This window comes from Caulobacter sp. DWR1-3-2b1 (genome assembly GCF_049895765.1).
Taxonomy (GTDB): Bacteria; Pseudomonadota; Alphaproteobacteria; order Caulobacterales; family Caulobacteraceae; genus Caulobacter.
The window spans coordinates 1-45,816 of record NZ_JAFCSZ010000029.1 but is presented as its reverse complement, the minus strand read 5'-3'; the positions used below and the strand labels follow the sequence as shown (position 1 = coordinate 45,816).

32 protein-coding genes and 3 pseudogenes are annotated in these 45,816 nt (G+C 65.9%); 12 read left to right on the top strand and 23 right to left on the bottom strand.

Annotation, left to right across the window (positions count from 1 at the left end):
- Window positions 1–118 precede the first annotated feature (118 nt).
- The 4 genes and pseudogenes from mazG to ACP69S_RS18770 form a co-directional block, all read right to left on the bottom strand.
- Window positions 119–937 carry a nucleoside triphosphate pyrophosphohydrolase gene (mazG, locus tag ACP69S_RS18785; protein ID WP_425999842.1) on the bottom strand — a complete coding sequence of 273 codons (819 nt, stop codon included), beginning with the start codon at window positions 935–937 and terminating at the stop codon, window positions 119–121.
- A pseudogene (locus tag ACP69S_RS18780) lies at window positions 909–2,342 on the bottom strand (MFS transporter); the annotation flags it as partial. The pseudogene ACP69S_RS18780 and the gene mazG, both read right to left, overlap by 29 nt.
- Window positions 2,343–2,372: 30 nt before the next feature.
- Window positions 2,373–2,861, bottom strand: a complete 489-nt coding sequence (locus tag ACP69S_RS18775) for a hypothetical protein (protein WP_425999841.1) — start codon at window positions 2,859–2,861, stop codon at window positions 2,373–2,375.
- 142 nt (window positions 2,862–3,003) lie between these two features.
- Entirely contained in the window at window positions 3,004–3,924 is a 921-nt protein-coding gene (locus ACP69S_RS18770) for a glycerophosphodiester phosphodiesterase family protein (RefSeq protein WP_425999839.1), read from the bottom strand.
- Between the two features lie 314 nt (window positions 3,925–4,238).
- Here ACP69S_RS18770 and ACP69S_RS18765 point away from each other — a divergent pair, with 314 nt between their 5' ends.
- The gene (locus ACP69S_RS18765) at window positions 4,239–5,732 is read left to right on the top strand and encodes a cobyric acid synthase (RefSeq protein ID WP_425999837.1); all 1,494 of its coding nucleotides are present in this window, start codon (window positions 4,239–4,241) and stop codon (window positions 5,730–5,732) included.
- On the opposite strand, the gene ACP69S_RS18760 is transcribed toward ACP69S_RS18765, so the two are convergent.
- The 3 genes from ACP69S_RS18760 to ACP69S_RS18750 all read right to left on the bottom strand — a co-directional run bounded on the left by ACP69S_RS18760 (window position 5,685) and on the right by ACP69S_RS18750 (window position 8,648).
- Window positions 5,685–6,803, bottom strand: a complete 1,119-nt coding sequence (locus tag ACP69S_RS18760) for an alginate lyase family protein (RefSeq protein ID WP_425999835.1) — start codon at window positions 6,801–6,803, stop codon at window positions 5,685–5,687. The genes ACP69S_RS18765 and ACP69S_RS18760 overlap by 48 nt on opposite strands.
- Before the next feature lie 70 nt (window positions 6,804–6,873).
- Window positions 6,874–7,632, bottom strand: coding sequence for a FadR/GntR family transcriptional regulator (locus ACP69S_RS18755; protein ID WP_425999834.1), 759 nt, complete (start codon window positions 7,630–7,632; stop codon window positions 6,874–6,876).
- A gap of 218 nt (window positions 7,633–7,850) precedes the next feature.
- Complete coding sequence (locus tag ACP69S_RS18750; protein WP_425999833.1) at window positions 7,851–8,648, bottom strand: transglutaminase-like domain-containing protein; 798 nt, start codon at window positions 8,646–8,648, stop codon at window positions 7,851–7,853.
- 270 nt (window positions 8,649–8,918) lie between these two features.
- Between ACP69S_RS18750 and ACP69S_RS18745 the strand changes: the two are divergent.
- Window positions 8,919–10,644 (top strand): annotated as a pseudogene (locus ACP69S_RS18745) (TonB-dependent receptor); the annotation flags it as partial.
- A 22-nt stretch (window positions 10,645–10,666) separates the two neighbouring features.
- On the top strand, window positions 10,667–11,488 hold the full coding sequence (locus tag ACP69S_RS18740; protein WP_425999832.1) for a hypothetical protein: 822 nt from the start codon (window positions 10,667–10,669) through the stop codon (window positions 11,486–11,488).
- A gap of 90 nt (window positions 11,489–11,578) precedes the next feature.
- Here ACP69S_RS18740 and ACP69S_RS18735 read toward each other — a convergent pair whose 3' ends face one another.
- The 10 genes from ACP69S_RS18735 to ACP69S_RS18690 form a co-directional block, all read right to left on the bottom strand.
- Complete coding sequence (locus ACP69S_RS18735; RefSeq protein ID WP_425999831.1) at window positions 11,579–12,262, bottom strand: hypothetical protein; 684 nt, start codon at window positions 12,260–12,262, stop codon at window positions 11,579–11,581.
- Window positions 12,263–12,306: 44 nt separating this feature from the next.
- On the bottom strand, window positions 12,307–14,631 hold the full coding sequence (locus ACP69S_RS18730; protein ID WP_425999829.1) for a protein kinase domain-containing protein: 2,325 nt from the start codon (window positions 14,629–14,631) through the stop codon (window positions 12,307–12,309).
- On the bottom strand, window positions 14,628–15,014 hold the full coding sequence (locus tag ACP69S_RS18725) for a hypothetical protein (RefSeq protein WP_425999827.1): 387 nt from the start codon (window positions 15,012–15,014) through the stop codon (window positions 14,628–14,630). Before ACP69S_RS18725 ends, ACP69S_RS18730 begins: the two co-directional genes overlap by 4 nt.
- On the bottom strand, window positions 15,011–17,599 hold the full coding sequence (locus ACP69S_RS18720) for a hypothetical protein (RefSeq protein WP_425999826.1): 2,589 nt from the start codon (window positions 17,597–17,599) through the stop codon (window positions 15,011–15,013). Before ACP69S_RS18720 ends, ACP69S_RS18725 begins: the two co-directional genes overlap by 4 nt.
- Window positions 17,596–20,364 (bottom strand): hypothetical protein, encoded by a 2,769-nt coding sequence (locus ACP69S_RS18715; RefSeq protein ID WP_425999824.1) that lies wholly within the window; start codon window positions 20,362–20,364, stop codon window positions 17,596–17,598. The genes ACP69S_RS18720 and ACP69S_RS18715 overlap by 4 nt, the downstream gene beginning before the upstream one ends.
- The gene (locus ACP69S_RS18710; RefSeq protein WP_425999822.1) at window positions 20,361–20,888 is read right to left on the bottom strand and encodes a hypothetical protein; all 528 of its coding nucleotides are present in this window, start codon (window positions 20,886–20,888) and stop codon (window positions 20,361–20,363) included. The genes ACP69S_RS18715 and ACP69S_RS18710 overlap by 4 nt, the downstream gene beginning before the upstream one ends.
- Window positions 20,889–20,911: 23 nt before the next feature.
- Window positions 20,912–22,465 carry a hypothetical protein gene (locus ACP69S_RS18705; protein ID WP_425999821.1) on the bottom strand — a complete coding sequence of 518 codons (1,554 nt, stop codon included), beginning with the start codon at window positions 22,463–22,465 and terminating at the stop codon, window positions 20,912–20,914.
- Window positions 22,462–24,021, bottom strand: a complete 1,560-nt coding sequence (locus ACP69S_RS18700) for a hypothetical protein (protein ID WP_425999819.1) — start codon at window positions 24,019–24,021, stop codon at window positions 22,462–22,464. Before ACP69S_RS18700 ends, ACP69S_RS18705 begins: the two co-directional genes overlap by 4 nt.
- Window positions 24,018–24,677 (bottom strand): hypothetical protein, encoded by a 660-nt coding sequence (locus ACP69S_RS18695; RefSeq protein WP_425999818.1) that lies wholly within the window; start codon window positions 24,675–24,677, stop codon window positions 24,018–24,020. Before ACP69S_RS18695 ends, ACP69S_RS18700 begins: the two co-directional genes overlap by 4 nt.
- Window positions 24,678–24,927: 250 nt before the next feature.
- A complete protein-coding gene (locus tag ACP69S_RS18690) occupies window positions 24,928–25,941 on the bottom strand; it encodes a LacI family DNA-binding transcriptional regulator (RefSeq protein ID WP_425999816.1) in 1,014 nt (337 codons plus the stop codon).
- Window positions 25,942–26,051: 110 nt separating this feature from the next.
- On the opposite strand from ACP69S_RS18690, the gene ACP69S_RS18685 reads away from it, so the two are divergent.
- From ACP69S_RS18685 to ACP69S_RS18655, 7 genes are all read left to right on the top strand, one after another.
- Entirely contained in the window at window positions 26,052–27,536 is a 1,485-nt protein-coding gene (locus ACP69S_RS18685; protein ID WP_425999814.1) for an MFS transporter, read from the top strand.
- Between the two features lie 598 nt (window positions 27,537–28,134).
- Complete coding sequence (locus ACP69S_RS18680) at window positions 28,135–31,497, top strand: TonB-dependent receptor (protein ID WP_425999812.1); 3,363 nt, start codon at window positions 28,135–28,137, stop codon at window positions 31,495–31,497.
- Window positions 31,498–31,570: 73 nt separating this feature from the next.
- Window positions 31,571–33,136, top strand: coding sequence for a tryptophan halogenase family protein (locus ACP69S_RS18675; protein WP_425999811.1), 1,566 nt, complete (start codon window positions 31,571–31,573; stop codon window positions 33,134–33,136).
- A gap of 8 nt (window positions 33,137–33,144) precedes the next feature.
- Complete coding sequence (locus tag ACP69S_RS18670; RefSeq protein WP_425999809.1) at window positions 33,145–34,668, top strand: tryptophan 7-halogenase; 1,524 nt, start codon at window positions 33,145–33,147, stop codon at window positions 34,666–34,668.
- Entirely contained in the window at window positions 34,661–35,701 is a 1,041-nt protein-coding gene (locus ACP69S_RS18665; RefSeq protein WP_425999807.1) for a cupin-like domain-containing protein, read from the top strand. Before ACP69S_RS18670 ends, ACP69S_RS18665 begins: the two co-directional genes overlap by 8 nt.
- On the top strand, window positions 35,698–36,423 hold the full coding sequence (locus tag ACP69S_RS18660) for a DUF6445 family protein (protein WP_425999806.1): 726 nt from the start codon (window positions 35,698–35,700) through the stop codon (window positions 36,421–36,423). Before ACP69S_RS18665 ends, ACP69S_RS18660 begins: the two co-directional genes overlap by 4 nt.
- A gap of 141 nt (window positions 36,424–36,564) precedes the next feature.
- Window positions 36,565–38,583: a glycoside hydrolase family 97 protein gene (locus ACP69S_RS18655; RefSeq protein WP_425999804.1), complete on the top strand. Its 2,019-nt coding sequence runs from the start codon at window positions 36,565–36,567 to the stop codon at window positions 38,581–38,583.
- A 148-nt stretch (window positions 38,584–38,731) separates the two neighbouring features.
- Here the strand turns inward: ACP69S_RS18655 and ACP69S_RS18650 are convergent, their stop codons facing one another.
- The 3 genes from ACP69S_RS18650 to ACP69S_RS18640 are packed head-to-tail and all read right to left on the bottom strand — an operon-like array spanning window position 38,732 to window position 39,572.
- Window positions 38,732–38,908: a hypothetical protein gene (locus ACP69S_RS18650; protein WP_425999802.1), complete on the bottom strand. Its 177-nt coding sequence runs from the start codon at window positions 38,906–38,908 to the stop codon at window positions 38,732–38,734.
- On the bottom strand, window positions 38,905–39,159 hold the full coding sequence (locus ACP69S_RS18645; RefSeq protein WP_425999800.1) for a PepSY domain-containing protein: 255 nt from the start codon (window positions 39,157–39,159) through the stop codon (window positions 38,905–38,907). Before ACP69S_RS18645 ends, ACP69S_RS18650 begins: the two co-directional genes overlap by 4 nt.
- Window positions 39,160–39,179: 20 nt before the next feature.
- A complete protein-coding gene (locus ACP69S_RS18640) occupies window positions 39,180–39,572 on the bottom strand; it encodes a PepSY domain-containing protein (protein WP_425999798.1) in 393 nt (130 codons plus the stop codon).
- A gap of 38 nt (window positions 39,573–39,610) precedes the next feature.
- Between ACP69S_RS18640 and ACP69S_RS18635 the strand changes: the two are divergent.
- Window positions 39,611–40,408: pseudogene (locus ACP69S_RS18635) on the top strand (IS630 family transposase); the annotation flags it as partial.
- Between the two features lie 45 nt (window positions 40,409–40,453).
- Here the strand turns inward: ACP69S_RS18635 and ACP69S_RS18630 are convergent.
- The 3 genes from ACP69S_RS18630 to ACP69S_RS18620 all read right to left on the bottom strand — a co-directional run bounded on the left by ACP69S_RS18630 (window position 40,454) and on the right by ACP69S_RS18620 (window position 45,352).
- On the bottom strand, window positions 40,454–41,080 hold the full coding sequence (locus ACP69S_RS18630; protein ID WP_425999796.1) for a L,D-transpeptidase: 627 nt from the start codon (window positions 41,078–41,080) through the stop codon (window positions 40,454–40,456).
- A gap of 146 nt (window positions 41,081–41,226) precedes the next feature.
- Window positions 41,227–43,659 (bottom strand): filamentous hemagglutinin N-terminal domain-containing protein, encoded by a 2,433-nt coding sequence (locus ACP69S_RS18625; RefSeq protein ID WP_425999794.1) that lies wholly within the window; start codon window positions 43,657–43,659, stop codon window positions 41,227–41,229.
- Between the two features lie 49 nt (window positions 43,660–43,708).
- Window positions 43,709–45,352, bottom strand: coding sequence for a ShlB/FhaC/HecB family hemolysin secretion/activation protein (locus ACP69S_RS18620; RefSeq protein ID WP_425999793.1), 1,644 nt, complete (start codon window positions 45,350–45,352; stop codon window positions 43,709–43,711).
- A gap of 319 nt (window positions 45,353–45,671) precedes the next feature.
- On the opposite strand from ACP69S_RS18620, the gene ACP69S_RS18615 reads away from it, so the two are divergent.
- Window positions 45,672–45,816, top strand: a 145-nt coding sequence (locus ACP69S_RS18615) for a transposase (protein WP_425999844.1), incomplete at its 3' end; no start/stop codon positions are given.

The window sequence follows — 45,816 nt, the reverse complement described above, 5'->3', positions numbered from 1 at the left end:
CAGACCAAAACCCCTGACTCCATAGCCGCCGTCGGTCAGGCTCCAGACCGCCCACGATCACGTGGAATCGGCGCCCACCATCGCCTGGAATGGGCGCCCACGATCACTGGAATGCGCACTAGCGCTTCTTCTCGTCGGCCTTGGCTGCGTCCCACAGCGCGTCCATCTCCTCCAGGTCTGACTGGTCCGGGGTGCGCCCGTCCTTGGCCAGAGCCGCCTCGATGAAGGCAAAGCGCCTGCTGAACTTGGCGTTGGTGGCGCGCAGAGCGTCCTCGGGCTCGACGTCCAGCTTGCGGGCGAGGTTGGCGCAGACGAACAGCAGGTCGCCAAGCTCCTCGCGGGCCTTGGCCTGGTCGCCAGCTTCGATCTCGACTTCCAGTTCGGCGATCTCCTCGCGCAGCTTGTTGAGGACCTCCTTGGTCGAGGGCCAGTCGAAACCGACCCGGGCCGCGCGCTTGGTCAGCTTCACGGCGCGGGTGAGGGCCGGGAGGCCAGCCGGCACGTCATCCAGGACGCCGGTCTTGGCCTTGGCTTTGCGCTCCTGAGCCTTCAGCGCCTCCCAGCCCGCGGTCTGGGCGGCTTGATCATGATAGGCGTGGTCGCCAAACACGTGCGGATGTCGGCGGATCATCTTGTCAGAGATCGCCGCAGCAACCCCCGCGAAGTCGAAAGCCCCTTGCTCCTGCGCCATGCGCGCGTGGAACACGACCTGCAGCAGAAGGTCGCCTAATTCCTCCTTCAAGTCGGTCAGGTCGCCGCGCTCAATGGCGTCCGCGACCTCGTAGGCTTCCTCGACCGTATAGGGTGCGATGCTCGCAAAGGTCTGCTGCTGGTCCCAAGGGCAACCGCCCACAGGATCGCGCAGGCGGGCCATGATCTCGATCAGGGCGAACAGCGGATGATCGGGATCATTCGGCTGGGGCTGTGAGGGCGGCATGCGGATCCGGTTCCGGCTCGGGGTGCGGCGTCGCCGCGTCCCGCGCCGCGAGCTGGCGCTGGATCTCGGCGACGCGAGTCGCGTCGAGCGGATAGCGCAGCATGACGGCTGCGACCACAAGACCCATCGCTGCCGGAACCACGGCATAAAGCGCGATCAGAGCCGTTTCGCCCGCTGCCGTGGGGAGCTTCGGATCGAAACCAAGCAGGGCCAACAGCGGGAAGGCGCCGATCGCCAGGGCATGGCCCAGCTTCACCGTGCCGTTGACGATGGCGTAGAGCAGGCCGGTGCGGTCAGCTCCGCTGGCCAAGCGCTCTTCGTCGCCGATGTCGGCCATCATGGCTCGGACCAGCAAGGGCGCCGCAGAGAAGGGAATGCCCGCCAGGACCAGGATCGCCATGCCGGCCAGGGAATTGCCGGCCGGCGTCATGACGGCGCAGACCTGCACAAAGGCGTAGATCACCGAGGCGACCGCCAATGCATGGTGCTTGCCGATGCGCTTGGCCAACATGGGCCATAGCGGCGCGCCGGCCAGGGCGGCCACGAAATAGATCAGCAGCATCAGGCCAGCTTCGGTTTTGTCGAAACCCTTGATGCGCTCGAAAAAGAAGAAGAACAGCGCTCCGGCGATGCCCGGCGCCAGTCCCATCAGCAGGTCGGCGAGCAGCAATTTTTGAACCGAGCCGCGCTTCATCAGCGCGAAATACTGCGTCAGACCCGACTTGTGACGCGTCACCGGAGCGGCGCGTTCGCCGACGGCCCGGGTCGCCAGAAGCACCGTCAACGGGATCAGCAGCACGACGAACCAGCCCATCGAGCGGATGCCGGCCGCGTGGTCGCCCTTGAAGGCCAGGGCGATGATCGGCGGCAGGGTGAGCACCAGGATCATCCCCAGCACGTTGCCTGCCTGCCACCAGCCATAGACGCGCGAGCGTTGCTGATAGTCGGTCGAAAGCACGGCGGCCCACGCAGTATGGGACAGCACCATCATCGAATAGCCGGCATAGACCACGATCAGACAGGCCCACAAATAGAGCGGGCCGATCCCGGGCCGGGCCATGAACAGGCCGAACGCGCCTAGCATCACAAGGGGAGAGCCAGCCACCAGCCAGGGTCTGAACCGGCCCCACTTGGTCCGCATGCGGTCCATGATGCCGCCGATCAGCGGGTCGAAAACGATGTCGATCAGCCGGACGATGAGGAAGGCAGCTCCAACCGCGCCGAGCGAAAGACCAAGTTCGCTGACATAGAACTCGGGCAGATAGACCACCAACGGCAGGCCAAGCGCCGCGAGAGGCAGGCAAGGCGCGGCAAACGCAGCCAGAGACCAGGATGATCGTCTATCGGTCATTCGGCTAAATCCCTCCGGTACAGGTAAGCGGCGGGTTGGCTCCCGCCTTTTGAACTCACGGGGCGGTCGCCCCTGAACGCTGTTCTAGCGGTCGCCGAAATCCTTGGCCAAGCGGACGGCCAACCTGTCGAAAGCCTTGTCGGCGTCGCTCCAGGTGGAGCCGTATTCGGCCCAGCGGATATCGGTTTCGTACCAGCTGTAGTCGACCGGCGTGCGGGCGCCCGACGCGGCGCGGTATTCGCCGCTGACCCGCGCTCCACCGACGCCGAAGCTTTGATAGGAGAGTCCAGGCTTGGCGCTCATTTCCCGCATGGTGGGACGATTGGGCCTGGCGTCCTCGATCACGAGATCGAGTTCGCCGCCGTCAGCCAACGCGCCTGAACGATCGAGGGTTTTTTCCACGGATCGTTTGAGCTCGCGGGTCAGGTAGTCAAACTCCCGCCGGTCCATGACCTGCGTCTTCTTGGCCAGGTCGGGTCCAATCGAGACTCGAACCGCCGAGACTTCGGGCGCAGCCATGGCAGGGCTGGCGACCACCGCGCCCAGGGCCAGGATCACAAGCGAGATTCTCATCGTCGGAGCTCCGGGTTTGATCTCTCATCGGAAACTGTGCGGCTATCCGAAACAAAATACCAGAGCCGGCCCCGCACATTCCAAACGTTTGTTTGTGGTCGCTACGCTGCCGCTGCCCGCAGCTCCCGCTGCATCTGCGGCCTCAGTTGACCTTGCACGCGGCGGGCGCGGTCACGGCCTCGGCTAGTACCGCCTTGACGACCCTGGGCGTGTCGGTCGCGATCACCGCGACACCCGACTTGGCGAGATCGCGATACTCGCCGGGATCGCCGTCGTCCGCGCGGCGGCCGGGCGCGCCAAGGGTTCCGAACATCGGCTCCACGCCCGCCTGGCGAAGATTGGCCCACAGTATCGGATTTTCAGCACGCGTGCCGGTCCAAGCCAGGATGCGGTTGGCCTTCAGGCCTCCATTTGCAAGAGCCGCCAAGTGATCCGGACTGGAGACCGGGACGGAGATCATCATCTCTGGCGCCAGGACTGCCAGGCGCAGGGCGTCCGCGTCGTTGTAAACGATCAGCACGGCGCGACCTTCGGCGCGCGCGGCGCGCGTCTCTGCGATCACTTGCTGTGTAAGAATATCGCCATCAGCGCCGGAACTCTTGAAGTCCAGGGTCACGATCGCCCCGACCTTGCCGGCCGCGTCCAGAGCTTCACGCAAGGTCGGAGGCGGCGCATCCGTGACCTTGCCGTTGCCATCGATCAGACGCGCGGCGCGCACCTGAGCCAGAGTGTTGTCGGCGACGCGACCACGGCCCGTCGTGGTGCGGTCCAGGGTGTCGTCGTGCATCAGAACCAGCGCGCCGTCTTTGGTCCGCGTCACGTCGATCTCGAGCAGGGCAGGACGGATAGCTGTTCCTGTCGCGCGAATGCCGGCCAGGGAGTTTTCCGGCGTGCTGTCGTCCAGCACAGCGCGGTGGGCGGAAACGAGGACGCCCCGGTCGCGAGCGCAGTCGAAAAAGGCCGCCAGAGGCACGGCGTCTCGCGAGGCGGGCGGCGTCGCGCAGCCGGCCAGAACGGACATCGAAACGGTGAGGCTGAGGGCCAGGACGCGCATGCAGATCATTCCAAATCCAACAGTTGATCACCTGAAAGCTGTCTAGCAGATCGACCGGCGGGTTGGGCGACGAACAGATCTGCGTCGCGTCCAGTCCCCGGAAGCTCTGCAAATTGACGGTGTGCGATGCAGCATATAGCCCTGCTGCCGCGTCAGTTTCCTCGCGAGGGTTGAATAGGGAACAGGGTTCGAACCCCGGCTGCCCCGCAATTGTAGGTGGTGGAGCCTACGTGCCACTGGACCCTGGGTCCTTTGGAAGGCACGCGCCAGACTGGCGAACCCGTAGCGCGATGTGGTTTGTAAAAGTTCTCGGGGGAATTGGCATGGCGGCGTTGATGATTCAGGGCTGCGGGTCCGATGTCGGAAAGTCGGTTCTGGTGGCGGGCCTGTGCCGCCTTTTCACCAATCGCGGCCTGAGCGTGCGGCCGTTCAAGCCGCAGAACATGTCCAACAACGCCGCCGTCACAGCTGACGGCGGCGAGATCGGACGGGCTCAGGCGCTGCAGGCCATGGCCTGCCGCACGGCGCCGACAGTTGATATGAACCCGGTCCTTCTCAAGCCCCAGAGCGATGTCGGCGCCCAGCTGATCGTGCTGGGCAAGATGACCGGGACCTGGAAAGCGCGCGGCTATCAGGAGCGGAAAGGCGCGCTACTCGACACGGTGCTGGAGAGCTTCCGTCGTCTGGAGGCCGAGTGCGACCTGGTGATCGTGGAGGGCGCGGGCAGCCCGGCCGAGATCAATCTGCGGGTCGGCGACATCGCCAATATGGGCTTCGCCCGCGCGGCAGATGTGCCGGTGGTTCTGGTCGGCGACATTGATCGAGGGCACGTGATCGCCGCCCTGGTCGGAGCCCATGCCGTGCTCGACGAACAGGATCGCGCCATGATCCGGGGTTTCCTGATCAACAAGTTCCGGGGCGACCCCACGCTATTCGATGACGGCCGCAGCGAAATCATACGACGCACGGGGTGGGCGGATCTCGGCGTGGCGCCCTGGCTTGCCTCGGCGCGATCATTGCCGGCCGAGGACGCCGTGGTGCTGGACCGGTCCACGCCAGGTGAGCGGAGGCGCTTGAAGATCGTCGCGCCCAAGCTGTCGCGGATCGCCAATTTCGATGATTTCGACGCCCTGCGTGTCGAGCCAGACGTCGATTTCGGCTTCGTTCCGCCCGGCCAGCCGCTGCCAGGCGACGCGGATCTGGTGATCCTTCCCGGGACCAAGTCCACCCTGGCCGACCTCGCCTTTCTCCGCGCCCAAGGGTGGGACATCGATCTCGCCGCTCATGTTCGCCGGGGCGGTCGCGTATTGGGCGTCTGCGGTGGCTACCAGATGCTGGGTCGAACGCTGAGCGATCCCGATGGCGTCGAAGGTCCACCAGAGCAGGTCGACGGTCTGTGCCTTCTGGATGTCGACACCATCCTGACCGGCGACAAGGTGCTTGCCCCGGTCTCGGGCCGCCTGGTGGGTGGCGAAGGACGGTTCGAAGGCTACGAGATGCATGTAGGCAGGACGACAGGTGCTGTCCGCCCAATGCTGCTGATGGATAGCGGCGCCCCAGATGGTGCGGTGTCGGCCGATGGCCGGATCATGGGTTGCTACGTCCACGGCCTGTTCAACCAGGGCTCCGCGCGACGGGCGTTCTTGAGCGGGATGGGCGCCGCGTCAGATGGGCTGGACCAGAGCGTTCGCGTGCATGCGGCTCTGGACGAGATCGCAAACGCCTTGGAGAGCGCTTTCGATATCGAGGCCATAGCCGCCATGGCTGGCCTAGTTGGCGCCGGCGTTCTTCGTGGCGCTGTAGAGCGTCAACCATAGAGGAATGGCGCGGCCGGTTCGCGAAACCACGTTGTCGAACACTGGTGCGTACTTGGGATCCAGAAGACGAGCCAATCCGAAGGTCTGAGCCCCGTTGGCGGTGTCCCAGGGATGGGGCTGATACTCCTTCTGACCCGAGGCGGCGCGGTCGGCGTCGAACTGGATCTTCGAATTGATGAACTCCTGATGGACCTTGTCGCCCTTGGCATAGGGGGCCAGCCAATCCAGAGCTGTGGGCAGGCCGGCGCCGGCCGGGTTCTTGCGCGCGAACCAGTCCTGACCATGCGCCTTCGCCGACAGAGCGGCCATCATCAGCGGGTCGAGACCATAAGTGACGTAGTGCAAGGCGTCGCGCTCGTGGAAATCGAACACCGAGCCATCCGCGTGAATGTTGGCGGCGATCTGGCGGTCATAGGCCTTGGCCGCGCGCTGGATCAGCGCCGCATCGCCAGTCTGGAACGCCGCCATGGTCGCCAGCTTGACCCGATGGCTTTGCCAGTTGGTCTCGGCGTTCTTGGGTTTGCCGTCCATGACGTCAAGATAGCCAAGCGCTATCGCGCGCCAGAAGGCGTCCAGCTTGCCCCGCGCGGTGGGTGAAAGGTCCGGGCGTGTCAGGTCGTAGGCCAGCATCACCTGGTCGAAATGGGTTTCGTCGATTGGATTGAACGAAGGCTTGTAGACATTCGCCCAGGCTTCAAAGAACCGTTCGGCGGTGGCCAGGTAGCGACGATCACCGGTCATTCGATAGGCGAGGGCGGCGTTCAACATCACCGGGAGATCTTCGCGCGCCTTGCTGCTGATCTCGCGGATGCCCTTGCCCGGTAGCGTCCCCTCGGTGTGGACGACGGGCAGGGGGCCGGGAACACGGTCAAGGCTCGCCTGAGCCCGGCGCTGGGTTTCGACACCTGCCGCTTCACTTGCCTTGCTTGGCAAATCTTGTGCGAAGGCGTTGTTGAACAACGAGAAACCCTGCGCTTGCGCGTTTGAAACCGACAAGGCGAAGGCGCAAAGCGCGAAAGCGAGCAGGGACTTCAGCATGGCTTGGCCGATCAGATAGGCGGGAATTCCCATCACTTATCTGGCCAATTTCGGTCACCGTCAACGCTCTGGTATGACCAATTCCGAAGGTCACGCTGAACGGCTAAAGTTGCGAACGCCGAGCCAGTTCGCTGCGCTTGGCCGACAGTCGAGCTTGAGTTTCCTGCAGCGCGTCGGTCTCGGCGACAACCAGGAGATTATCCAGCACCTGGCCCAGATGCTCGCGCATCGCCGCGCGCGCCGCGATGGGGTCGCGGGCTTTCAGGGCCTCGAATATGCCCCGATGGTCATCGACCAGAGAGCGTGCCCGGACCTCGCTGGCGCGGTCGAGCATGGCCCGGCAGGCCGGCTTGTAACGCAGGTCCCATAGGTTCTCGACCATCGTGACCAGGGCGTTGTTGCGCGTGGCGCGCGCAATGGCCACGTGGAACCGCCGGTCGGCCAGATCGACCAGGGCGCCCAGTTCGCGCTCTTCGGCCATGTCCTGCAGGATCACGGCCAGTTCCTCGACTTCCTCGTCGAGAATGACGGTCGCCGCCAGGGCGCAAGTGTGCCCCTCTATCAGCGCCCGCGCCTCCATCAGCTCGAAGGGGCCGATATCAAGCTCAGGGGGGGCGGCTTCAGGCCGGGGGGCCTCGGTTACATAGACGCCGGCGCCCTGTCGTGGCTTCACCAGGCCCCGCGCTTCCAGAATGATCATGGCTTCGCGCACGGTAGGGCGGCTGACCTTGAACTGCTCCGCCAGATCCCGCTCGGACGGCAGGCGTCGGCCCTGTGGATAAAACCCATCGCGGATCGAGACCGCGATTTCGTTGGCGATCTGCTGTCGAAGATTGCGAGGATCGGGCGTCGTATTGGTCATGGCTTCCGCGATGTCTGGCAAAGGGGCGGACGTCAAGAGTGCTGAACCTTGGCCAACGTGCGTGCGGCCAGTTGATCGCCTCTCATGATGCCCATCCCGCTCGACCCTTGCTTGGCGAGCGCACCGACAGCGTTGTCCAGCGCGCAAGACAAGCCGTTGGAATCGGGCGTTCGACAAGCTGCGAACAAGACCTTGCCATTCGCGATGCTCGCGGGAGTTCAGGCCGCTGACTGTTGAAGGCCACACTGCTTGATCGCGAAGCTCTGCGTGATGAGGCTGGCCCTGCCGAAAATGGTCATGAAGGCGATGTCTGCGGCGTCGCGGCCGGTCGCCACGCGTACCAGGCCATCGATCGGGGCCTTGCCTGTCGGATCGATCAATCTCCAGTGGCCGCCGAGATAGACCTCCGCGACAGCATGCAGGTCCGCCGGCTCCAGCTTCCAGGCATAGGCGCTGACCGCGCGGGCAGGGATGTCGGCCGCTCTGCAAAGGGTAATCGCCAGATGCGCGAAGTCCCGGCACACCCCGGCGCGATCGACGAAGGTGTCCCGCGCCGTCGTGGCGAAGTCGCTGACGCCGAACCGGTAATCGATGTGCTCGGCGATCCAGGCCAGGATCGCCTCGACCTTGGCGCCGCCCGACAGAGCGGAGAACTCACGCTCTACGAAGCTTTCGAACCGGTCAGACGGACAATAGCGGCTGGCGCGGAGATAGGGCAGGGCCTCGCCAGGCAGATCTCGGATAGCCATGGTCTCGGCGCCTTTGAGGTCGGAGACCCGCGGTGCGATCTCGACCTCGGCCGTGTAGTCGATCTTGACCTGTCCCTCGGCCGTGAACACAGCGCGCCGTTCGCCTGATATTGCGTCATTAAGCCTGGCGACCTCGGCCGTCGGCGAAAAGCTGAGGGCCTCGAGGTGGATCGCCTGGCCATGGCCGTGCGCGGCCTCAAGCATCAGCAATACCTCGCAAGGCGTCGCGAAGTCATAGGTCAGCGCTGCCTGAATCTCGAACCGCATCAGTCTCTCCAGGGCCTCGCAGCACGCCACGTGAGCTGACGTTGCCTACCTGCCCAAACAACGCAAGCGGTCTGGAGGGGGCAGTAGCTCAACCAGAACTCCGCATCCCGATTTGAGCGAGCCGGGTCGGCGAATGGACCTGTCGGCCAATTCCCATTTCAGCGTCTTGAGTGTGACACCCAACTGTAGCACGCCCGTCACTGCACCGGCTTAAGCGCCTCTCAGATTTCAGAGGGGGCACAAATGTTCAAGCCGATCAGCATCCGCAGGCTTTCCATGAGCCTGATGGCGAGCACCTGCCTCTCGGCCCCCGCGTTTGCCCAAGCCCAGGAAGCCGATGCTACGGCCGTCGAGGAAGTCATCGTGACCGGGCAGCGAGAGGCGCAACGCGCCGCTATCGCCGTCAAGCGCGAGACATTCGGGATCTCGGACGTCGTCTCGGCTGACGATATCGGCAAGTTGCCCGATCACAACACCGCCGCCGCCCTGCGCCGCATCCCCGGCATTTCAGTGATGGAAGACCAGGGCGAGCCTCGCTTCCCCGTCGTGCGCGGTCTGCGCTTGACCTATAATCGCACCACGGTTGACGGCGCAATCGTCGCCTCGGTCGACGAGAGCGGCCGCACCGTGCCGCTGGATACCGTGCCCTCGGTGATGGCCGGCCGCCTGGAAGTCATCAAGACGGTGACGCCCGAGAACGACGGCAACGCCATCGGCGGCGTGATCAACGTATGACGACGAAGGCGGCGAGCGCAATCTGAAGGCCAGTTTTGGCGGCGTGCTGCGCTCCACCGAGCGCCAGCTGACCAACAGCCAGATCAACTACCGCACCACGCCCGGCTTCGCCTACACCCTGGCCGAAGTCGCCATGGCGGGCCCCAGCCAGAAGATCGCCGGCCGCTATCTGCTGACGCCCCGGATCGGCGCGGACAAGGCCATGGCCTTTTTTGACGCCAACAAGGCCCGGTTCGCCGCCGCGGTGACAGCGCCCACCGGCAACTACGAGGTCCAGGAAGACGTCTATGCCGGCTACGGCCAGGCTAGCTATCGGGTGGGTGATTTCACCGTGCTGGGCGGCCTGCGCTACGAGCGCACCGAGGTGGAATCCGACGCGGTCCGCAATACCGGCGGCGTCCTGACTCCGGTCAGCAATGCCGGCGCCTATGAGAACTGGCTGCCCAGCCTGCACCTGCAGTGGAAGCCTGCCGAGAACCTGATCATTCGCGCCGCCTGGACCAACACCATCGGTCGCCCCGACTTCGGGTCCCTGGCGGCGACCGAAGGCCTCACATTCGACGGCAGCCAGGCCCGGCTGTCGCGCGGCAATCCTGGGCTGAAGGCCCGCGAAAGCGAAGGCTTCGATCTGTCAGTCGAATTCTATCCACAGGACGGCCTGATCTCTCTGGCGGTGTTCAACAAGACTATCGAGAACGAGATCTTCACCCTGACGTCCATCGAGAACCGCGACGTTGGTCGCGGTGTCGAGCCCGTGTTGGTGTCCACGCCGCGCAACGCCGAATCGGCCAAGATCACCGGTCTGGAGTTTGCGGTGCAGCAGGCCTTCACCTTCCTGCCCTCGCCGCTGGATGGTTTAGGGCTCAATGCCAACGCGACCGTGCTGGATACCAGGTTCACCTTCCTGACCTCAACCGGCCCGCGCGTGACCGGCCTGTTCCAGCAGCCCGAGCTCACCACCAATGAGTCGATCTACTATCAGCGGGGTCCGTTCGAGGCCCGGGTGTCGCACAACTACAGGGGCGGACAGCTGGAGACGATCAACGACGCCAACGTCAATTCCGACCAGTACTGGAAAGGGCGTCACAGCTTCGACGCAAGCCTGTCCTGGCGTTTCGCCGATCGCTTCACGGTCTTCGTCGAGGGGCAGAACCTGTCCAACACCGGCCGCCAAGAGGTGACAGGCCCGGGCCGTGCCTACCTTCAGGAGTGGGCCAACTACGGCCGTACCTATTGGGTTGGCGCGGCGGTGAACTTCTAGGGCGCGAGACGGAGAAAAGCCGATGATCCCGCAACTGCTCGCGGCCGTGGCGCTTCAGGTGTCAGCGGCCCCCGCGCCGCCAGCGGTCACGCCGCCAGCGGCCGCGCTGACCCACAAGGCCGAGACCGTGCGTCGCTACGACGGGGCCGCCAGCCAGGGCGTCGCCGTCGGTCCCAATGACGTCTATTCGGTCAGCAATTTCAGGCTGATCCGTTTCGACAAGAAGACTGGCGAGAAGCGGGCGGAGTGGGTTGGCGAAAAGGCTCGCTTCCCTCACATCAACTCTTGCGCCGTGATCGCCAGGGAGGTGGTCTGCGCCAGCTCCAACTTTCCCGCCACGCCGCACGTCAGCACTGTCGAGGTGTTCCACCCGATGACCCTTGCCCACAAGCGCAGCATTTCGTTGGGCCTGGGCACGGGCTCGGTCACCTGGATCGATCGCCGCGATGGCTTCTGGTGGGGGATGTTCGCCAACTATGACGGCAAGGGCGGCGAGACCCCGCGCGACCACCGCCACACCACCCTGGTCAAGTTCGACGACCAATGGCGCCGGCTTGAGGCCTGGGGGCTGCCGGCCACCGTCCTGGGGCGCATCGCGCCGATGAGCATCTCAGGTGGTGGTTGGGGCGCAGACGGCAATCTCTATCTGAGCGGTCACGACCTTCCCGAACTTTATGTCACGCAACTGCCCAAAGTCGGCGGCGTGCTCGACCATCTCGATACCTTGGGCATGGAGGCCGAGGGCCAAGCCATCGATTGGGACGAGAGCCAGCCGGAGATGCTGTTCGGAATAACGCGGCGAACCCGAGAGATCCTCGCCATGCGGGTCCGGCTACCGCGGTAGCCGCTTTCAGGTCGAGACCTGCCGGGCCCCGGGTCAGCTTCAAGTCCAGGATGTGGAACTTGCCCGGAACACCGCGTTTGAGCTGCGGCGCTAATCGCGCGGCTCGCCATTTTCCCAGAGGTAAGCCTCGCGCAACGGATCGTAGAAGTAGAAGCGACCCTCGCGCCGATCGAAGAACTGCCGGCGGTTGGGCCCATAGGGTGTGGCGACGGCGGGCGGGGGCGCATCGCTGCGCTCGGTGACGATGTCGCTGTTTTCGTCGGCGGGGCCGGCGGCGCGATCGACGGTATGGGCGGGCGCTTCGTAAAAGACCGTCGCTCCGGTTTCGCCCGGCACGGTGGCGGCGAAGCGGGAGGTGTCCGCGCCGATCAAGGTGATGAGTTTGGAAAAACGGTTGGGTCCGTATTTCTCATCCTCGGCCACATCGAATTCGAGTTTGAGCTGCACCTCACAAAGCAAGCCGCTGGGCCGTACGTCCTGAGTGATCCGCGCGATGCCGCTCAGGCGGTCGTGCACTTCCTCACGGCAAGCCGCGTTGTTGGGCCAGAGATAGTAATAGCGCCCGATCAGATCGTAATTGGCGTTGGACTCGTTGCGCCGCTTCAGGTCGTAGACCGCAACCACGTCCCGCCCGCACGGATCTGCAGCTTGCGGCGTCATGCGCTGAACGCCTCGGTAGGAGGCCTTGAAAGCAACGGAGGCGGCGAAACCCTGCGCCTGTTCGCAATCGCCCCTGAAGGCGTTTTGCGCGTGGGCCTGGGTCGTCGCGGCCAAGAGCAAGGCGGCGGCAAAGGCCGCTAAGGATCGTGTTGTCTGGCTCATGGTCTGGCTCCTTGGCAGGTCGCGACGGCGCGGACCTGGCAGTAATTGACGCCGTTGGGGCAGATGGTGTCGCCGCTTCGGACGGACAGGGTTTCACCGCCTTCGCTCTCGCAGGCGGCCCGTCCGGCCAGATCGACCATGGAATAGAAGTCCGCCGCGGGATCGACCTTTACGAAAGCCGACGCCGTCCAGGTCCGGAGGGCCGGCGTCGGCGCTGGCGCGCGCGCGGCCGGTAAGGCCCGGAGAGGTGGCGTGGTCGCCGACTTCGGGGGAGTGCGGACAACCGGCGAAACGCGTTTGGGCGGTTTGGCGTTAACGGCCGGCTGCTTCGCGCTCGTCCCGACGCGCGCCTTCGCCAGCTTGGATTGCGTGGGCGCCACTGGCGTGGGGCGCTTCGACGGTCCAGCCTTGGCCGTCGTTGGCTTCGGGCCCGTCCCGACGCGGGCCTTGATCGGTGACGGTTCGGCCTTGGACGCCACAGCTTTCCGCTCGGGCAAGACCTTCTCTACCGCTCTTTCGACTGGTTTATCGCTGCGAGCATCGACCGGAGTTGGCGGCGCGATTGCGACGGGTGGCGGCTTTGCGGCCGCGTCGATGCGAGCAAGACCGCGCTCGCCCTCGCGCTGCAGGACCGAAGCGTCGCGGAGTTGGGCGACCCGGGCGTACAGGCCACGAGCCTCGGCCAGCCGATCAGGGTCGCCGCCGGCCTGCGATTCCAGAAATTGACCAAGGGCAAGCACGGCGTCGGCGCGACTTCCCGCAGCGGCCTGGCGGAGGCGCGTCTCGGCGGCGGTGGGGTCCGGCGCACGGCCGCCCTCGCCGCGGGCCAGCATCTGGCCAAGGGCCAAGGCCGCATCGTCGCGGGCCCTGGCTGTGTCCGATCGACCGTCATCGGCGGCCGCGGCGGCCCGTTGCAGCCAGGCCAGGGCTTGATAGGCGTAGGCCCCGCGGTCTTTGTTGGCCGTTTCCCCGGCTCGCTGACGATAGAAGGCGCCCAGCCGCTCCATGGCCGCCGGCTCGCCGGCTACGGCCCGCGCCGTCGTCTGGGCGTCAAACCGTTCGGGCAGGCTCAGGCCCTGAGCCGACGTGTCCGCGCAATGCAGGCGCCAGCCGCCGGGGGCTGAGAGCCATTGGCAACCTGCCGGCGCGGCTGGGGCAGTGGTGGGCGCACCTGCTCCGGTAGGGGTTTGCGGGCGGTAATCGAGCTTGGGCGCGACCACGGCGGCAGTGGCAGCCACAGCCACAAGGCCGAGGGCGCCGACCCACCAGCCCAACCGGCGCCGGGCCGGGACTTCGCGGCCGAGTATCAGCGGCGCCTCGGCGTCTTCTGGCGCCGTTTCGATCGGATCGCGCTCCGTCGGCGGCAGCGGCGGCACGACAAGCGTGTCGGTTTCCGACTCCGGCGGCGGGGAGGGCGGAGGCGTCTTGGCGATCCCGTTGAACCAGGGGGCGCCTTCAGGTTCAGGCCCCAGGTCCAGGCCGGCAAGCCAGGCTGCCGCGCTGGCGGGGCGCGCTGTTGCGGCTGGCGCGAGACCGGCGTCGATCCCAACGCGCAAGACGGCGGAAACGACGGCTCCGTTCGGCCAGGTATTGTCACCGGCCACCCGGGCGGCGAGGTTGGCGGCTGGCGGCGCGCGACCGGTCAGCAGGCGCTGAAGCAGGGCGCTGGCGGCGTAGAGATCCGCGGCCGGGCCGATGGGATGACGAAGGGCGCCATCATGGGCCTCCGGCGGCGCGTAGCCTGGTTCAACCAGGCCGCCTTGGCTGCGCAGCACTCGAAAGAGCGGCCGGCGATCAACCATGAACCCTGTCAGGCGAACCTCGCCGCCGTCGATCAGCACGGACCGGGGCGACAAATCCCCATGAACCACACCAACGGCGTGCAGTTCTTCCAAAGCCTCGGCCAGCCGTCGGGCGAAAGCGGCGACGACTGGTTCGGCCACGGCGCCACGATGTTTGGCAAGCCAGGCCTCGAGGGTCAGACCCACTGGCGATTGCAGCCAGAAGCAGCCGTCCGCCGTCCTGGCCACGGCTTCGATCCGCAAAGCCGCGCACGGCGCGGTGGTCTGGAGCCGCCGCCCAAGGGTTTCGAACGCCTCAAGCGCCGCCGCGTAGAGGTCAGCCGCCTCGGGGATCGCCGTGAATCGCCCGCCGACTTCGCGCACGGCCCCAGCGGGGGCAAACCGCACGGCCTCCAGAACCTCGCCCTCGACGGCGAACGTTTCCAGAGCGCCCTCGCGGCGCAGGGGCCGCAGGCGCAGCGGCTTGCGGAAACCGTCGACCGTCAGGCGGAGCGGCGCCTCGCGCTGGAGGAACGTCATGGAGTGTCTCCACAGTCGACGATCGCCCCGGTGGCCGCCTCGATGATCCTGTCGGACTCAGACGCCGAGGGGGTCTCGATGGGAACCAGAGCGACGCGGATCGGCGTGTCCGAACCGTCACGACGCCAAACGCTTTCAGCGCCTCCGCCGTTCAGTCCGAGGGTGGCCCGCATCAGGGCGGGGTCCGCGGCGAGGCCCGAGCAAGCGAAGAAGTGCGGCCAGTCGCGGGCGGCGGGACTGCCGGCGGCGACCTTCACCACGAGCCAGCGCGGCGCCGCAGTCTCGACACTCGGCGCCGGCGAGGGCCGGGACATCCACGCGCCCAGCCCGGCGGCGGCGAGCCACAGCGCGGCGATGGCGAGGGGTGGCGCCCAGGGCTTCACGCTCCGCCTCCCGCGATCCAGGCATGGGCGGCGGGCGAGCGCAGGATGGATGCGGCAATGGCCAGGGCCGGAGACTCGGCCTGACGCTTGTCCTGCAGATTGACCACGATGGTCAGCCCCCGCACCGGGCGGCCGTCGGCTTGGCGCACGGCGACGACAGCGATGGCGTGGCCGTCGAGCAGCGGAGGCTCGGCGGTGCGGAGCGGGAGGCTGACGACGCGGCCGTCAGGTTCGGGCTCGAAATCAGCTGGCCGACAATTGCGATAGGCGCAGGCGAAACGCTGCATCTCCGCCGCCGCCTGCTGCGCCAGGTCCCGCCGGCCGGCGACGCGCACCCTGCAGCGAGTCTCCTTGAGGTCGAGGATCTGCCACGCGGCCTCGGCTTGGTTCCGGGGCGCGACGAAGCCGAACTTCAGCCCTCCGGTCTCAGCGTCCCACCGCAGGCCGCAATCGCTAAGGGCCAGCTGCGCGAGTAGAACTGCGCCGGGCTCGCTCGGAACTTCGCCTGCGACCTTCATGGTGCCGGTCTTGGCGAAAAGGGCGACCTCTGGGCCATATCCCATGCCGGCGAACTCGCGGCCGAGCCAGGCGGCGGTGCCGCTCTTCACCACCCGTGACAGGCCGTCTAGCACCGTCGCACGCATGTGGGGGCTGCGCATCGGCAGGTCGACCGTTGGCGGGCTGGCGGTCGGCGTGAAGCGCGCGCGCACCTGCCGGCCCGTGACGATCCGCGAATAGACCTCAGCCATCTTGATGGCGCTCCAGGTCGAGCGGCTGCCCCCCAGCCCGGCCATGAGATAGTCATTGCGGAACGAGGCGATAGCATCGAAGCCCAGACGCTCACGCTCGGGAGACGCGCCGGCCAGGGGCGAGGCGCAGGAGGGTGCGGCGCCGGTCAGACCGCGCCAGACCGCGACGTCATAGTGACAGCCGCCGCCCTGGCCAGCGTCGATATCAAACAGCCTCGCCAGACGATCGGGCCAGGCTGGACCGCGCCCGGGCGGCGGCCGTAGAACCCACCCGAACGGGCCTGGCGCCGTTGCCTCACCGAAGACGGGCAGGGGCGGGGTGTCGGTGCGGCTGCGCCCCTCCAAAGACCACGTCTCGACCGGCGAGGGCTGAACACGCACAGGCTGCAGCGGCGCGCCCGGGGCGCGATAGGCCAACATCATCAACGCCAGGGCGTAGCGGTTATTGGACTGCTCGAGGAAGGTGGGGAAGTCGACAACGTCAAGGCCGTGGTTGTCGAAGCCGCCCTTGCCGAGGTCCATGCCCAGCACGGTGCGGATACGGCCCGTAGCGCCGCCTTGCATCTTCAGAGTGGCCAATGCTGGGTCCGCGTCGAGGATCGCCAGCGAGAACGGCGCCTTGGCCATGGAGCCGACGGGCAGGCGCTCGAAGTTGTGGTTCTGGGCGACCAGGTTCCGGCCACGGCGCGTGCGGCGCTGGGCGGCAGTGAGGTCGGTCTCGGCCAAGGGCCAGGAGGCGACGGCCAACACTTGGCCGCTCGTGGTGTCCATGACTGTCACCGCGGCCTTGAAGGCGTCGCCGGCCTCCTGATTGGTTTCTCGCGGCGACAGGCCGGCGCGCACCGTAGCGGCCCCGGCCGATAGGGCGCCCTGCGCTGCCTGTTGCAGGCGCGCGTCGAGCGAAAGTCGCAGAGGCGTCGGCGGCCGACCGGCCATGACGCGTTCAAGCGGTTGCGCCAAGGGCTGCAGGGCGGGAAAATAGGTGCGGGCTCCCGAGCGCTCGCTGCGAGCGATGTCTGCCGCCCCGCCGTCGAGGCGCAGGCGCAACACCGACTGCCCGGTCCGCAGGGTGAGGGTCTCACCTTGTGGCAGGGGCGTGAGGGTTACGTCGCCGTTGGCGCGCGGACGCACGTCGCGGGCGCCGACGCGGATTTCAAGAATTGTCGGGGTCTGGACCCGTACGACGGCCTGGTCGCCGATCAGGATGACCGAGCCGACGGCGTGGGGTGGCGCGTCGCCATCCTTCAGGCAAATGGAGAGGGCGCGGCGCGGCCCCGACGCCCCGACCCGACGCGTCGGCATCAGGATGTCGCACGCGGCGGCGTCCGCACCCTGCGGCTCGAGCGGAATTGGCGCGGGCGACGGGTCGCCCATCGGCTGCAGGCGCAGGCCTGGTGCGGGCCCGCCGCGGAACAGGATGGGTCCGTCCCAGGCGCCGCCACCCGAAAACGGCCGGTCGATGTGGTGGGCGTAGGGGTCGATGCCTTCGACCCAGCGGCCGTCGTCGCTGAGACGCCAGAGCGTCGGATCCTGCAGGTCGGTGCGCAGATAGGAGGCGTTGACGAAGGCGCGCAGACGTCGATCGTCGCCAACCGGGCCGTCTCGCAGGGCGATCTGCGGCTCTCCATTGCTGTCGTAACGCACCGCCAACCACTGCCGCTGGGCAATGGCGTCGATCAGATGGTCATAGCCGCTGGCGAGACCCTGACCCGACGGCCGACCGAGGGCGGCGAGCATCGCCGGAGCGCCCGCGACCAGGGCGACGATGGCGACCAGAGGTGCGGCGACAGCCGCGACGCGAGCCCAACCCGCAGAGCGCTTGAGGCGTTTGCTCATCGCTTCGCCTGCGGGGATCTTTCGGCCAGACCCCAGATCGCGAGGGCGAAGAGCACCGAGCCCTCCAGCAGATCGCCGCCCGACGTAGGTGCGAGGAGGTAGGCGTTGCGGCCGGTGAAGGGTACCAGTTGCAGGTTTGCCAGGGTCATATAGGCGGCGGCGCCAAAAAGGCTCCAAAGGGCCAGAAGACCAGTGGCTCGTCGCCCATCGAGCGTGGCCGAGCGTGTCAGGGACCAGACAGCGATGGGAGCGCCGGCGAGCAAGGCCAGGAACAGGCCGGTCGCCAGACGCCCGAACGGAGACATCAGGTGGACTGCGGTCAGGTTGTCGGTCGCCTGCACAGGCTTGAGGGCGCTGAGATTGGCCGGAGACAGGTAGCCGCGCCCCAGCAGGGAGTCGGTGTAGTCGGAAAGCTGAGCCGACCAGATCTTGAGAGCCACTGCCTCGGTCGAGACGTCTGCCTCCAGGGCCTCGGGGGCGGCGATCAGGTAGAGCCGGAGCAGGTTCTGGCTGGCCTTGGCCTGCCGGTCGAGTGTCGCCAGGGCTTGCTCGTCGCTGAGCCCGCGACGCATCTGCGCGGTCTGGCCGAGACGATCGGCGTGGGTGGCGCCGACGGCGCCGAGGGTGGGCAAGAGAAGTAAGGCTGCCATAGCCGCGGCCGCCGGCGCCCCCCAAGGCAGGCACGCGACACCTCGCCGCCAGGCCAGGCCGGCGGCGACCCCGGCGATTGGCAGGAACATCAGGGCGTAGCCGCTGTCGCGCACGGTGAACGGGACGACGAAGGTCGCCATGACCAACAGCGCCCAGAAGACGATGGGACGTGTCCACCCGCCCGGTCGCGCTTCGCTGACGCCCAGCAGGCGGCCAAAGCCAATCAGGATAAAGGGTGTGTAGAAGACGCTGATCGCCAGCACCGTGACCCCGAGGTCGATACGCTCTTTCCAGCCGATCACCCCGATCGCGAGGCGGACTGCGAGGACGATGACCAGCAACATGACGCCGGACAACCAGAGTGTTCCAGGATCTCGGGCGAGGCGTCGCCCGAGATCAGCGAGACGGCTCAAGGGGGACGGAGCGGAGCCCTTCGTCGGAGGCGTGCTCGCAGCTCGCCAGAGTACGGCAAGACCCCAGGCTGCCACCAATAGCAGGCTGAGGACGCTGAGCCGATGGGTCCAGGCGAGGGTGGCCGCGACGGCGAGCGGCGGGGCGAGGTCGAGCGTCAGATCGCCTGCCTTGCGTGGCTCCCCGGCCCGCGCCCAAGCCAGCAGGGCTGCCGGGACGATGACATAGCTGACAGCCGCGTCGCCGAGGATTTCGCGCCAGTCCAGCGCCGGATCGGCTTGGGCGGCGGCGAGACCAATCAGTAGCCGCAGAGCAAGCAGCAATTGCAGCAAGCCAAGGATCGCCCACAAGGCCGCGCGGCGATGGAAAAGGTCTCGGCACACAAGTAGAACGCTGGCTGTCCAGGCCACGACGATCAGAGCCGCCGGCCAGGGCGTCGCCAGCCGGTCGAGCGCCAGGCGTACGGTGCGCAGGGCGGGACCGGCGGCGGGCGCGTTCAGTTCGGCGTGGGTGAAACTGGCGCATGCCGGCCCCTGGGGCGCAGGCGGCGCCGCGCGAAGGGCATCGGCCGTCAAGCCGCCGACGACTGCGGTATCGAGTCCAAGCCTGCTCGGTGGCGCGCCGCGTTCGCAGCGGCTGACGATTTCGGTCGGTGGGGTCGCGAAGGCGATGTCGGCTTGGCCGTCGCGCTCGGCCAGGGTCAGGCTGCGGCGAAGCTGCAGGCGGCCGCGGCGCGCCTCCGGCCCATCGAGGGCGCCGTCGACGAAGCGCGGCTCGAAAATCTCGGCCCTGATCCCCGTTTGCAGCCGAATGGCGGCGGGAGGGGCGTAGGCAGTGACCCGACCGTTCCGCGCGACGCGCGCGCCGGGGTCGGCCAGGATGATGGCCCAGGCAGAGCCGCGGAAGCCGCCTTGCTGAAACAGGAAACTGCGAGCCGGAGCGCTCGCCGCGCCCTGGCCGACGCAGAGCCAGCGGTCGCAGTCGGCCAGCAGGCGTGCAGCCTCAGCGGAGCCGGGCCGGGGGAAGAAATCGCGCAACGGATGGATCGCCTGGATGGGCGTCCAGTCGTTAACGCCGCCAAACGCCAGGAGGGTCTTGCGCTCCGGCATGGCCGGGCCGGCGACGGCTCCGGGCAACGCCCTAACCTCGCCGTCGCGCCAGTCCGCCGGAACCAGGGCTCGCCCTTGCAAAACAGCCCAGGCAGCGCCTTTCTGTTCGCAGGGCGCCATCAGGCAAACGGCGTCGCCTTCGGCGAAAGCCAGAGCGGTGGGCCAGGTGAGACGTCGCCCCTGGCGCAGCCCGATCAAGGCTTGTGGCGGCGCCGTATCGGAACCGGCGATGATGAGAGCGAGCGGCGGGGCCTCGCCGCCTGTCGAAAGGTCAGGTTCCACGGTGGCGACGCCGGCGGGGAGGCGGGGCACGATGATGTCGTCGCGACCTGGATCGCCTCCGATACGCAGCGGAAATTGGCGAACCTCGGCCGTCACGCGCAACAGCGACAGACGAAGCTCGCCGGTGCGGCCCTGTGCGGCCGCCGTCAGCAAGCATCCCACGACCAAGACGGCCGGGGCCGCGACGCCGACGACCAGGGCCGCGACCCGCATCGCCGACGGTTTGCGCCGCGCCGAAGCGCCGTCCGTCGCCACTCGCCAGAACGCCAGCCCGAGCGCCAGGCATATGAAACCCAGCAGAACGCCACTCATCCCCTGCCTGCCCTCCGCGCCGCCCCGAAGGTGGACCGGCCCAGCAGCCGCCAACGGTCATGAGCCCGCTTCAAGGCCAAGAGTCGCCACACGGCCAAGCCAAGGCCCACTGTCGTCAGCGTGATGAGGCACGGCCACCCAAACTGCGGGCCAAGGGCCACGATCAGAGGCGAGACCGCGGCCACATGTTCGATGGGCGCCGAACATAGATTGGCGTCGTTGCGCACGAGGGCCCGCCGCGCCTCGCGGAAGGCCGGGTCGGTCTCCATCCCGCTCGCCTGACAGAGATCGCGCTTCAGCGCCGCGCCCTGCGGCGTGTCGCCAAGCGCCGCGAGGCGGTCGGCGAACGCGGGCGTTGGCGACGACCATGGCTCAAGCTGCGACAGGCCCAAGCGCTCGATCCACGGTCCGCCGCCGCGTGTCGGCGCCGCGCCGACCGTCGCCGTTCCCAGACTGGGCGCCAAGCCGAAGGCCCAAAGGGCCCCGACCAGGGCCAGCAAGGCCACGAGGCCGCTGGCGATCAAAGGTCCAGCTCCACCAGGGCGGTTCACGGCGCCCGCTCGGCAAGCGAGTTTTCGACCGGCGGACGTCTTCGAAACAGGCCCGCGACGCCCTCCCAGGCGCGTCGCTTGTCGGTGTGATCCTTCAGGCGCAGCAGAGCCCGGATCAGATCGGTAACCCCGACATGGCTCAGCCGATAATTGATCGTCTTCGACCCGCGCGCCGCGCCTTCGAAAGCGGTGGCGAACTGAAAGCTGGCGAGCGCGAACCACTCGTCGATCTGGCGGGCGACCCCAGGTCGCAGGGCGCTGAGGATCGCATAGGCGTCGGCTTTTCGCGGTTCGCTCCGGAGGCTGCGGAGCAGTTGGGCCGCACGCGGATGTCCCTGCAGCAACCTTCGAATTGGCAGTTGAACCGCATCCGAGCGGTGGGTGAGGTCGTCGCTCTTGGAAAGGACGATGAACATCGGCTTGGTCGGTTTCTTCCGTTCGGCGTCGCGGCTGCGATCGAACACCGCGTAGGCGTCGATCGACGGGTCCAGGTCCGGCCCGCCGCGCTCTTCCATCACGACCATGAGCTGAGCCATGAGGCCGACGCCGCTGATATATTCACCAAGCTCCTCATGCTTGGAGGCCAGGCGTTGCAGAGCCTGTTCCACGCCGCCCTCCAACAGCTGCTTGCGCTCGCGGACCAGAGCCTTGAGCTTGGCCTGGGCCTTGGCGTCGCCGGCGTCCGCCGCCTTACGGGTCAGCAAGATCATGCGCTTTAGAACGTCGACCCGGTCGATCAGCGCCTGGGTCGGCGGCAGGCTCGCTGTTTGTACGGGCGCGGTCCCGCCAGCGGCGTCGCGGCGCCACAGAACGTCGTGGGCGAGTTCCGAAAGCAGGGTCTCGTCGGCCGGCAGCAAGGTCAGGAAGGCTTGGCCGGTATAGATCACGTGTCGCATCAGGGCGTTGGACTCGCCGAGGAACGAGCCCTCCACAGCGCGCTGGAAGCGCTCACCCGGAATGTCGATGACGTAGAAGTCGTGGGCGCCCTTGCGAAAGCGGTGGGCCGTGAACAATACGGTGTTTTCCACATCACCCGGCGGGGCGCGGCGCGGATAACAGGCGTAGGCGTCGCCCTCCTGCAACTCATATTTCAGCCGGTTGAGGAACCAGGTCTTTCCGGCAGTCGGAAAGCCCAACAGCACCATCGTGAACACCCCGGATTCGCGGATGCGGCGCAGGGTCTCAATGTCCAGTTCGCGACCGGTCTGGCCGAAGATGGGGCCGTTGATGGCGGGCTCTGCCTCTAGCGGCGCAGACACGAAGGACGGGGGTTCCAGCGCGGCGGCAGCGGCCTGGTCGACCTTCTGCTCGACAAGCGCGCGCAAGCTTTGGCTTAGACCTTCAGGCGCCTGTGGCTCGGTGGTCGGCGTCTCTGGCGGCCCCATGCGGCGAAGAGTGTCGATCACCTCGCCCATGGTGACTCCGGGGGTGGGGCTGTCGAGGGCGCGGACAGCCGGCGTCACCGCGCGCCCATCAGCCAAGGCGCAGTGCGGGCAGCCGCCGAAGTCCTCGCTGGAGAACTCGTTGGTGCAGATCTCGCAATAGATCATCGCGCCGTCCTCCCCGCGTGCGCTACAGCGACCAATGCCCAGGCGGCCCGGGTGAAATCGGCGGGGTGTCGGGCCTGGCGCAAACCGGTGGGAATGGCCCGCGTCGTCAGCGTGGCCGATAGCTCGGGGGCGAAAGCCTTGGCGGCCCCCACTACGCTCGGGTCGGCGAGGGCGGCGTCGGCGCTACTTGGCGGCCTGGCGAGGAGGGCCGAAAGGGCCAAGCGAATACGAGCTCCGTCCATAGCCGGACGCAGGCATTGCAGGCGCAACAGGGTCCCGGCGAGCCGCTGCGTCTCCTCGTCCTCGATGTTCGACAAGGCGGCGTCGAGAAGGGCGTCGAGGAAGACGGGGCCGGCCACGGTCATCGCATCGGCGAAGGCGGGGTCGGTCGTGAGCCGCGCCGCCCACAGGCGGACGACTTCAGCGAGGTCGAGGCGGTGGGCGATGTCGCCCAACCAGGTCGCTACAGCGGGCCTCGCCATCACGTCGCCCAGGCCCGGCAGGGCCGCCAAGGCGGTGGAGTCCTCGCCCTCGATGAGCCCGCGCACATAGAACGCGGCGCCTTGCGCGTCGGCGACGGCGACCAAGGCGTTGAACGTCTCGGACACGCCACTACGCAACGCCTTGCTGACGGCATCGGCGTCGCCGGCGTGACGCATCACTGCGCGCAGCAAATCGATCATCGCCGCAGGCGTCAGCTCGGCGCACGCGGAGGCGATCTCCTCGAACATCACATCGGCGGCGGCCAGGCGAGCCTTGTCTTGGGACCATTGCGCCGTGCGCAGGGCGGCGGCCGCTGGTTCCCGCTCAGCAATAGAGGCGAGCTTCAGCCACGCTTTCCAGGACAGGGAAGGCTCGGCAAGGGCCCTGAGGGACAGCAACTCATGAGTGGCCTGGAAGGCCGCCGGACTTTCCGCTGAGGCGTGGGTCACGAGCCTAAACGTCGAGGCGGGGTCGAGATCGCCAGCCGGCGCGATCAGGCTGGTGCTGGCCCATCCCGTCAGGCGCGCGCGGCGGGCCGGGAGGTCGACACCCTCGATCAGGGCGCAGAGCGTCGCCTCGGGATCCTCGTCGCCGACGTCAATGGCGAGGTCGCCCCAGCCGACGCGCGCCGCCGCTATCGGCCGGGCGATGGATTTCGCCAGGCCGTCGAGCGAGATCTGAATTGGCTCAAGACCAAAGGCGGCGTCCTCTGGCTCGGGCAACAGGCGCAGCAGGCGGGGCGAGGCCCAGTTCAGGGTTTCAAGCAGGGCGCCGTCGACAAGGAGCAGATGGGCGATGGCCACAGGACCCAGTTCGCCCTCTCCGAGATGGCGGGCCCGGACTACGGCGAAGGACGAGCCGTCGACGGCCAGTGGCAACATGGCCACAAAACGATGGCGTCGCAGCATGGCCCATCCCGCCAGCGAGAGGGCGAAGTCAGCCAGACGCGCCTGGCTTTCAGAGGTCAAGCGAGGGCCAGCATAGCGGCGCAGGCCATAGTTTCGGCCCTGAGCCTTGGGGCCGATGACAGCGGTCGGGAACAACCGATCGGCGGGCGGAACCGTGGCGGTCATCGCATCGTCCCGGGTGTCGGCCCAGCCGGGTTGGGTGTGGGCGCGCCAACCGGTTGGGTCGAACGAGGCGAAGTCTCATCGCTGGCCGGAGCGGGGCGACCCACTTCGCGCGGCGGGGGCCTAGAGGCCGGCTTGGCGGCCTTGGAGGGAGCGCGCTCAGCGCGCTCGGGGCGGGGAGAGCTTGCGGGGGGCTGCGGTGTCGCGACGCGAGGCGTCGAGGATGTCGGCTGCGGTTCGTCGGCTGCCGGGGCCAGCGGCGCGATCGGCGGAGCCGTTACGGCGGTTTCTGCAGAAGCCGCAGGCACGGCTTCACTCACCCGGCCCGATTGCAGGCCCAAGAGGAAAGCGATGACAAGCAGCGCCGTCACGGTGACGGCGATCAGGCCGAGCCCCCAGGGAGGCGCGCGCCAGAGGCCAAGGCGGCCGACCGTGCTGCGCCGTTCAAGGGCCTCGGCGATCCGATCGGCGGTATCGGCTGCCAGGATCTGATGCTGTTCGGCGACCGCACTGCGAGCGGCCTCGCTCACGGCGCGAGTCAGGGCGGTCGACATCGGGCCGTCGGGATCGTCCTTCACCGCCTGCCCGGCCCATTCGAGGATTAGGGCCGCGAGTTCCCGTCGCAAAAGTTCGACGTCTGGAAAATGGCCGTCCGCCATTGCTTGATCCTCGTCGCCGTTAGGCCGGTAAAGATTGCGACCCCGTTAGGAAGCTCGCTGTCTACGTGGACCCAAGCATTCCCCTTCTTGTATGAAGCGCACCTGAACGAGCGTGACCTTAGGAGCGATCAAGTCGTCGCTGACGGTGACGTTCGAGGAGTGTGGGTGGCCGAGGTCGACCAGGAGCCGCAGAGCGGCCACCGGCCGACGATTGCGCGCAGCCGAAACAGCTATAACGGCCCGCGCGATGTCAGCCGCCGCAGGACTCGCGGATGATCAGGTCGGTGGGCAGGCGTTCCGGCCGGGTCTCGCCCTTGGCGTCCAAAGCATTAGAGACCAACAGTCGCCCCGCCTTGTAGGTGTCCTGCTTGATGGTGCTGAGAGCCGGGGTGCTGAGGCGACTGAGCAGCATGTCGTCATAGCCGACCACAGAGACATCTTCGGGCACCGACACGCCCGCCCGGCGCAGGGCGCGGATGGCGCCCAGCGCGATCAGGTCGCTGGAGGCGACGATGCCGTCGAAGGGGATCTTGCGACGAACGAGAGCGTTGACCGCCGCCTCGGCCGACTCCAGTTCAAAGTCGACGGGAGCGATCAGGCCGTTATCGACCTCCAGCCCGCTTTCTTTCAACGCCTCCAGATAGCCGGCGCGACGTTGCAGCGCCTCGGGATCGGTCTCGCCAAGAAAGACGATGCGTTTGCGGCCCAGTCGGGCCAGATGCAGCGTTGCACGCCTGCCGCCCAACAGGTTGTCCGAGCCGATCGAGCAGTATTTCTGCCCCTGCATCTGGGCGCCCCAGACCACGAAGCGGGCGTCGGTGCCTGCCAGTTGGTTGAAGGCCTCGTGCAGAGTGCTCTGGCCCAGGAAGATCACGCCATTGGCGCGGCTGGTCGTCGTGGCCAGCAGCAGGTCGTCGTAATTTGCGGGCGAGGTGTGGCTGACTGTGAAGTCGCAGCCGCGATCACGAGCGGCCTCGCCGATGCTGGCCAGCAACTCCAGGAAGAACGGGTGGGACAGGGGCAGGGGGCGGCCATGGGTACGCGGCGTGACGATGGCGATCGAGCCTTCGGAGCCAATCGGGCCGGAGGGCATGTAGCGGCGAAACGGATAGTCCAGCTCGCGCGCCATCGCCCAGATGCGCTGTTTGGTCCGCGTGCTAATGGAAGGATGATCGTTGAGGGCGCGAGACACCGTCGACGCGGAAACGCCCGCGAGCTTGGCAAGGTCCTCCAGCGTCGTATTGTTTGTGCTACCGCTGCCCATCACGTCCAAGTAAATAAGAAAACCACGTCGAACTTCCTTAACGCACCGAAGGGAAGCCTTTGCAAGGTGAGCGCCAAGACTTCCGCAAAGCGACGGCGGGGCCGCTGCGCATGACAAAGGTGCGTCTTTCCCTCTTTCAAATCTGGAACATGTGTTGCGGTCTGTTCGGCGTTCAGATCGTCTGGGGGCTGCAGAACGGCAATACCAGCCGTATCTTTCAAACCCTTGGCGCCGACGTCAACGAACTGGCGATCCTGTGGATCGCAGCGCCGGCCACCGGTCTTCTGGTGCAGCCGATCATCGGTCATTTCAGCGACAAGACCTGGGGTCCGCTTGGCCGTCGTCGCCCTTACCTGCTTTATGGCTCAATCCTGACGGCCGCGGCGCTGTTCCTTATGCCCCATGCCACCACGGTGTGGAGCGCCAGCGTAATGCTGTGGCTGCTCAGCGCGTCGATCAATGTCGCCATGGAGCCGTTCCGCGCCTTCGTCGCCGACTCCCTGCCCGAAGAGCAGCGCACGACGGGCTTTGCCATGCAGGTGTTCTTCATTGGCACGGGCGCGGTCTTCGCCTCGGCCCTGCCATGGGTGCTGACCCACGGGTTCGGCGTGTCCGGCGTGGCCGCCCCAGGTGTGCTGCCGCAGTCGGTGCGTGTGGCCTTCTATGTTGGGGGCGTCGGCCTGCTGATCGCCGTGCTGTGGACTGTGTTCACGACCCGGGAGAACCCGCCCGAGATGATCGACGCGGAAGCTCCGACGCATGTGCCGTCCACGGCCGAGGGCGCAGCGGTGCTGCTGAAGAGCGGCGTGCTCTGGACGATCGGCGGGCTGGTGGTCGGCGCCCTGGCCGCCCTGGGCCACTGGGGTCGGGAAATCTATCTGTTGGCAGCGGTCTCGTCGGGCTTCGGCGTAGCCCAACTGATGGCGATTTGGTTGAGGCGTCGGGGTCACGTCTCGTTGGGCGTGCTGGAGATCGTCGAGGACATCCTCCACATGCCCAAAGTGCTGCGGCAACTGGCGGTCGTCCAATTTTTTACCTGGTTTGGCCTGTTCGCCATGTGGATCTACACCACGCCAGCTGTCACCACGCGGCACTACCACACCACCGACCCATCCTCCGTCGCCTACAATCAGGGCGCGGACTGGGTGGGTATCCTGTTCGCCGGCTATAACGGCGTGGCGGCGCTGGTAGCGCTGCTGCTGCCGTTTCTCGCGGCAAGGATTGGTCGCCCCGCATGCCACGCCTTCTGTTTGGCTCTAGGCGCACTGGGCTTTGTCGGCTTCGTGCAGATTGATGATCCCAAGCTGCTGTGGTTGCCGATCGTCGGCATCGGCTGCGCCTGGGCGTCCATCATGTCGGCACCTTATGCGATGCTGTCCTGCGCCGCGCCGCCTCGGAAAATGGGCGTCTATATGGGCATCCACAATCTGTTCCTGGTGATCCCGCAACTGATCGCCGCCACCGTGCTGGGTCCGGTTGTCGGCCGCCTGTTCAAGGGCGAGGCGATCCTGGCCTTGGGTCTGGCCGCTGCGGCCTTTGCTCTGGCCGCGGTCAGCGCCCTCGCCATTCGCGACACAGGCGACAGGCAACCCTGAAGCCGAGCTAACGGCAGGACTGCACGATATCGCGGCGCCCTTTGCAGCGGAGTGTGGCCGTAGCCGCCGACCAAGTCTATTTTCAATTTACGCAACATTTGCGTTAACGTAATCGCTTACTCAGCGCAAATTTTGCATCAAATGCGGGGCAGCGCCGTCGAATTGCAGTAAAATCCGCCGGAATGAGCGGATAATTGCTGATATACGGCACAAAAACCCTATTGCACCCAACGCAAATTAGCGCAAAGTTATGCAAGTCGCGGCTCGGGGGTTTGAGTCTCGGCCTGCGCTGATCGGGCGTAACGCAAATAATGCGCCGTGAACAAATTGGCGACCCAAGCGGCGCTGCGAACGGGGAGGGGAATGGCGAGGGCGATCATCGCCCTTGAAGCGTGTCGGTCGACCGACCGTGTCGCTTGTCGTGTTTGCGCCGGCGTTCGCGCCGCCTCGCGACGTGAAGGTCTTTAGCGAAGTTTCCAGGCCGGCCGCCAATGCGCCGAGCCCTGATACCAGACGCAAAGCCGCGCCCACCAGCGCGCGGCCTTCATCGAGAGAACCACGCGCGATCAAGGCGCGGGAAAAAAGAGGGAGAAGAGGGATGAGGAAATTTAGTTTCAGCCACAGCCGCAAGGCTGTCCTGCGGGGCGGCGTGTCGCTTGCGGCCTTGGCGGCCATGGGCGTCGCGGCGCCGGCCTGGTCGCAGACGACGTCTGCTAGCAATCCTGCCGACACAGTGGACGAGGTCGTCGTTGTCGGCGTCCGCAAGTCTCTCGCGACCTCGCAGGAGATCAAGAAAAACGCCGACACCGTCGTCGACTCGATCACCGCGACCGACATCGGCGCCTTCCCCGACAAGTCGGTGGCCGAGGCCCTGCAACGGGTGCCGGGCATCACGGTGTCGCGCCTGCAGTCCAGCGATGACAGCTCCCACTTCTCGGCCGAGCCGGCCAGCGTGCTGATCCGCGGCCTGACCCAGGTGCGCACCGAATTTAACGGTCGCGACAGCTTTTCGGCCGACGCAAATCGCGGCCTGAACTTCAACGACATCTCGCCGGAACTGATGGCAGGCGTCGACTCCTACAAGAACCAGACCGCCGAGATGATCGAAGGCGGCATCGCCGGCGTGGTCAATCTGCGCACGCGGGTGCCGTTCGACTCCAAGGGCTTTGTGCTCTCCCTGTCCGGCAAGGCCAACTATGGCGACCGGTCAGAGAAGGCGACCTACGAATATTCGGGCATCATCAGCAACATCTGGGATACCGACGTCGGGCGCTTTGGTCTGATGGCTAACTACGCCAATTCCCACGTCCTGACTCAAACCGAAGGCGTTGTCATGCAACGCATCGGCACCTTCTGCTCGGCGGGCAACAACAACGCCGCCGGCAAGCCGATCGTTGGCGCTGATGGCCTCATCCCCTGCACCGCCAACCCGTATGGTGGCTCTGGCTGGCGCTATATGCCTAGCCAGGTGAACTTTTCGGAGGTGGTCTATGACCGCAAGCGCCACGGCACGGCCCTGGCCTTCCAGTACGAGAGCAATGACGACCGCGTCCTGCTGACGGTCCAGTACAACGACTCCTACTACAAGAACGCGTGGAAGGAGCGCAGCGCCAACGTCACGATGTTTGGCCTGTGGGCGTCACCGGCTTACTCGCCCCAGACCTCGGCCTTCATCGCGCCGGCTTCCGGTACGCCAGCCTTCACCTTCGGCGCTGACGGCATGCTCGAGTCTGGCGTCCTGACCCAGCCCACCGGCGATTGGGGCGGCAGCACCCAGGACGATATCAACCGCGGTTCGGCGGTCCCCGGCATGCCTTTCGTGAACTATTGCGGCGCGGGCTCTTCCTGCGCCACCCAGCGCCAAGGTCTCTACCTCGAGAACCAGGCCCGGATTTTCGGTCACGAAGAAGGCACCAAGGATCTCTCGGCTAACCTGCAGTGGGACGTCACCGACAAGCTGCACGCCTCGTTCGACGCGCAGTATATCGACGCCAGCACCAGCAACTATGACATCCTGGTCGCTAACCGCTCGATGGCCGACGCGCAGTATGGCCGCAACGGCGATGGAACCCCGCAGATCAAGCTGCTGCCAGGCTCGAACGTCAATTACGCGACGGGTGGTCTGGCAAACCCGCACAATTACTGGATCCCGTTCATTCAGGATCACTACGAAGACAACGAGGCGACCGAACTGGCCCTGCGCGGCGATGCTGAATACAGCTTCGATAACGGCGGCTGGATCAACTCGCTGAAGGTCGGCGTTCGCTACGCTGAGCGCAAGCAGCACGTAAAGTACTCGACATACAATTGGTCTCCCGTCGCCGCGCCCTGGAACTGCAATGGTCCAGGCTTCAATGCCGACAATACGGCCCCAGCCTCCTATGCCGCTTGCGGGCGCACAGACACCTTCAAGGGCTACGGAGCCAACATCTGGACGACAGGAAACCTCAACGAGTTCTACAATGGCTCGGTCTTCCCCAACGGCGACGTCGTGTTCCTCAGCAACGAGGTGCTTGGCGACCGTGCCCGGCACGTACAGGCGCTCAGCGGGGCGACGACCAACTCGCCGTTCCAATGGACGCCGCTTTGTCAGCGCGCCGCCAACACCTCAGGCTGTTTCACGCCGCCTGAAATGCTGGACGTCACCGAGGAGACCATGGCCGGCTACGCCATGCTTCGCTTCGGCGGCGCGGACAAGACGATCTTCAACGGCATAACCGTTCAGGGCAACCTCGGCGTCCGCTATGTGGAGACTGACCTAGCAAGCGATGGCGGCGTCGCCTTCCCGACCAACAGCTGGTATCAGACCGCCGCCGCGGTGCCTTGTAGCGCGCCGCTTGGCCCCAATTCGGTGACCAACATCTCGTGCTGGCTCAAGCCCGAATTGCTGGCCTTCAGCAATGGTGGTTCGGCGCTTAACAAATTCAGCAAGAAGCACAGCAATGTCCTGCCAAGCTTCAATGTGCGGTTTGGCCTTACTGACAAGCAGTTCGTTCGCTTCGGCGCCTCGCGCGCCATGTCGCGGCCTGACTTTGGCCTACTGCGCAATTTCGTCGGGGTGCAAAGCCCGGCGTTCAACACTTCGCCAGACTCGCCTTTCGTAATCTACAACTCGCCGACGGCGGCGCACATCCCGGCTAATGTGGTGGGCTATAACTTCCAGTTCAACGCAGACTCCGGCTTTGCGGCGCTGGAACCCATTACCGCAGACCAGTTTGACCTGACCTACGAAAACTACTTCACCGAAAACAGCTCGTTCACGATCGCCGCTTTCTATAAGGAACTGAACGGCAGCATCGCCTACGGTGAGTTCGCGCGCTCGTTCACCAATAACGGCTCGACCCAGAACGTGTTGGTGCGGGGGCCCCGCAATGGCGAGGGCGGCGGCAAGCTGAAAGGCTTCGAGGTCGCATATCAGACCTTCTTCGACTTCCTGCCCGGGGTCTGGAGCGGCCTGGGTGTCCAGCTCAACTGGACACACACCAAACAGGAAGGGATCAGCAACTCAAACCTGGCGGTTCAGCCCGGCTATGCGGCCGGCGGCACGGTGGGTTTCGGCGGCGGTCTTCAGGTCAATGGCGCGGTTATCGACAGCCATCGCCTCGCCGGGATCTCGGACGACTCCTACAACATCATAGGCCTCTACGAGAAAGGTCCGATCGCCATGCGCCTGGCCTACAACTGGCGCTCGGAGTTCCTGACCAACAATCTGGACTGCTGTATCGGTTTGCCCATGTGGCAGAAGGCCAGCGGGTTCCTCGACGGCTCGGTTCGCTATCAGATCAGCGACAAGCTCGAATTCTCGGTCGAGGGGTCCAACCTGCTGAACACCACCAACAAGTTCCAGCAGCAGATCTTTGGCGACTCCGGGCTGACTCCCGGCGCCAAGGCGGTGAAGGTCGACTCGTCCTGGATCCGCAACGATCGCCGCCTGCAACTGGGCGTTCGCTTCAAATACTAGTCCTGTTCAGGGATGCGCCGTCACGAGGGTTTCGTGGCGGCGCAGGCTCTGACTTTGACCGGGTGACCCGATCATGCAGATAGACCGATCAGAACCGACGAAGAGGCTGAAGGTTGTCATCGTCGGCGGAGGGACTGCGGGCTGGATGTGCGCTGCGGGCATGTCGCGCCTGCTCGACGCCGGCCGCTACGACATCACCCTGATCGAGTCCGACGAAATCGGCACGGTAGGGGTCGGCGAGGCCACCCTGCCGCACATCAAGATCTTCAACGACCTGCTGGGTATCAACGAAGCCCAGTTCATGGCTGAGACCCAGGGCACGTTCAAACTGGGCATCGAGTTCCGCAACTGGAGCGCAGCGGGTGACAGCTATATCCATCCTTTTGGCGTGTTCGGCGAGCCTTGGGGCGGCGTCGATTTCCAGCACCACTGGATGCGTGCCCAGCAGGCCGGGCAGAAACCCGGCTCATTGCAGGACTATTCCTACGCCGTCGCGGCGTGTCGCCAGAACGGTTTTGAGTTTCCCAACCAGGACACCAAGTCGATCCGCTGTACCTATGCCTATGCCTACCATTTCGACGCGGGCCTCTATGCGAATTTCCTGCGTCGCTGGTCAGTGGAGCGCGGCGTCAGGCGCATTGAGGGTCTGGTTCAAGACATCGCCCGCGACGGCCAACGGGGTCACGTCGAGGCCCTGACCCTGAAGTCTGGCGCGCGAATTGAGGGTGACCTCTTCATCGACTGCACGGGCTTCCGATCGCTGCTGCTTGGCGGTGTTATGCGGGCCGAGTGGGACGACTGGAGCGAATGGCTGCCCTGCGACCGGGCGCTGGCCGTGCCATGCGAACGGGCAGGGGCGTTCACCCCCTATACGCGCTCGACAGCCCAGGAGGGGGGCTGGATCTGGCGTATCCCGCTGCAGCACCGCACGGGCAATGGCTATGTCTTTTCCAGTCGGTTCATCGACGAGGAGAAGGCGCGCGACACCTTGCTAGCCCAGCTGGATGGCGCGGCCCAGGCCGAGCCCAATCTCCTCAAATTTCAGGCCGGTCGGCGAAAGCAGGGTTGGCGCGGCAACGTCGTGGCCATGGGCTTAGCCAGCGGCTTCCTCGAGCCCCTGGAATCGACCAGCATCTTCCTGATCCAGGCCGCCGTGATCGACCTGATCAACCTGATGCCGACACCGGGCGAGGGCGACCGGATGGACCCGCGCCTGATCGCCGAGTTCAATCGCCTGTTCGAGATTCAGTATGACCGGGTGCGCGACTTTCTGATCCTGCACTATCGCGTCAACCAGCGTCACGGCGAGGCCTTGTGGGACCATGTCAGGACAATGCAGATCCCCGACAGTCTGGCCCACAAGATCAGCCTGTTCGAATCCCGCGCCTGGGCGCCGGAGTACGAGCAAGGCCTGTTCTCACGCGACAGCTGGTTGTCGGTGCTGTTTGGCCAGAACCTGACACCCCGCGCCTATGACCGCTTGGCTGATGGGCTTGGCCTGGAAGAGCTGGAGACCCGGATGCGCGACCTGAAGGCGCGCATCGACGCAAATGTCGGGGCGATGTCCTCGCACGCTGCGTTCGTGGCCGGCTATTGCCCAGGGACAGCAGCCGTCCCCGCTCTGGCGGTGGCGGGATGAGCGCGCCCGTGAACAGCGTTGTCATCGTCGGTCGAGACGCGGCCTTTTGGCTGGCGACCAATGTGATGCACACCGCGTTGGCGCCCGCCGGTGTGACGGTCATCGCCGTTGAGCTTCCCAGCCAGCTGGGCGCAGCGGATGTCTACACGACGCTGCCTCCGCTGGAGGCTCTGCACAATCAGCTACGGATCGACGAGGCGGCGCTGCTGCGGGCCACGCGGGGCAGTTTTTCTCTGGGCCAGAACTTCACCGACACCGTCGGCATGACGCCGGCGTTTTTCCACGCGCATGGTTCGTACGGCGCGCCGATCGACAACCACGACTTTTTCCCGTTCTGGTTGAAGGCGCGGGACTTTGGCCTGGGCGTGGCGCTGGAGGATTTCTCCCTGACGGCGGCGGCGGCCAAGCACGGCCGGATGGTGTTGCCCGATGACGCCACCGAGGTCTACGGCCGGACCGATTACGCCTACCATCTGCCGGGCCTCGGCTATGTTCGCGCCCTCAGGACGCTCGCGGCGGAGCAGGGCGTTGCGATCCATCCGGCCGACGCCGTGGCTGCAAGCCTGGATCCTGAAACAGGCGACATCCTGGCGCTGGAGTTAGGTGAAGGCCGCCGGGTCGAAGGCCAATTCTTTGTCGACGCAACGGGCGGCGAGGGGTTGTTGATTGGCCAGGCGCTGGGCGTGCCGCGCGAAAGCTGGCGGGAGAATTTCCCGGCCGATCGGGTCATGACCGCACGCGGCCCGGGGTTCGCCTCGATCCCCGCCTATGCCGAGGTTCGCGCCTGGACCAAGGGCTGGGTTGGGCTCTATCCCAGCCAGGCCGAAACCCATGTCGCCCAGGTCTATTCCAGCGCCCTTTGCGGCGACGATGAAGCCTTGCAGGCGGCGGCTACGGTTTCCGGCGTACGGCTGTCGGAAGTCTCCGTCACCGTCTCCGATCCCGGCCGACGCGCGGTTGCCTGGGAGCGCAACTGCGTCGCGATCGGTGAGGCGGCCTGTACGTTTGACCCTGTACACGGCGTCGATCTACAGGCGGTCCAGCTGGGGCTCGTCCATCTGCTGAGCCTGTTTCCGGCTGCTGGGAGCTTCTCGGCGGAGCGTGTTGAATATAATCGCATTTCGCGAGAGCTTTTCGAGCGCATTCGCGACTTCCAGTCAGCCTATTATGGGCTCAGTCGCTACGGCGCCTCGGCCTTCTGGACTCAGGCGCGGCAGGCCAAGGCGGCGCCGGAGCTGCTCCACAAGATCAAGACCTTCCAGGCGCGTGGCGAGGTTGCGCCCTACGAGAACGAGACTTTCCTGCCCGATAGCTGGCGGGCGCTGTTCGTCGGTTGCGGCCTGACGCCGGAAAGCTGGAATCCGATGATCGAGCGCACACCGCCCGAGGTCATGAAGGGTGAGTTCCGGCGTATTCTGGGCTTTATCAAGGATCAGGTCCTCAAACAGCCGTCTCACGACCTCTATCTGGAAAGCTTCTGTCGGCGCGACGATGCCCGAGACGCCTGGAACGGCGGGCCGCTGCATGGATAGCGGAGCCTTCCCCCAAAGTCTGGACATCGACGCCCTGCCGCGTGTGGCAATCCGCCAGGCCCCTTCGACCCAGGATTTCGAGGCGATCGTCCGGGTTGAGAGGCCGGTGGTCCTGCAGGGCGTGCTGGCGTCCTGGCCAGCCCTGGCGGCTGGGCGGCAGTCCGTCCATCGGATAAACGCCTACCTCAAAGGCATGGATCGCGGCGCGCCCGCGCCGGTCATGGAAGCGCCAGCCAGCAGCGGCGGCTGGTTCGCCTATGGCCCCGACATGCGTGAGTTCGCCTTCTCCAAGCGGCAGGCGGGCATCAGCGAGACCCTCGACCGTATCGAGCGATTGATGGGCGAACCTGAGGCACCGTTCGTGGCCATCCAGATGCTGCACCTGATCAGCCATCTGCCAGAGTTCGTGCTGCAGAATCTGATGCCGCTGCTGCCTCCGCAAGTGACGCCGCGCCTTTGGGTTGGTGGACCAGTACGGACCCAGACCCACAATGACCGCGACCACAACCTGGCCTGCGTGCTGGCCGGCCGTCGCCGTTTTCTGCTGTTCCCGCCCGAGCAGGTCAGCAACCTCTATGTCGGCCCGTTGGACAACCCGCCGCCGCTGTCGCTGGTCAATCCCGAGGCCCCTGACCTGGAGCGCTTCCCGAAGTACCGTCAGGCCTTCGCTGCGGCCCAAGTTGCCTTTCTAGAGCCCGGCGAGGCGCTGTTTGTGCCCAAATACTGGTGGCACCATGTCACCTCGCTTGAGCCCTATAACGCCATGGTCAACTACTGGTGGGGCGATACGGCTGTCGGGCTGGAGCGGGCCAACGACGTCTTTCTCAACGCCGTGCTAGCCCTGAAACACCTGCCGCCGGGCGAACGCGCCTATTGGAACGAAATGTTCGCCAACCATGTGTTTGGCGAACGCGGCGATGCGGCGGCCCACATCCCGCCAGCTCTGCAAGGCGCGTTGGGCCCAATGAGCCCCTCCACTCGCGCGGCTCTGAAGCAGCGGCTGAAGATGGCCCATCTGAGGTCACCGACATGACCGCGGCCATCGCCGTTGCGCCTCTGCGGCTGGGCGCGGACATCAAGGTTCAACTGCGGCGCATCGGCGTCGAGCAACAACCGCTGTTGGTTGTCGATAACGTGCTGGATGATCCGGACGCGATGATTGAAGCGGCGCGGGCGGCGAGCTTTTACGCGCCGCCGCACACCAACTATCCGGGTTTGAACGCAGTTTTGCCGGAGGCCTATTACCGCATGGTGGTCACGGCCCTGCGCGGCCCGATTGAGGCGGCTTTTGGCCTGTCGCGCGAGGTCTATGTCAAATATTTCGGCTTCTTCGCCTTGGCGACGAGCAGCGCCCGCGAGGCGTCATCGATCCAGAAAGTCCCGCATTGCGATGGACCTGACCCCGGTCGCCTGGCGATGGTTCATTATCTGTGTCGGGGACCGTTCGGCGGCACAGGCTTCTTCCGCCACAGGGCCACTGGCTTGCAATCAGTCGACGCCACGCGACACGGCGCCTATCTCGCCGCTATTCAGGCCGAGCTTGCGGCGGCCGATTGTGGTCCTGCGGCCTATGCCGACGGCACGCTGGCCAACTACGAGTTGATCGGGGAGGCCGAGAAGGTCTTCAACCGGTTGATCGTCTATCGCAACCACGTCCTGCATTCGGCCCTGCTTGGACCGGACGCCGGTAGCGATGATCCCGCCCGGGGGCGGCTGACCTCGAACGGTTTCATCGAAGCGGCGGACTCCGGATGAGCCGCGCTCACCCCGCCATCTGATCACCGAATCTGGCCGTCGCCACTGTGTGTGGGCGGCGACAGAAATGCCTCCCCCCTGCGTCCCGGCTCCTTTCTGCGTGGAGCCGGGACGCCTTTTTCCGACGAAAGAGACCGTTCGATGACCTTCCGAGCTCTTGCCCTGCTTGCCGCCCTGGCCAGCCCGGCCATCGCGCAGGCCGCCGAACGCGAATGCGCCCAGTCGCCTGGAAAGGTGATCGAGGTGTGCGTGTTCACGAGGGGCGGACAGGCGTTCTATGAGGTCAGCCGCCAGGGCAAGCCGGTGCTGGCGCCCTCGGCCCTTGGCCTGAGTTTCGCGGGAGAACCGGCGGCGCGGATCGACGCCATCACAACTGCCAAGCGTGCGGCGTCCGATAGCACTTGGGAGCAGCCCTGGGGTGAGCAACGCTTTATCCGCGACAGCCATGCGGAACTGACGGTGTCCCTGGCTGGGGATACGGCCTTGAACAAGAGCTTCGAGGTCACCTTCAGGCTGTTCGATGACGGGCTGGGCTTCCGCTATGCCTATACCGCTATCCCCTCCGGCCAAGCCGTCGCGGTGACCGAAGAGCGCACCGAGTTCAAGCCGGTCGGGGCCTATAGCGCCTGGTGGTACGAAGGCCTGGGTCAGGAGCGGGACGAATATCTCTACAAGCAGACCGACGCCCGCCGGGTCACCCTGGCTGAGACGCCACTGACATTGAAGCGTTCGGACGGTTTACACATGGCCTTCCACGAGGCCGCTCTGGTCGACTATCCCAGCATGCTGCTGGCCGGTGATGGCGCAGGCGGCTTGAAGGCCTGGTTGATGCCGTGGGCGGACGGGACTCTGGCCAGGAAGACCGGCCCGTTCACGACGCCGTGGCGCACGGTCTTGATCGGCGACAGCGCGGGCGCCCTGGCTGACAGTCGCCTCGAACTCAATCTCAACGAGCCCAGCAAGATCGCCGACACTTCCTGGATCAAGCCGGGCAAATATGTGGGCATCTGGTGGGAGATGCACCTGCAGACATCCACCTGGGGCAGCGGCCCCAAGCACGGCGCCAACACCGCCAATGTGAAGCGCCATATGGACTTCGCGGCCAAGAACGGCTTCGACGGCGTGCTGGTGGAGGGCTGGAATGAAGGCTGGGACGGCGACTGGATCGCCAATGGCGACAAGTTCAGTTTCACCAAGGCCTATCCCGACTTCGACATCAAGGCGATCGCCGACTACGGCAAGACCAAGGGCGTCAAGCTGATCGGCCACCACGAGACCGGCGGCGGCGTGCCCAACTACGCCGCCCAGCTGGAGGACGCCATGAAGCTCTACGAGAGCATCGGTGTTTCAGCCATCAAGACCGGCTATGTCCGCCACAGCGGCGACATCGTCGACGAGAAGGGCGGCAAGCAGTGGTTCGCCGGCCAGTACATGGTTCGCCATCACCAAGACGTCGTCGAGGTAGCCGCAAAGCGCCGCATCTCCATCGACACCCACGAACCGGTCAAGGATACCGGCCTGCGCCGAACCTGGCCAAACTGGGTCAGTCGGGAAGGTGCACGGGGGCAGGAGTTCAACGCCTGGGGCAATCCAACCAATCCGCCCGAGCATACGGTGATCCTGCCTTTCACTCGAATGTTGGCCGGACCGATGGACTACACGCCCGGGATTTTCGACGTGATCCACGGTAAGGCCGACCTGACCCGGCGCGGCCAGTCGACCCTGGCCACTCAGCTGGCGCTCTATGTGGTCCTCTACAGTCCCATCCAGATGGCCGCTGATGTGCTTGAAAACTACGAGAAAAAGCCAGACGCCTTCAAGTTCATCCGCGACGTGCCCACTGACTGGGAGACGTCGAAAACCCTGCAAGGCGAAATCGGTGATTACATCGTCGTCGCTCGCCAGTCACGCGGCGGGAAGGACTGGTTCCTGGGCGCCCTGACCGACGAGACAGCCCGCAAGTTGAGCCAGCCCCTGGACTTCCTAGCGCCGGGCAAGCGCTATGAGGCCCAGATCTATCGCGATGGCCCCGGCGCCCATTACGACACCAATCCCTACGCTTTTGAGACGGCAAAGAAGCTGGTGACGAGCGGGGACAGCCTGGACTTGGATATGGCCCCCGGCGGCGGTGCGGCAGTTCGCTTCATGGCGCTCGACTAGGCGCCCCCCCAAAATCGCACGTATGCGGGGCCTGTTTCTTCGGCAGTCACCAACGCCTTCCTCTGATGGAGGTAGGCCGGCCACGAGATCGGTGGCGAGAGACGGTTAAAGCAGCACCCGGCGGAGATGGCGGGCCACAGCCCGTCGATCACCTCTTCCGCCAGAGGAGGCTGACGAGGACTTCCCCCACGACGGCGGCGAGCAGGACTAGGGAAATCGTCTCAAGAACGCCATCGCTCAGGAGCGCCGCCAGCAGCGCGAAGGCCGTCATCGGCGCCAGCAGCGCCGGCGCCAGCAAGGGACGAAGCGGATAGAGCTTCTTCATGGGAGGCTGACCGCTGCATGGGCCGTTTCGAGACGCTCCAGACGTCCCTTGTCGCCCGACTTGCGTAGCCAGAGCACGATCCCGCTGACGAGGATGGCGATGGCTATGAGATCCAGCACGGCCCAAAGGATCTTCAGCGGCAAGCCGCCGTAGTCGCCAAAGTGCAGAGGCTGACTGACCAGAAGCAGGGTGATGTACCACGGCGACTGAGGGCGAGCCGTCAGAACGCCGGTCTCGGCGTCGATCAGCACGGGGCGTTACAGCCGCTCGGTCAGCGGCGTGTCACCAACCATGAAGACCCCATAGTGATGGTCGCCGCTGTAGCCGTGCCCGGCCAGCTGACAAAGCCAGGCGCCGTGCGGATCGCTTGATCGACCGAGGCCATCTGTTTGGGCATGGGGCGTCCCTCGTAGCGGGCAGCGAAGGTCGAGATGGCGCTGGCCTGCCAAGCAGCTTCCAGCGGTCCGGCGACCGTGTTGATCGCCCCGGTGACGCCGACTGTCAGGACCCAGATCATCGTGGCAGCGCCCAACAGGTTGTGCAGATCCAGCCAGGCCGTTCGTCGTCTGCGGTCGGTGCGGAACACGCCGAACGGCTGCTTCTTCATGAAGGGGGCATAGAGCACCACGCCCGAGACGGTCGAGACGACGAACAACAGGCCCATGGCGCCAAAGAACAAATAACCCGGCAGGCCCGCCGCATCGGGTGGTCGCCCTGACCCTGGGCGAGCCGCTCGGCGAGACCACCCATTGGACCGGCCGACTGATGGCCAAGGTGGCGGGCGTGGGCCTGACCTCGGTGCAGCGGATCTGGAAAGCCCATGGCCTGGACCCGCATCGCATCCGCACCTTTAAGCTGTCCAATGATCCCAGGTTCGCCGCCAAGGTTCGCGACATCGTCGGTCTCCATGTCGATCCCCCCGCCCACGCCGTGGTGCTTAGCGTCGATGAGAAGTCGCAGATCCAGGCCCTGGACCGAACCCAGCCGGGGCTGCCGATGAAGAAGGGCCGGGCCGGAACCATGACCCACGATTACAGGCGCCATGGCACGACCACCCTGTTCGCCGCCTTCGACGTGCTCGAAGGCAAGGTCATCGGTCGCTGCATGCAGCGCCACCGGCATCAGGAGTTCATCCGCTTTCTCAACGCCGTCGAGCGCGAGATTCCAGCTGGCAAGGCGATCCACGCCATCCTCGACAACTACGCCACCCACAAGCATCCCAAGGTGGTCGCGTGGCTGGGGCGTCATCCGCGCTGGACCTTCCACTTCACCCCCACCTCGGCCAGTTGGCTCAACGCCGTCGAGCGTTTCTTCGCGGTCCCCGCCAAGCGCCGCCTCAAGCGCGGCGTGTTCAAGGGCGTCGTCGACCTCCAGGCCGCCATCAACCGCTTCGTCTCCGACCACAATCAGCAACCCAAGCCCTTCGTCTGGACCGCCGACCCCAACAAGATCATCGCCGCCGCCGCCCGTGGGCACCAAACGTTGGAATCAGTCCACTAGGTCTAGCTGGGTGCGTGGGTTTTGAGGGAGGCTTTAAGAGGCGGCTTATTCGTTGGGTGTTACGCTGGAGACCGATCTGACGACCCTTGGATTCGCGAAAAACACCTGCGCAAGGGATTGAGACTCTGGCAGGATATAGACGACGCCCACTGTGCCCTTGAAAGCGGGTTGCACGATCTTGTCGTAGAACTCTGCGGGCACGTTCACGCAACCATAGGAGATCCGGTTGTCATCGGGTGCGGCGGTGGCGAGGCGCTCCAGCCGCCGATCGGCCGCCCGGGTCGTGACGACCGGGTGTAGGGACAGGGCGCTGTCATAGTCGATCCACAGAATGCTCTTGCCGCCGAGGTTCTCTCCGATCGAGGCCAGGAACCGCCCAGCCGGGGTGATGCGTTCCGTCGGAGTGATGGCGGACAGAGAGCGATGACCTATGCCGGGCGGCGAGATATCGCCGTGCGCCAGGCCCAACAGGGCGGGAGTGGCCCCCAGCTGCCGGGCCTGTGGGTCGAAGGCCAGAACCTGCGCGCTGACCTTGTCGATGATCAGGAAGGGCAGCCCTTGATTGTCAGCCGTCTTCCGCACCCAAGCAGCAACCTCGCTTGCCGCGGATGCCCCGGGCGCCACCACGGCAGCGCCCGGGGCGCCTGCCGCTCGATAGGGCTCGGCCGCCATGCTGGCTGTGCCCAAGGCGAGACCCGAGATCAGTCCCGCCGCCGCCGTCCACCGTCCCGGCATGCGGGGTCGGCCGCCGGGCTCGCGCGCATCAAGCGTCTCACGCCGGACGGACCGCCAGCGCGAACGCGCTGGCCACCGCATCGTCAATTGCGATCCTGCTTTGGGGGATAGACTGGGACCAGCGGGGGACGCGGCGCGACCGGGGCGGTTTTTTCCAGCCCCCGAACGACCTCCTCCACCGGTGGAGAGATGCGGGTCGATTCGTAAGGAGGCATCCGTACGCCTCCACTCACCACGTTAAGGGCCAGATCGGGCGATGCGGGGAAGGTCGGGGTTGGGGTGATGATCGGGTAGAAGGCGGTCGAGGCCGGAGACGATGTAGGCGGGGTCACTGGGGGCATCACGGGCGGCGTCACCGGCGGCGTTACGGGCGGGGTGACGGGAGGCGTCACGGGCACCACCACGGGCGGAACCACTGGCGGAGTAACCACTGGAGGGGTGACTGGAGGGGTGACTGGAGGGGTGACTGGCGGGGGGACCACGGGCGGGGTCACCGGCGGAGGTGGCGTCGTGACCGTCGCAGAGATCGTTCCTCGTGTTCTTTGCGTCGACACGCAACAGAAGCCGGCCAAGGCATATTGATCGGCATTCGCCCCGGACAGGCTGTGGCCGCTGTAGGTGATCCCGATGTCAGCGCCGGCGGCGGCCGAATCGAAGGTCGCGCTGGCGCCGGGGCCTGCCACCAGAGTGACGCCCGCGGGCAGTCCCGACGCCGCCGTGGTCGTGAAGCCGGAGAGGGTCGTGGCCGTCCCGCCGTCGAACACCCGGCTCCCGTTCGGGAACAGCAGCATCCGCTGCCGCAGCGCAGCGCCCTCGGTCAGGGTGAAGCGGGTCGAGAAGTCCGACGGCGTCGCATAAGAAACCGGATTGTAGTTGATCGTGGCTGGGGTGGCCGTGACCGTGACGCGGGGCGCCAACGGGCTGAAAATGATCGTGCCGGCGCCCACGCCCGGGCCCGTCCCGTCCGCGCCGGCGATGAGGGTCAGGCCGACCGGCAGGCCCAGGCTCTGGGCCGGAATGGTGCTGCCGCGGGTCAGGGTTACGGCGGCGTCGATATGGATGTCATGCCCGGCGCACAGGGCGATGTTACCGTCCGTGGTGGTGATCGCGTGAAACACGTTGACGTTCTGGCCGGCGTTCAGCAGGACGCTGCCGTTTACCGTGGTGATAGGGGCATTGACGTTCACGTTGCGCCCGCAACAGACCACCAGATTGCCTTTGGTGGCGGTGATCGCGGCGTTGATGTTGACGTCGCGGTTGGCGTTCAGCGTCAAGGTGGTGGGCGTGGACGACGCTGTCCAGGCGATCGCATCATTGACGTGAATGTCTCCGTTGCCAGGAAGGCTCGCGCCCGGACCCGTCATCGTGCTGATCACGACATTGGTGGTGACCAACTGGGCGGACAGGGTGGCGCCGGAGATATTGCCGCCCGCGCCAATGGTGAAGTCGGCCGGATCGATCAGCCAGGTCCCGGTCGCGCCCGTGGGGGCGTCCGTGGTGATCCGGGCCGTGGTCGCGATGTTCACGTTTCCAGCCGAGGTATCGATGAACCCGCCACCGCCGCCGCCGGGCGCGCTTGCATCAAGGACGCCGGCCACGTTCATCGTCCCGCTCGGCATGTCGCCGAGCAGTTGGATGGTCCCGTTACGCTGACCGATCGTCCGCGCCTGGATGACCCCGGTGTTGTTCACGACCGTGCGGAGCAAGTCGCCCGCGCCCTGCGCGGTCATCACCACCCGGCCGCCGTCGGCCTGGAGCAGGTTGCTGTTCTGGATCAGGGCGTTGGCCGCGCCTTTATCGATGACGACATTGAGCAGCCCGTCGCCGGCGACGTCGAGGGTGATGGCCTCGCCTGACGCCAGGGCGATCGTGCCAAGATTGGCCTGGATCAGTCCATCATTGTTGACCTGGCCACCCAGCAAGGCGACGAAGCCGCCCGCCGCGACGATCGCGCCCTGATTGCGGACCGTCCCTCCGCTGCCCGAGAACCTGTACTTCCCGGCCATAAAGTCAGCGTCGGTAATTCCCAGGGTCGAAGCGACCAGTCCGCCGACATTGACCTGGGCCCCCTGTCCGAACAGCACGCCGTTGGGATTGATCAGGAACACCTGGCCATTGGAGGTCAGGCTGCCCAGGATCGCCGAGGCGTCCGCGCCCACCACGCGGTTCAGCGCCGCCGAACGGCTATTGGGCTGGACGAAGATGACGCTGCCGCCCTGGCCGATGGAGAAGCTCTGCCAGTTGATCGCCGCGTTCTGGGTCGACTGGTTGATCGTCACCGCGCCGGGACCGGTGGTGATGGTCGCGCCGCCCCCGGTGACCGCTCCGCCCGTCGGCAGGGTCTGGGCCTGCGCCGCGGTCCCCAGGGCTATCGCGGCGCCTAGGCCGATCAGGGCGTAGGCCGCCACCCCCGCCAGACAGCTGGAAGCGACGAGGGCGGCCCTGCGGCCGGCGAAATCGCCTCGACGCCTCGCGACGATGCTGTCGCCGGCGGTCGTGTGACGGTGTCTGGTCATCGGAACGTCCATTTCGGGAGAGGCGCGAGGGGCGAGGCGGCCATGGTCATCAGAACAGCTTGACGATCTGGAACCAAACACGGCCCTTGTGGTCAGGCCCCGAGGTAGAAACCTGGTCGTTGAAACGGCGGGCATAGGCGACGCGGGCGCTGAGGTTGTCAGGACCGAACCAGTTGACGCCGAGGCCGCCCCCGCTGCGCCGGGCGTGATTGGGGCCGGCGAACCAGGGATCCTTAGCGAAGTCAACCTCGCCCGCGTCCACGAAGGCGATGAGCTGCAACTGGCCCGGAAGGGGTCGCGTCCACGCGTTCAGCATCCATCGGGCCTCCAGGGTGGCGACATAGCCCTGGTCGCCGTAGGCCTCGCCTTCCGGATAGGCGCGCACCCCATAGGCGCCGCCGAGCTCCATCTTCTCGGAACTGTCGAGATTGTCTGTGGCGATCTGTCCGCGCACCGCGCCATAGACCGAGAGCGGTCCACGCACAGTCTGAAGTCGGGAGACGGCGTACTGCAGCTTGTTGAACCCGCCCTGCGAGCGCGCGCTCGCCGCGTCGGCGGCCCGCTCCAGAGGGCTTTCGATGTCGAGGCCGCCGGACGTCCAGGACAGGGAACCTGTGTTCCAGCCGCCGCCGCCAAATCCGTCGCGCGAGTCCCCCCGCAGGCCAACCGTCACGCCCCGGATGGTCTTGTCCGACACCTGGGAGACAAGGCCGATCTCGTCTCTGAGGAATTTGGCGTCGAGACTACCCACGGCGTAGAGGTTCGCGGCTCGCGAGCGGATCAGCGGGTAGCTGGCGAACAGGCTGGCGATATCGCTCGCGCCGCTGGCGTCAAGCGCCGAGAACTCGTGGCCCAGGTCATACTGCATATGGGTATAGGCGACGCCGACGGTGGCGTCGCCTAGCGGGGCCTGCCAGGCGGCGCGGCCGTAGGCCAGACCTTCGGTCGAGGCGAGCAGGCGCAGGCTGATCAGGTCGCCCATGCCGGTCAGATTGGCGACATTGACCGAGCCGCCGAACCGGTAGGCGCCGGTGTAGCGATTGCCGGCGTTGTCGGCCTCGAGGCTGCCGTAAATCCGGGGCGCCCGGGTCAGGTCAACGGTGAGATCCGAGGAGCCCACCTCAGCGCCCGGAGACAGGGTCGAACGGACGAGGACGCCAGGAATGTCAGAAAGCAGCAGCAGGCGCCGATCGAGCGGCGCGATCGCGACCGGAGCGCCGCGGTTCAAGCCGTTCAGCACGCGCCCGGCCACGGCGTCGGACACGCTAGATTGGTTGCGCAGGGCGATCGCGCCGTAACGGCCCTCGACCACGGCGATGGTCACGGTCCCCGCCAGGACGTCTTGGGCCGGGAGGTAGGCCTGAGCCAGCACATAGCCGTGATCGTTGTAGAAGCGCGTGATCCGCGCGGCCGCATTGCGAAGTTCGGGAAGGGTAAGGTCGCGTCCCGGAGTATAGCCCGTCGCGGCCACCAACTCGGGTTCCGCAAACAGGGTCGCACCCGTGACGCGCAGCCTATCCACCCGGATCCGGGCGCCTTCAGAGACGGCGTCCATCGACGGCGCCGGCCGTTCGATGCGGATGTCCGGAGCGGGCCTTTGGGGAACGGCGGCAGGCGGGATTTGCTGCAACTGCCCGCTCGCCGGGGGTTGCTGGGCCTGGGCGTTCTGTACCGTCGCCAACAGCGCCGCCATGATAAGACTCGATCGCAACATAGCCGCCTCGTAGTACCGCCGCGGTATCGGGGCGCAACGGCTCTCACGCAGCGGAGAACACGCACGTTATATCTCAATGGTCGAGTGACGGGAATATGGCCGTCGATCGGTCAGAATTTCCCACCGAGGGAAATACAGGCTCTAGAAAATTTACAGTCCCGGCTACCATGGTTCGAAAATTTATAAACGGGAAGAATATTATAGAGACATTTTTCTTAGAGGCTGACCCGAAATGAAGTTGGGTGATTTCAGTCACTTGTGATTCTGTTGGAGATGCGAACCAACAACGGAATTTGACATGTGGACCGAAACCACCCGGCGCAAGCATGCCCGAAAGGGCTTGCGGTATTCAAGCGATCTGACGGACGAGGAATGGGCGGTTCTGGAACCGCTGGTCCCGGCGCGGTCTCGGCTGGGGCGACCGGCCAAGTGGTCCCGGCGGA

Excerpts from the sequence above, each read along its gene's own strand:
- mazG (WP_425999842.1), bottom strand. The coding sequence starts at position 937 with ATGCCGCCCTCACAGCCCCAGCCGAATGATCCCGATCATCCGCTGTTC.
- ACP69S_RS18775 (WP_425999841.1), bottom strand. The coding sequence starts at position 2,861 with ATGAGAATCTCGCTTGTGATCCTGGCCCTGGGCGCGGTGGTCGCCAGC.
- ACP69S_RS18770 (WP_425999839.1), bottom strand. The coding sequence starts at position 3,924 with ATGATCTGCATGCGCGTCCTGGCCCTCAGCCTCACCGTTTCGATGTCC.
- ACP69S_RS18765 (WP_425999837.1), top strand. The coding sequence starts at position 4,239 with ATGGCGGCGTTGATGATTCAGGGCTGCGGGTCCGATGTCGGAAAGTCG.
- ACP69S_RS18760 (WP_425999835.1), bottom strand. The coding sequence starts at position 6,803 with ATGGGAATTCCCGCCTATCTGATCGGCCAAGCCATGCTGAAGTCCCTG.
- ACP69S_RS18755 (WP_425999834.1), bottom strand. The coding sequence starts at position 7,632 with ATGACCAATACGACGCCCGATCCTCGCAATCTTCGACAGCAGATCGCC.
- ACP69S_RS18750 (WP_425999833.1), bottom strand. The coding sequence starts at position 8,648 with ATGCGGTTCGAGATTCAGGCAGCGCTGACCTATGACTTCGCGACGCCT.
- ACP69S_RS18740 (WP_425999832.1), top strand. The coding sequence starts at position 10,667 with ATGATCCCGCAACTGCTCGCGGCCGTGGCGCTTCAGGTGTCAGCGGCC.
- ACP69S_RS18730 (WP_425999829.1), bottom strand. The coding sequence starts at position 14,631 with ATGACGTTCCTCCAGCGCGAGGCGCCGCTCCGCCTGACGGTCGACGGT.
- ACP69S_RS18720 (WP_425999826.1), bottom strand. The coding sequence starts at position 17,599 with ATGAGCAAACGCCTCAAGCGCTCTGCGGGTTGGGCTCGCGTCGCGGCT.
- ACP69S_RS18715 (WP_425999824.1), bottom strand. The coding sequence starts at position 20,364 with ATGAGTGGCGTTCTGCTGGGTTTCATATGCCTGGCGCTCGGGCTGGCG.
- ACP69S_RS18705 (WP_425999821.1), bottom strand. The coding sequence starts at position 22,465 with ATGATCTATTGCGAGATCTGCACCAACGAGTTCTCCAGCGAGGACTTC.
- ACP69S_RS18700 (WP_425999819.1), bottom strand. The coding sequence starts at position 24,021 with ATGACCGCCACGGTTCCGCCCGCCGATCGGTTGTTCCCGACCGCTGTC.
- ACP69S_RS18695 (WP_425999818.1), bottom strand. The coding sequence starts at position 24,677 with ATGGCGGACGGCCATTTTCCAGACGTCGAACTTTTGCGACGGGAACTC.
- ACP69S_RS18690 (WP_425999816.1), bottom strand. The coding sequence starts at position 25,941 with ATGGGCAGCGGTAGCACAAACAATACGACGCTGGAGGACCTTGCCAAG.
- ACP69S_RS18685 (WP_425999814.1), top strand. The coding sequence starts at position 26,052 with ATGACAAAGGTGCGTCTTTCCCTCTTTCAAATCTGGAACATGTGTTGC.
- ACP69S_RS18680 (WP_425999812.1), top strand. The coding sequence starts at position 28,135 with ATGAGGAAATTTAGTTTCAGCCACAGCCGCAAGGCTGTCCTGCGGGGC.
- ACP69S_RS18675 (WP_425999811.1), top strand. The coding sequence starts at position 31,571 with ATGCAGATAGACCGATCAGAACCGACGAAGAGGCTGAAGGTTGTCATC.
- ACP69S_RS18665 (WP_425999807.1), top strand. The coding sequence starts at position 34,661 with ATGGATAGCGGAGCCTTCCCCCAAAGTCTGGACATCGACGCCCTGCCG.
- ACP69S_RS18660 (WP_425999806.1), top strand. The coding sequence starts at position 35,698 with ATGACCGCGGCCATCGCCGTTGCGCCTCTGCGGCTGGGCGCGGACATC.
- ACP69S_RS18655 (WP_425999804.1), top strand. The coding sequence starts at position 36,565 with ATGACCTTCCGAGCTCTTGCCCTGCTTGCCGCCCTGGCCAGCCCGGCC.
- ACP69S_RS18650 (WP_425999802.1), bottom strand. The coding sequence starts at position 38,908 with ATGAAGAAGCTCTATCCGCTTCGTCCCTTGCTGGCGCCGGCGCTGCTG.
- ACP69S_RS18640 (WP_425999798.1), bottom strand. The coding sequence starts at position 39,572 with ATGGGCCTGTTGTTCGTCGTCTCGACCGTCTCGGGCGTGGTGCTCTAT.
- ACP69S_RS18630 (WP_425999796.1), bottom strand. The coding sequence starts at position 41,080 with ATGGCGGCCGAGCCCTATCGAGCGGCAGGCGCCCCGGGCGCTGCCGTG.
- ACP69S_RS18625 (WP_425999794.1), bottom strand. The coding sequence starts at position 43,659 with ATGACCAGACACCGTCACACGACCGCCGGCGACAGCATCGTCGCGAGG.
- ACP69S_RS18620 (WP_425999793.1), bottom strand. The coding sequence starts at position 45,352 with ATGGCGGCGCTGTTGGCGACGGTACAGAACGCCCAGGCCCAGCAACCC.